General features: G+C 71.3%; 44 protein-coding genes (1 of these 44 running past the window's edge). 26 read left to right on the top strand and 18 right to left on the bottom strand.

Translation table 11 applies throughout. The features are described 5' to 3' along the window. Positions 1 to 69: the beginning of a hypothetical protein gene (locus ACWEFB_RS27035; RefSeq protein WP_326556817.1), read on the bottom strand. Its footprint begins 198 nt before the window's first position; only the first 69 of its 267 coding nucleotides appear in the window; the start codon lies at positions 67 to 69; its stop codon lies off the left edge, out of view. 410 nt (positions 70 to 479) lie between these two features. Between ACWEFB_RS27035 and trpC the strand changes: the two genes are divergently transcribed. The 4 genes from trpC (at position 480) to ACWEFB_RS27015 (ending at position 7,639) form a co-directional block, all read left to right on the top strand. After that, positions 480 to 1,283, top strand: coding sequence for an indole-3-glycerol phosphate synthase TrpC (gene trpC, locus ACWEFB_RS27030; protein ID WP_326563227.1), 804 nt, complete (start codon positions 480 to 482; stop codon positions 1,281 to 1,283). Positions 1,284 to 1,552: 269 nt separating this feature from the next. After that, positions 1,553 to 2,821 (top strand): prolipoprotein diacylglyceryl transferase, encoded by a 1,269-nt coding sequence (lgt, locus tag ACWEFB_RS27025; RefSeq protein WP_452289782.1) that lies wholly within the window; start codon positions 1,553 to 1,555, stop codon positions 2,819 to 2,821. Between the two features lie 18 nt (positions 2,822 to 2,839). After that, the gene (locus tag ACWEFB_RS27020; RefSeq protein WP_452289780.1) at positions 2,840 to 4,039 is read left to right on the top strand and encodes an FAD-dependent oxidoreductase; all 1,200 of its coding nucleotides are present in this window, start codon (positions 2,840 to 2,842) and stop codon (positions 4,037 to 4,039) included. A gap of 270 nt (positions 4,040 to 4,309) precedes the next feature. Further along, positions 4,310 to 7,639 (top strand): ATP-binding protein, encoded by a 3,330-nt coding sequence (locus ACWEFB_RS27015; RefSeq protein WP_452289778.1) that lies wholly within the window; start codon positions 4,310 to 4,312, stop codon positions 7,637 to 7,639. A 227-nt stretch (positions 7,640 to 7,866) separates the two neighbouring features. Here ACWEFB_RS27015 and ACWEFB_RS27010 read toward each other — a convergent pair whose 3' ends face one another. Next, complete coding sequence (locus ACWEFB_RS27010) at positions 7,867 to 8,712, bottom strand: GNAT family N-acetyltransferase (RefSeq protein WP_452289776.1); 846 nt, start codon at positions 8,710 to 8,712, stop codon at positions 7,867 to 7,869. A gap of 194 nt (positions 8,713 to 8,906) precedes the next feature. Here ACWEFB_RS27010 and gltB point away from each other — a divergent pair, with 194 nt between their 5' ends. The 5 genes from gltB to ACWEFB_RS26985 all read left to right on the top strand — a co-directional run bounded on the left by gltB (position 8,907) and on the right by ACWEFB_RS26985 (position 19,537). After that, positions 8,907 to 13,622 carry a glutamate synthase large subunit gene (gene gltB / locus ACWEFB_RS27005; RefSeq protein WP_452289871.1) on the top strand — a complete coding sequence of 1,572 codons (4,716 nt, stop codon included), beginning with the start codon at positions 8,907 to 8,909 and terminating at the stop codon, positions 13,620 to 13,622. Continuing rightward, positions 13,615 to 15,096, top strand: coding sequence for a glutamate synthase subunit beta (locus ACWEFB_RS27000; RefSeq protein WP_452289774.1), 1,482 nt, complete (start codon positions 13,615 to 13,617; stop codon positions 15,094 to 15,096). The genes gltB and ACWEFB_RS27000 overlap by 8 nt, the downstream gene beginning before the upstream one ends. A gap of 303 nt (positions 15,097 to 15,399) precedes the next feature. Then, complete coding sequence (locus ACWEFB_RS26995) at positions 15,400 to 15,957, top strand: hypothetical protein (protein WP_452289772.1); 558 nt, start codon at positions 15,400 to 15,402, stop codon at positions 15,955 to 15,957. Positions 15,958 to 16,145: 188 nt separating this feature from the next. Then, positions 16,146 to 18,686, top strand: coding sequence for an FtsK/SpoIIIE domain-containing protein (locus ACWEFB_RS26990; RefSeq protein WP_452289770.1), 2,541 nt, complete (start codon positions 16,146 to 16,148; stop codon positions 18,684 to 18,686). Further along, entirely contained in the window at positions 18,683 to 19,537 is an 855-nt protein-coding gene (locus ACWEFB_RS26985; protein ID WP_452289768.1) for a hypothetical protein, read from the top strand. Before ACWEFB_RS26990 ends, ACWEFB_RS26985 begins: the two co-directional genes overlap by 4 nt. Before the next feature lie 413 nt (positions 19,538 to 19,950). Here ACWEFB_RS26985 and ACWEFB_RS26980 read toward each other — a convergent pair whose 3' ends face one another. Then, the gene (locus tag ACWEFB_RS26980; protein ID WP_452289766.1) at positions 19,951 to 20,922 is read right to left on the bottom strand and encodes a hypothetical protein; all 972 of its coding nucleotides are present in this window, start codon (positions 20,920 to 20,922) and stop codon (positions 19,951 to 19,953) included. After that, a complete protein-coding gene (locus tag ACWEFB_RS26975; RefSeq protein WP_452289764.1) occupies positions 20,919 to 21,128 on the bottom strand; it encodes a hypothetical protein in 210 nt (69 codons plus the stop codon). The genes ACWEFB_RS26980 and ACWEFB_RS26975 overlap by 4 nt, the downstream gene beginning before the upstream one ends. Positions 21,129 to 21,359: 231 nt before the next feature. Here ACWEFB_RS26975 and ACWEFB_RS26970 point away from each other — a divergent pair, with 231 nt between their 5' ends. The 3 genes from ACWEFB_RS26970 to ACWEFB_RS26960 all read left to right on the top strand — a co-directional run bounded on the left by ACWEFB_RS26970 (position 21,360) and on the right by ACWEFB_RS26960 (position 22,840). Further along, positions 21,360 to 21,578: a winged helix-turn-helix domain-containing protein gene (locus tag ACWEFB_RS26970; RefSeq protein ID WP_452289762.1), complete on the top strand. Its 219-nt coding sequence runs from the start codon at positions 21,360 to 21,362 to the stop codon at positions 21,576 to 21,578. 180 nt (positions 21,579 to 21,758) lie between these two features. After that, positions 21,759 to 22,211, top strand: coding sequence for a nuclear transport factor 2 family protein (locus ACWEFB_RS26965; RefSeq protein ID WP_452289760.1), 453 nt, complete (start codon positions 21,759 to 21,761; stop codon positions 22,209 to 22,211). An 11-nt stretch (positions 22,212 to 22,222) separates the two neighbouring features. Continuing rightward, positions 22,223 to 22,840, top strand: a complete 618-nt coding sequence (locus tag ACWEFB_RS26960; protein ID WP_452289758.1) for a TetR/AcrR family transcriptional regulator — start codon at positions 22,223 to 22,225, stop codon at positions 22,838 to 22,840. 30 nt (positions 22,841 to 22,870) lie between these two features. On the opposite strand, the gene ACWEFB_RS26955 is transcribed toward ACWEFB_RS26960, so the two are convergent. Then, positions 22,871 to 23,113, bottom strand: coding sequence for a hypothetical protein (locus ACWEFB_RS26955; protein WP_452289756.1), 243 nt, complete (start codon positions 23,111 to 23,113; stop codon positions 22,871 to 22,873). Between the two features lie 144 nt (positions 23,114 to 23,257). On the opposite strand from ACWEFB_RS26955, the gene ACWEFB_RS26950 reads away from it, so the two are divergent. After that, the gene (locus ACWEFB_RS26950; protein WP_452289754.1) at positions 23,258 to 23,491 is read left to right on the top strand and encodes a hypothetical protein; all 234 of its coding nucleotides are present in this window, start codon (positions 23,258 to 23,260) and stop codon (positions 23,489 to 23,491) included. A gap of 63 nt (positions 23,492 to 23,554) precedes the next feature. Here ACWEFB_RS26950 and ACWEFB_RS26945 read toward each other — a convergent pair whose 3' ends face one another. From ACWEFB_RS26945 to ACWEFB_RS26935, 3 genes are all read right to left on the bottom strand, one after another. Next, positions 23,555 to 24,175, bottom strand: coding sequence for a hypothetical protein (locus ACWEFB_RS26945; protein WP_452289752.1), 621 nt, complete (start codon positions 24,173 to 24,175; stop codon positions 23,555 to 23,557). A 29-nt stretch (positions 24,176 to 24,204) separates the two neighbouring features. Then, positions 24,205 to 24,465: a hypothetical protein gene (locus ACWEFB_RS26940; RefSeq protein WP_452289750.1), complete on the bottom strand. Its 261-nt coding sequence runs from the start codon at positions 24,463 to 24,465 to the stop codon at positions 24,205 to 24,207. Positions 24,466 to 24,556: 91 nt separating this feature from the next. Beyond that, positions 24,557 to 24,994, bottom strand: a complete 438-nt coding sequence (locus ACWEFB_RS26935; protein WP_452289748.1) for a nuclear transport factor 2 family protein — start codon at positions 24,992 to 24,994, stop codon at positions 24,557 to 24,559. Positions 24,995 to 25,062: 68 nt separating this feature from the next. Between ACWEFB_RS26935 and ACWEFB_RS26930 the strand changes: the two genes are divergently transcribed. Beyond that, on the top strand, positions 25,063 to 25,842 hold the full coding sequence (locus ACWEFB_RS26930; protein WP_452289869.1) for a helix-turn-helix domain-containing protein: 780 nt from the start codon (positions 25,063 to 25,065) through the stop codon (positions 25,840 to 25,842). A 169-nt stretch (positions 25,843 to 26,011) separates the two neighbouring features. Then, positions 26,012 to 26,392, top strand: a complete 381-nt coding sequence (locus tag ACWEFB_RS26925; protein WP_452289746.1) for a hypothetical protein — start codon at positions 26,012 to 26,014, stop codon at positions 26,390 to 26,392. Between the two features lie 45 nt (positions 26,393 to 26,437). On the opposite strand, the gene ACWEFB_RS26920 is transcribed toward ACWEFB_RS26925, so the two are convergent. Beyond that, positions 26,438 to 28,096, bottom strand: a complete 1,659-nt coding sequence (locus ACWEFB_RS26920; RefSeq protein ID WP_452289744.1) for a S9 family peptidase — start codon at positions 28,094 to 28,096, stop codon at positions 26,438 to 26,440. Positions 28,097 to 28,687: 591 nt separating this feature from the next. Between ACWEFB_RS26920 and ACWEFB_RS26915 the strand changes: the two genes are divergently transcribed. Beyond that, on the top strand, positions 28,688 to 29,620 hold the full coding sequence (locus ACWEFB_RS26915) for an ArsR/SmtB family transcription factor (protein WP_452289742.1): 933 nt from the start codon (positions 28,688 to 28,690) through the stop codon (positions 29,618 to 29,620). Positions 29,621 to 29,670: 50 nt separating this feature from the next. On the opposite strand, the gene ACWEFB_RS26910 is transcribed toward ACWEFB_RS26915, so the two are convergent. Together ACWEFB_RS26910 and ACWEFB_RS26905 are read right to left on the bottom strand one after the other, a co-directional pair. Beyond that, positions 29,671 to 31,317, bottom strand: coding sequence for an amidase (locus ACWEFB_RS26910; protein WP_452289740.1), 1,647 nt, complete (start codon positions 31,315 to 31,317; stop codon positions 29,671 to 29,673). Beyond that, positions 31,317 to 31,616 (bottom strand): hypothetical protein, encoded by a 300-nt coding sequence (locus ACWEFB_RS26905; RefSeq protein WP_452289738.1) that lies wholly within the window; start codon positions 31,614 to 31,616, stop codon positions 31,317 to 31,319. Before ACWEFB_RS26905 ends, ACWEFB_RS26910 begins: the two co-directional genes overlap by 1 nt. Before the next feature lie 257 nt (positions 31,617 to 31,873). On the opposite strand from ACWEFB_RS26905, the gene ACWEFB_RS26900 reads away from it, so the two are divergent. Beyond that, on the top strand, positions 31,874 to 32,386 hold the full coding sequence (locus ACWEFB_RS26900) for an O-acetyl-ADP-ribose deacetylase (RefSeq protein ID WP_452289736.1): 513 nt from the start codon (positions 31,874 to 31,876) through the stop codon (positions 32,384 to 32,386). A 24-nt stretch (positions 32,387 to 32,410) separates the two neighbouring features. Here the strand turns inward: ACWEFB_RS26900 and ACWEFB_RS26895 are convergent, their stop codons facing one another. Beyond that, positions 32,411 to 33,559 carry a low temperature requirement protein A gene (locus ACWEFB_RS26895; RefSeq protein ID WP_452289734.1) on the bottom strand — a complete coding sequence of 383 codons (1,149 nt, stop codon included), beginning with the start codon at positions 33,557 to 33,559 and terminating at the stop codon, positions 32,411 to 32,413. Positions 33,560 to 33,844: 285 nt separating this feature from the next. On the opposite strand from ACWEFB_RS26895, the gene ACWEFB_RS26890 reads away from it, so the two are divergent. After that, on the top strand, positions 33,845 to 34,942 hold the full coding sequence (locus tag ACWEFB_RS26890; protein WP_452289732.1) for a lytic polysaccharide monooxygenase auxiliary activity family 9 protein: 1,098 nt from the start codon (positions 33,845 to 33,847) through the stop codon (positions 34,940 to 34,942). Positions 34,943 to 35,047: 105 nt separating this feature from the next. Here the strand turns inward: ACWEFB_RS26890 and ACWEFB_RS26885 are convergent, their stop codons facing one another. After that, the gene (locus tag ACWEFB_RS26885) at positions 35,048 to 37,309 is read right to left on the bottom strand and encodes a discoidin domain-containing protein (RefSeq protein ID WP_452289730.1); all 2,262 of its coding nucleotides are present in this window, start codon (positions 37,307 to 37,309) and stop codon (positions 35,048 to 35,050) included. A 495-nt stretch (positions 37,310 to 37,804) separates the two neighbouring features. Here ACWEFB_RS26885 and pyk point away from each other — a divergent pair, with 495 nt between their 5' ends. The 3 genes from pyk to ACWEFB_RS26870 all read left to right on the top strand — a co-directional run bounded on the left by pyk (position 37,805) and on the right by ACWEFB_RS26870 (position 40,768). Then, positions 37,805 to 39,256, top strand: coding sequence for a pyruvate kinase (gene pyk / locus ACWEFB_RS26880; protein WP_452289728.1), 1,452 nt, complete (start codon positions 37,805 to 37,807; stop codon positions 39,254 to 39,256). Next, complete coding sequence (locus ACWEFB_RS26875; protein WP_452289726.1) at positions 39,253 to 40,137, top strand: acyl-CoA thioesterase; 885 nt, start codon at positions 39,253 to 39,255, stop codon at positions 40,135 to 40,137. Before pyk ends, ACWEFB_RS26875 begins: the two co-directional genes overlap by 4 nt. A 145-nt stretch (positions 40,138 to 40,282) precedes the next feature. Beyond that, a complete protein-coding gene (locus ACWEFB_RS26870; protein ID WP_452289724.1) occupies positions 40,283 to 40,768 on the top strand; it encodes an RrF2 family transcriptional regulator in 486 nt (161 codons plus the stop codon). Positions 40,769 to 40,787: 19 nt separating this feature from the next. Here ACWEFB_RS26870 and ACWEFB_RS26865 read toward each other — a convergent pair whose 3' ends face one another. The 5 genes from ACWEFB_RS26865 to ACWEFB_RS26845 all read right to left on the bottom strand — a co-directional run bounded on the left by ACWEFB_RS26865 (position 40,788) and on the right by ACWEFB_RS26845 (position 48,408). After that, complete coding sequence (locus tag ACWEFB_RS26865) at positions 40,788 to 41,000, bottom strand: hypothetical protein (protein WP_326556849.1); 213 nt, start codon at positions 40,998 to 41,000, stop codon at positions 40,788 to 40,790. A gap of 162 nt (positions 41,001 to 41,162) precedes the next feature. Beyond that, positions 41,163 to 42,671 carry a pyridoxal-dependent decarboxylase gene (locus ACWEFB_RS26860; RefSeq protein ID WP_452289721.1) on the bottom strand — a complete coding sequence of 503 codons (1,509 nt, stop codon included), beginning with the start codon at positions 42,669 to 42,671 and terminating at the stop codon, positions 41,163 to 41,165. A 56-nt stretch (positions 42,672 to 42,727) separates the two neighbouring features. Further along, complete coding sequence (locus ACWEFB_RS26855; protein WP_326556851.1) at positions 42,728 to 43,786, bottom strand: LacI family DNA-binding transcriptional regulator; 1,059 nt, start codon at positions 43,784 to 43,786, stop codon at positions 42,728 to 42,730. Continuing rightward, entirely contained in the window at positions 43,786 to 46,890 is a 3,105-nt protein-coding gene (locus ACWEFB_RS26850; RefSeq protein WP_452289719.1) for a glycoside hydrolase family 3 C-terminal domain-containing protein, read from the bottom strand. Before ACWEFB_RS26850 ends, ACWEFB_RS26855 begins: the two co-directional genes overlap by 1 nt. Before the next feature lie 297 nt (positions 46,891 to 47,187). Continuing rightward, positions 47,188 to 48,408, bottom strand: coding sequence for an ROK family protein (locus ACWEFB_RS26845; protein ID WP_452289867.1), 1,221 nt, complete (start codon positions 48,406 to 48,408; stop codon positions 47,188 to 47,190). 222 nt (positions 48,409 to 48,630) lie between these two features. On the opposite strand from ACWEFB_RS26845, the gene ACWEFB_RS26840 reads away from it, so the two are divergent. The 5 genes from ACWEFB_RS26840 (at position 48,631) to ACWEFB_RS26820 (ending at position 57,461) form a co-directional block, all read left to right on the top strand. Continuing rightward, the gene (locus tag ACWEFB_RS26840; protein ID WP_452289717.1) at positions 48,631 to 50,307 is read left to right on the top strand and encodes an extracellular solute-binding protein; all 1,677 of its coding nucleotides are present in this window, start codon (positions 48,631 to 48,633) and stop codon (positions 50,305 to 50,307) included. Further along, entirely contained in the window at positions 50,304 to 51,353 is a 1,050-nt protein-coding gene (locus ACWEFB_RS26835; RefSeq protein ID WP_452289715.1) for an ABC transporter permease, read from the top strand. Before ACWEFB_RS26840 ends, ACWEFB_RS26835 begins: the two co-directional genes overlap by 4 nt. Next, on the top strand, positions 51,350 to 52,390 hold the full coding sequence (locus ACWEFB_RS26830; protein ID WP_452289713.1) for a carbohydrate ABC transporter permease: 1,041 nt from the start codon (positions 51,350 to 51,352) through the stop codon (positions 52,388 to 52,390). The genes ACWEFB_RS26835 and ACWEFB_RS26830 overlap by 4 nt, the downstream gene beginning before the upstream one ends. A 271-nt stretch (positions 52,391 to 52,661) precedes the next feature. After that, positions 52,662 to 54,890, top strand: coding sequence for a beta-galactosidase (locus tag ACWEFB_RS26825; protein ID WP_452289711.1), 2,229 nt, complete (start codon positions 52,662 to 52,664; stop codon positions 54,888 to 54,890). Between the two features lie 225 nt (positions 54,891 to 55,115). After that, a complete protein-coding gene (locus ACWEFB_RS26820; RefSeq protein ID WP_452289709.1) occupies positions 55,116 to 57,461 on the top strand; it encodes a rhamnogalacturonan lyase family protein in 2,346 nt (781 codons plus the stop codon). Positions 57,462 to 57,671: the final 210 nt, after the last annotated feature.

The raw sequence follows: 57,671 nt of genomic DNA, 5'->3' as shown, positions 1-57,671 counted from the left end.
GGCCACGGACGCGACCGCCCGGGGGATGCTGATCAGGTCGATGGTCGAGCCCGGCCCGGTGCTGCTCATGATCCACCCCGCACGATGATCGATCCGACGGTGTTCGCGGCCATCCCGCGACCAGTCTGCCCGACCCCGATCGTGCCCAGACGGTGTTTCGAACCGGTGACCCGCGGGTCAACTGTGGCCGACGGGAGCGCTGCCAGCGGCGGATCGGCGGGCTGCGCCGGGCGCCCCGGCATGGTGTGATTACCCGATGACCGTCGATGGTGCCGGTGGCAGTGGGTGATAGCCCGCTTACCAGAGGTCGGCCATTATGCCCGAGCCCACCTGGTGAGGTGCGCCATACCCCCCGGCTCCGGCCCTACCCCGGCGCCCCCTAGCATCGGCCCATGACGCCCGGAGAGGGGAGTCCGTTGGTGACTGCTGAGCATCCGCACGCGGAGGGGGACGGCGCTGGTTCGACCGCGCCCGTCAGCGTGCTCGACGAGATCCTGGCCGGAGTCCGTGAGGACGTCGCCCGCCGTCAGGCGGAGATCCCGCTGGAGCGAATCCGGGAGCTGGCCGCGGCCATGCCCCCACCCCGCGACGCGTACGCCGCCCTGCGCCGCCCCGGTGTCGGGGTGATCGCCGAGGTCAAGCGCTCGTCGCCGTCCAAGGGCCAACTCGCGGAGATCGCCGATCCGGCCGAGCTGGCCGGTGAGTACGCCGGTGGTGGAGCCCGCTGCATCAGCGTGCTCACCGAGGGGCGGTGGTTCGGCGGATCGCTGGCCGACCTCGCCGCGGTCCGGGCGGCGGTGGACATCCCGGTCCTGCGCAAGGACTTCGTCGTCTCCAGCTACCAGGTGCACGAGGCCCGCGCCCACGGCGCCGACCTGGTGCTGCTGATCGTCGCCGCACTGGAGCAGAACGCGCTGGTCGGGCTGCTGGAGCGGATCGAGTCGCTCGGCATGACCGCGTTGGTCGAGGTGCACGACGAGGACGAGGCGGACCGGGCGCTGGACGCCGGTGCCCAGGTCATCGGGGTCAACGCCCGCAACCTGCGCACGCTCGAGGTCGACCGTTCGGTGTTCGAACGGATCGCCCCCGGCCTGCCGAACAGCGTCGTCAAGATCGCCGAGTCCGGCGTACGGGGACCGCACGACCTGATCCGGTACGCCTCGGCCGGTGCCGACGCGGTGCTGGTCGGCGAGGGTCTGGTCACCCAGAAGAGCCCCCGCGAGGCGGTCGCCGAGCTGGTCAACGCCGGCAACCACCCGGCCACGCCCCGTCCGGTTCGCTGACCCGAGCGCACCGAACCGGCGACTGCCGCCGGTCACGCACCACCGCTGCGGCGGGCCCGTCACTCGTACGGGCCCGCCGTTGCGCGTGTCAGCGGGTCCGCCGTACGCGGTGACCCGTCCCGGCGGTTTCCCCGATCACTGACCGGGGCGTCGAGGTGAGCGGGTTCACAGACAAACGCGCACGAGTGTGCATCGCCGGGGACACCCGCGCAGAAGGCGACCGGCCCGGGGTGCCGCCGGGACCCGGTACGGCGGTACCGTGTGCAATCGTGACCCTAGCCTCAGTGTCCCCGCTGGCAGCCCTGCCCAGTCCGAGCACCGCCGTCTGGCAGCTCGGGCCGATCCCGATCAGGGCGTACGCGCTCTGCATCGTGCTGGGCATCGTCGTCGCCGCGGTGGTGACCGAATACCGGCTCCGCCAGCGTGGCGTCGCGCCCTGGGCGATCCTGGACGTCGCGGTCTGGGCGGTGCCGTTCGGCATCGTCGGCGCCCGGATCTACCACGTGATCACCTCGCCGCAGGCGTACTTCGGCTCCGACGGTGACCCGATCCGGGCCCTGTACATCTGGGAGGGCGGCCTCGGCATCTGGGGCGCGGTCGCCGGAGGCGCGGTCGGCGCCTGGCTCGCCGCCCGCCAGCTCGGCATCCCGCTGACCGTGGTCGCCGACGCGCTCGCCCCCGGACTGCCACTGGCCCAGGCGGTCGGCCGGCTCGGCAACTGGTTCAACAACGAACTCTTCGGCGGCCCGACCACGCTGCCCTGGGGCCTGGAGATCCACCGGATGGACTCCGGCAACCCGGGGCACGCCCTGCTCGACGAGAACGGCAACCCGATCCTCGAACCGGGCCTCTACCACCCGACCTTCGCCTACGAGGCGCTGTGGAACATCGGCGTCGCCCTCTTCGTCTACCTGGTCGACCGCAAGCTCAAGCTCGGCCGGGGACGCGCCTTCGCCCTCTACGTGATGGGTTACACCGTCGGCCGGTTCTGGATCGAGATGATGCGTACCGACCAGGCCAACGAGATCCTCGGCGTACGACTCAACGTCTGGACCGCCGTGGTCGTCTTCCTCGGCGCGCTGATCTACTTCCTCCGGGTCCGTGGGCCGCAGGAGTTCCTGGTGCCGATCTACGCCGGCTCCACCACCGCCGCACCGACCGACGCCGACTCCGACGAGACCGACGGCGAGACCGGGTCGACCAGCGACATCTCCCAGGTCGACCTCTCCCGGCGTACGGTGACGAAGGACCCCAACACGCTGCCCGAGGCGTACCGGGTGGTCACCGAGGAGCAGTACCGGACCTACCAGCGCACCGGTGAGCTGCCCGAGCAGGAACACGGCGGGACAGGTGCGCCGGACCGGCTCCTGGACGACCTCGACGACCTCGGCGACGACGAGCCGGACGACCTCGACGCGAGCACCACCGACGAGGACGAGGCGCACGACGACGGCGACGACGACCGGGCCGGTGGTACCGGGCAGGCGCGGGCAGGCGCCGCGCCGCCGGGATCCGCCACGGACCGCGACAACAGCTGAGCGGGAGGAACCGCAGCCATGCGTACGGCCGTGGTAGTGGGCGCCGGGATCGGCGGCCTGGCCGTCGCCGGTGCCCTGGCCCGTTCCGGCTGGCAGGTGACACTCCTCGAACGGGGCGACCGGCTCCGCGCCGAGCGCACCGCGCTGGTGCTCTGGCCCAACGGGGTACGGGCGCTGCGCGCGCTCGGCCTCGGTGACGGGCTGGACGCGATCGCCACCGCCCTGCCCGACGTCGGCGTACGCCGCCCGGACGGGCACTGGCTGGTCCAGCCCCGACCGATGATCGACGAGCGGGCACCGGTGGTGGTGCACCGGGAGGACCTGCACGACGCCCTGATCGCCGGCCTCGGCGACCAGGTCGACATCCGTACCGGGGTGCAGGTCCGCACCGTACGCGCGACACCGGCCGAGCGGCCGGCGGTCGGCGACGGGCGCACCGAGTTCGAGGCCGACCTGGTGGTGGCCGCCGACGGGGTGGACAGCGCGGTACGGCACCGGCTCGCCCCGGAGGCGACCGTGGTCAGTTCGGGCTCGGCGGCCTGGCGGGCGGTGATCCCCTGGTACCGGGCGCCGAAGCTGCCCGCCGACCGTCCGGTCAACGGCGAGACGCTCGGCGCCGGTTACCGGTTCGTCGCCATCTCGCTCGGTGAGCGGGGCTCGTCCGGCGGTTCGACCCGGGGCGGCATCTACTGGGTGGCGACCGCCGCGGGCGCGTCCCGCCCCGAGCCGCCCGAGACCCAACTCGCCCTGCTCCGCCGCTGGTACGCCCACTGGCCGGCGCCGATCGGTGACCTGCTCGCCGCGACCGAGCCGGACGACCTGGTCCAGCAGGAGGTACGCGAGCTGCGCCCGCTGCCGAAGGAGTTCGCGTATCCGGTCGGCCCCGGAGGGATCGTCCTGCTCGGCGACGCCGCGCACGCGATGCCGCACCACCTCGGTCAGGGCGCCTGCCTGGCGTTCGAGGACGCCGCGACGCTCCGCTCGGCGGTACGCGACGCGGTGCCCGGCGAGGCGTTGCGGACCGCGGTCGAGGCGTACAGCCGGACGCGGCGCCCCCGCGCGGTCACCGTCGTACGGCAGACCCGGCGGATGTCGGCGGTGTTGCAGAGCCGGGGCCGGCTGGCCCTGCGTGCCCGCGACGCCGCCCTGGGCACGATCACCCCGCGCCTGATGGGCAGCGCCGCCACCGCCGCCGCGGCCTGGCGTCCGCCCGCGTAGCCGCCGTGGGGGCATCGACGGAACGGTTGTCCCGGCATCCCGGCCTCCGGGACGGGGCAACCTTCGGGCCCGTCCGGTATGGCACCCTCGGACCGGCGCCCGCCCCGGACCACGGTGGCTGGCGCGGTGGCTGGTGTCGCGCCGTCCGAGCGGTGTGCGGATTCGCCCGGTTCGTTGTCCGATCGGGCCGGACGGGGGGATTACCTCCGGGGCGGCCGACGGCGCAGACTACCCGGGACTGAAAGCGAGGGCTTCCAGGTGCGGGGTAGTGTGCCCGTTCAGCAGACCGCCGTTGGGCCGGGACATCGGGCCCGACGCGCGGTGCGGTTGCTCGGGCCCGTCGAGCTGATCGGTCCCGACGGGCCGGTCCCGCTCACCGACGAGGTCCGCCGGTTGCTGGGCCTGCTCGCCCTCCGGGTCGGCCAGCCGGTTGCCGCCGCCGACCTGCGCGGCGTACTCCCGTCCGGGGTGACCCCGGCGACCCAGTCGCTCGACGGTGCCGCCGCCGAACTCGCCGCCGCACTGGACCGGGCCGGTCTGCCCAACGCCGTCGTGGCCCACCCGATCGGCTACCTGTTGCGCCTGTCGGCCCGTCGGGTCGACGTACAGCGGTTCACCCGGCTGCTCACCCGGGCCCGGCGGCGGATGGCCGCGGAGCAGTGGGCGGTGGCGTTGCCGCTGTTCGACGCCGCGCTGCGGCTGTGGCGGGTGCCGTTGCACGGTGAGCCGCTCGGCGGCGACGCCCCGCGCCCGTCCGGCTGGGTGGCCGGCGAGGTGGGTCGCCTGGTGCAGAGCCGGATAGCCGCGATCGAGGAACGGTGGGAGTGTGCCCTGCGGCTCGCCCTCGCCGCCCAGGCGGCGGCCGGACAGCCCGCGGTGGACCGGGCCTCGGTGATCGACGGGCTGGCCGCCGCCCGTACCGCCGTCGCCGCGGTCGGTGAACTGGAGGCGGCCCTGGCCCGGCACCCGCTGCGGGTACGGCTGTGGGAGCTGCTGCTGGTCGCAGCGGCCGTCGGCAGCGGCCGGCGGTCCGCGGCCCGGGTCGAGGAGCGGGCCCGGGAGACGTTCCGGGAGCAGTTGGGTGTCGAGCCGGGCGAACGGTTGCGTGCCCTGGCCGCCGCCGCCCAACGTGGCGACCTGGCCCAACGGTGGCCCTCGACGCACGGGTCCGACCCGGTGTCCCGGTTGGTCGACCGGGCCAAGTCCCAGGCACCGCTGCCGGTGCCGATGACACCGTTGCTCGGCCGGGACGCCCTGCTCGCCGTGGTCAACCAGCGGCTCGCGACGCAGCGCCTGGTCACGTTGACCGGTCCCGGCGGCGCCGGCAAGACCCGGCTCGCGGTGGCGGCGGCCAGCCGGTTCGGCGCCGCCTGGTTCGTCGACCTCACCGCCGTGGAGAGCCCGGTACGCGTACCGGAGGCGGTCGCCGCCGCCCTCGGCGTACGGGCCGAGCCGGGGCGGGACGTGGCCGACACCCTGGCCGAGGAAATCGGCTGGACCCCGGCCCTGCTGGTGCTGGACAACTGCGAACACCTGGTCGCCGGGGTGGCCGAACTGGTCGACCGGTTGCTGCACCGATGCCCGGGGCTGCTGGTGCTGGCCACCAGCCGGATCCCGCTGCGGTTGCACACGGAGGCGGTGGTGGCGGTGCCCCCGTTGGCCCTCCCGCCCGACGCGACCGGCAACACCATCGCCTCGCTGGCCAACCACCCGGCGACCCGGCTCTTCCTGGACCGGGCCCGGTCGCGGTCCGGCCGCCCGGTGCCGGAGGCGAGTGCCGACGCGGTCGCCCAGCTCTGCGCCGAACTCGACGGGTTGCCGCTGGCCATCGAACTCGCCGCGGCGCACACGTCGGTGCTCGGCGTCGGTGAGATCGTCGCCCGGCTCCGTACCGACCTGCGCCTGCTGGCCAGCCCGGACCCGACCGCGCCGCAGCGGCACCGGACGCTGGCGGCGGCGGTGGAGACCAGCGCCGAGCGGCTCGATCCCGCCGCCCGGGCACTGTTCGAGCGGCTCGCGATCTGCCCCGGTGGCTTCGACGCGGAAACGGCGCGGGCGATCGCCGGCCCGGACGCGCCGGACGCCCTTGCGGCGCTGGTCGAATCCTCGCTGGTGGTCGCCGCGCCACTGGCCGCGCCGCCACTGCCGGCCACCCTGCCGTCGGCGGTGGCGTCCCCCACGCCGCCCGTGCCGCCGCCGACCGTCCACCTGCCGCCACCGCCGTGGGCCCCGACCGCCCTGCCCGACCCGAGCGAGCAGCCGGTCCCGGCCGCGTCGCTGTTCCCGTCGGCGCTGGGGGCGCCCGAGGCGCTGGTCGACGACCCACCGCTCCCGGTCCGGTACCGGATGCTCGCGCCGATCCGCCGGCACGCGCTGACCCGGCTCGGTGCCGGCGTCGGGGAGACGGTCGCCCGTGCCGCCGTGGCCGCGCACTGCCTGGCCCTGGCCGAGTACGCCGACGCCCGCCTGCGCGGCCCCGAACAGGAGTGGTGGCTGCGCCGGCTACGGGCCGAGGAGGCCAACATGCGGGCCGCGATGGGGTGGCTGTCCGAGGCGGGCGCCGGCGCCCCGCCGTACGCCGAACTGCGCCTCGCCGCCGCGCTGGCCCGGTACTGCCGGTTGGACGGCCACTACCGCGACGGCCACCGGTGGCTGGCCGAGGCGTTGCTCCGGCACCCGGACGCACCCGCACCGATGCGCGCCGGAGCCGGTGCGGCGGCGGCGATGCTGGCCATGCTGAGTTGCGACTACCCGGCGGCCACCGGGCACGCGGAGGCGGCGCTGAGCGCGTACCGGCAGGTGGGCAACCGGGCCGGGGTGGCGCGTGTCCTGCTCACGCTCGGCTCGATCGCCCGCGAGCAGGCCCGTTACGTCGACTCCACCGTGTACCTGGCGACCGCCGCCGCGACCTTCGCCGAGTACGGGGACGAGTGGGGCGAGGCGCAGACCGCGCAGCTTCGCGGCTTCACCGCCTGGCTCTCCGGTGACCTGGACCGGGCCGACTCCCGCCTGTGGGTCAGCCGCCGCTGGTACGAGCAACTCGGCGAGCCGAGGGCCGAGGCGGAGACGCTGATGAACCTCGGCGCGGTGGCTCTCTACCGGGGCGACACCGACCGGGCGGCGTCACTGCTCGACGTGGCGTTGCGGCGCTACTCCGTACTCGGGTTTCCCGAGGGGGTGGGTTGGGCGCACAACCTGCGCGGCCTGGTGGAGCTGCGCGGGCGGCGTACCGATCGGGCAGCGGCACACCTGTTGACCAGTCTCGCCGCCCATCGCCAGGTCGGCGACCGGTGGCGTACGGCCAGCGTGCTGGAGGCGTTGGCCGAGGTGGCCCGGCTCGACGGCGCTCCGGGCCGGGGTGCCCGGCTGCTCGGCGCCGCGGCCCGGATCCGGGACGAGATCGGCGCCCCGGTCCCCGCCTGTGAACGCCCCGACACCGAGGCCACCGCCCGTGCCCTCCGCTCCCAACTCGGCGAAGCCGCCTTCCTCGCGGCCCACGAGTACGGCCGCGACGCCCCCCTCGACACCCTCCTCGCCACCCCCACACCCACCCGCACCGACCGCTCCCAGGGCCGCCACGCCCTCCCCCGAACCGGCTGACCCCTGCTCGGGTGCGGTGCCTGCTGGGGTGGGTTGGGCCCGCCGTGCCCGGCGAGCGCCGTCACGCTTGATCCGCTCGCCGGTCACGGCGGGCCCAACCCCGTGCTCTCCGGCCCGCGGATCTGGGCGTTGATCATGAAGTTAGCGACGCCGCCAGGGTGATTTCTTGTCGCTAACTTCATGATCAACGCGTTGGGGGCGGGGGTGGGGGTGGGGGTGGGGGTGGGTTAGGGGGTTACGGGGGTGGGTTCGGCTATGCAGGCGGTGCCTAGGCGGCGGAAGCCGGCGCGGAGGTAGACGCGGGCGATGTCGTCGCTGCCGGCGGAGAGGAAGACGACCTCGGTTCCGGCTTCCAGCAGGTGTCGGGCCAGTGCGGCGGTGACGGCGGCGGCCAGGCCTCGGCGGCGGGCGGTGGGGAGGGTGGCGATGCCGGCGATCTCGGCGACGTTGCCGACCCGCATCGCCATGCCGGCCGAGACCGCGCCATCGTCGGGCGTCTCGGCCAGCGCGAAAACCCTGGTCCCGGCCTCGACCTGGGCTCGTTCCTCGTCCACCCGCCGGGGTGCCAGGGAGACCAGGGCGGCGTCGCGGGCGATCGGGCCGGCGTCTCCGGGGGCGGTGCCGGGCACGCCGAACCCGATGGCGGCGACCGCTCGCTGGGTGGCGACGTCGCGGCCGAAGTCGGGCGAGGCCGGGTCGGCAAACCGCACCGGTACGTCGCCGAGGCTGCCGGCCGGCGGCAGCGCTGCCGGGTCCAGCACCATCAGCGGTGCCTCCAGCACGGCCAGCCCGGCCGACCGGGCCACCGGCAGTAGACTGGGGTGGTTCTCGTGCACCCACTCGAACGCCTCGGGTACGCCGAGGGCGCGTTGCCGTTCACGGACCGCGGTCACGTCGGCGGCGTTCGGGGGCTCGGATGCGCCGGGGCGGGGACGGGCGTAGAACGGCCAACCAGCACCATCTCGGACGAAGAGCACCAGGCCGCCGTACTCTTCCACGTGAGCTACATCACGCGGCACTCCGTCGTAAAAGTGTTCTAAGCGCTCAAATACCTCACGATGCACCAGCCTCACCGCGCGAGACTACACGTCCCACTCCGTGGAAGTGTGATCAATCCGTACTGGTGGTGCGACGTGGGACCTAACGTAGACTCAAGAAACCTCGCAGGGCCGACGTCGTCCCGACCCATGATTGAACGTGAGTGACGACAGGAGACCCGGTGGTTTTTCCGTACCCTCAGGGACCTCGCCTCTCCTCGCCGCCCGCCTTGCCGGCGTCGCCGGCCCCGGGTATCGCGAACCTGGCCCGGACCCCCGAAGCGCAAGGGCTGTACGACCCCGCGTACGAGCGTGACGCCTGCGGGGTGGCCTTCATCGCCGACCTCAACGGACGCCGCTCGCACGACGTGGTGGCCAAGGGGCTCGGCGCGCTGTGCCGGCTCGACCACCGGGGCGCCCGTGGCGCGGAGCAGAACACCGGCGACGGCGCCGGCATCATGCTCCAGGTACCGGACGGATTCCTCCGTGAGGTGGTCGACTTCCCGCTGCCACCGGCCGGGCAGTACGCCACCGGCCTGGTCTTCCTGCCCCGCGAACCGGACGCCGAACAGCGTGCCCGCGCCGTGCTGGAGAAGTACGCCCTGGTCGAGGGCGCGGAGGTCCTCGGCTGGCGGGACCTGCCGGTCGACGCGACCGACCTGGGCGAGACCGCCCTGGCGGCGCGTCCGCTGATCCGGCAGGTGTTCCTCGCCGCGCGCCGGCTCACCGGTTCGCCCGCCGGTCCGGCGGGTAGCGCGCTGACCGGTCTCGAACTGGACCGGGTCGCGTTCTGCGTACGCAAGCAGACCGAGCGGGAGACCGCCGAGCGCGGGGTGCCGGCGTACTTCCCGTCGCTGTCCGCCCGGACCATGGTCTACAAGGGCATGCTCACCCCGGACCAGTTGCCGGCGTTCTTCCCCGACCTGACCGACGAGCGGGTGACCAGCGCGGTCGCCCTGGTCCACTCCCGGTTCTCCACCAACACCTTCCCGTCGTGGCCGCTGGCGCACCCGTACCGGTTCATCGCCCACAATGGAGAGATCAACACCATCCGGGGCAACAAGAACTGGATGAACGCCCGCGAGGCGCTGCTGGCCAGCCCGAAGGTGCCCGGCAACCTCAAACGGCTGTTCCCGGTCTGCACCCCCGGCGCCTCCGACTCGGCGAACTTCGACGAGGTCCTCGAACTGCTGCACCTGGCCGGGCGGAGCCTGCCGCACGCGGTGCTGATGATGATCCCCGAGGCGTGGGAGAACGACCCGGAGATGGCGCCCGCCGAGCGGGCCTTCTACCGGTTCCACGCCAGCCTGATGGAACCGTGGGACGGGCCGGCGTCGGTCGCGTTCACCGACGGGACCATGGTCGGCGCGGTGCTCGACCGCAACGGGCTGCGCCCCGGCCGCTGGTGGCAGACCAGCGACGGCCTGGTGGTCCTGGGCAGTGAGGCGGGCGTGCTCGACCTCGACCCGGCGACCGTGGTGGCCAAGGGTCGCCTCCAGCCGGGCCGGATGTTCCTGGTCGACACCGCCGCCGGCCGGATCGTCCACGACGACGAGATCAAGGCCGGACTCGCCGCCGAGCAGCCGTACGCCGAATGGCTGCACGCCGGGCTGATCGACCTGGCCGACCTGCCGGCCCGCGAGCACACCGTCTACACCCACGACTCGGTCCAGCGTCGTCAGCAGACCTTCGGTTACACCGAGGAGGAGCTGAAGATCCTGCTCGGGCCGATGGCGCGTACCGGTGCCGAACCGCTTGGGTCGATGGGCACCGACACCCCGATCTCCCCGCTGAGCACCCGTCCCCGGCTGCTCTACGACTACTTCCACCAGCTTTTCGCGCAGGTCACCAACCCGCCCCTGGACGCGATCCGCGAGGAACTGGTCACCAGCCTCCAGTCGACCATCGGCCCGGAGGGCAACCTGCTCGACCCCGGCCCGGCGAGCTGCCGGCAGATCGTGCTCCCGTACCCGGTGCTGGACAACGACGAGCTGGCCAAGCTGCTGGACGTGGACGAGGACGGTGACCTGCCCGGTTTCAAGGCGGTACGGGTCTCCGGGCTCTACCGCCTGCGCGACGGCGCGGCCGGGATCCGGGCCCGGCTGACCGAGATCTGCCGGCACGTCTCGGAGGCGATCGAGGACGGCGTACGCATCCTGGTCCTCTCCGACCGCGACTCCACCGCCGACCTGGCCCCGATCCCGTCGCTGCTGCTCACCGCAGCCGTGCACCAGCACCTGGTACGCGAGCAGACCCGGACCCGGGCGGCGCTGATCGTCGAGTCCGGCGACTGCCGGGAGGTGCACCACGCCGCCGTGCTGATCGGGTACGGCGCCGCCGCGGTGAACCCGTACCTGGCGTTCGAGTCGGTCGAGGACCTCATCGCGACCGGTGCACTCACCGGGATCGAGCCGGCCAAGGCGGTCCGCAACTACGTCAAGGCGCTCGGCAAGGGCGTCCTGAAGATCATGTCGAAGATGGGCATCTCCACCGTCTCGTCGTACTGCGGTGCGCAGGTGTTCGAGGCGGTCGGCCTGGACTCCCGGCTGGTCCAGCGGTACTTCGCCGGTACGGCCGGCAAGATCGGCGGGATCGGCCTGACCGGCATCCACGAGGAGATCGCCGCCCGGCACGCGGTCGCGTACCCGCCGAGCGCGGCACAGGGCGCGCACCGGCGGCTCGAGGTCGGCGGCGAGTACCAGTGGCGCCGCGAGGGTGAACTGCACCTGTTCAACCCGGAGACGGTGTTCCTGCTCCAGCACGCCACCCGCTCCCGTCAGTACGAGGTGTTCCGCGACTACACCGCCAAGGTCGACGAACTGGCCGCGAAGGCGGGTTCGCTGCGCGGGCTGTTCACCCTCCGTACGGGCGTCCGGCCGGCGGTGCCACTGGACGAGGTCGAGCCGGCCAGTGAGATCGTCAAGCGGTTCGCCACCGGCGCCATGTCGTACGGCTCCATCTCGGCCGAGGCGCACGAGACCCTCGCCATCGCGATGAACAACCTCGGCGGCAAGTCGAACACCGGTGAGGGCGGCGAGGACGTCGAGCGCCTCTACGACCCGCGTCGCCGCTCCTCGGTCAAGCAGATCGCCAGCGGCCGGTTCGGCGTGACCAGCGAATACCTGGTCAACGCCGACGACCTCCAGATCAAGATGGCGCAGGGGGCGAAGCCCGGCGAGGGCGGCCAGCTCCCCGGCAACAAGGTCTGGCCGTGGATCGCCCGTACCCGGCACGCCACCCCCGGCGTCGGCCTGATCTCCCCGCCACCGCACCACGACATCTACTCGATCGAGGACCTGGCCCAACTCGTCCACGACCTGAAGAACGTCAACCCGGCCGCCCGGGTGCACGTCAAGCTGGTCAGCGAGATCGGCGTCGGTACGGTCGCCGCCGGGGTGGCGAAGCTCAAGGCCGACGTCATCCTGATCTCCGGCCATGACGGCGGCACCGGCGCCTCCCCGCTGAACTCGCTCAAGCACGCCGGCACCCCATGGGAGCTGGGACTGGCCGAGGCGCAGCAGACCCTGCTGCTCAACCGGCTCCGCGACCGGGTCACCGTGCAGGTCGACGGGCAGCTCAAGACCGGTCGGGACGTACTCGTCGCGGCGCTGCTCGGGGCCGAGGAGTTCGGCTTCGCCACCGCCCCGCTGATCGTCGCCGGGTGCGTCATGATGCGCGTCTGCCACCTCGACACCTGCCCGGTCGGCATCGCCACCCAGAACCCGGTGCTGCGCGAGCGCTACACCGGCAAGCCGGAGTTCGTGGAGAACTTCTTCCTCTTCCTCGCCGAGGAGGTCCGCGGTTACCTGGCCGAGCTGGGCTTCCGGACCCTGGAGGAGGCGATCGGGCAGACCGAGCTGCTCGACCTCGCCCCGGCGCTGAACCACTGGAAGGCGCGCGGGCTCGACCTGCGGCCCGTACTCCATGTGCCGGACCTGCCCGAGGGCGCCGCCCGGCGCGGCATCCGGGCCCAGGACCACGGCCTGGCCGCCGCCCTGGACAACGAGTTGCTCGCCCTGGCCGCCCCGGCGCTGGCCGACGGAACCCAGGTCCGGGCCTCGATCCGGGTCCGCAACGAGCACCGCAGCGTCGGCGCGATGCTCGGCGGCGAGGTGACCCGTCGCTTCGGCGGCGCCGGCCTGCCCGCCGACACCATCGAGTTCGCCCTCACCGGCACCGCCGGCCAGTCCTTCGGCGCGTTCCTGCCGGCCGGGGTCACCCTGCGGCTGCACGGCGACGCCAACGACTACGTCGGCAAGGGACTCTCCGGCGGCCGGCTGGTCGTCCGCCCGGACGCCGCCGCGCCGTTCGCCGCCCGCGCCGCGGACCGGACCGACGGTACGCCCGGCGCCGAGGACCAGATCATCGCCGGCAACACCATCCTGTACGGGGCCACCGCCGGTGAACTCTTCCTCCGGGGCCGGGTCGGTGAGCGGTTCGCGGTCCGCAACTCCGGCGCGGTGACGGTGGTCGAGGGGGTCGGCGACCACGGGTGCGAGTACATGACCGGTGGCACCGTCGTGGTGCTCGGCCCGACCGGGCGGAACTTCGCCGCCGGCATGTCCGGTGGCGCCGCCTTCGTCTGGCAGCTCGACCCGCGCCGGGTCAACCCCGAACTGGTCGACCTGGCCCCGCTCACCGTCGACGAGCGGGTCACCCTGCACGACCTGGTCCAGCGGCACTTCGCCGAGACCGACTCGGCGGTCGCCGAGCGGCTGCTCAAGCGCTGGCCGGAGGCGGTCGAGGAGTTCACCGCCGTGGTACCCCGCGACTACAAGCGGGTAATGCAGATCATGCGGGCCGCCGAAGCCGCCGGCCACAACGTCGACGAGGCGGTCATGACCGCGCTGGCCGCCCCCGTGGCGCCGCCGGCCGCGCCCGTGCCGTCTCCCGCCGCGCCCGCGCAGGTCACGCCGCGCGCGTCCCAGGAGGTGGCTCGTGCCTGACCCGAACGGTTTCCTGCGCTACGACCGGCGGTTGCCGGCCCGCCGCCCGGTGCCGGTGCGGATCAGCGACTGGCGGGAGGTCTACCCGGCCGCCGCCGACGACCTCGTACGCGAACAGGCCACCCGCTGCATGGACTGCGGCATTCCGTTCTGCCACGACGGCTGCCCGCTGGGCAACCGGATCCCGGACTGGAACGACCTGGTCCGTACCGGCAACTGGTCGCACGCGATCGAGTCGCTGCACGCCACGAACAACTTCCCGGAGTTCACCGGGCGGCTCTGTCCGGCACCGTGCGAGGCGGCCTGCGTACTCGGGATCTCCGGGGGGCAGCCGGTCACCATCAAGCAGGTCGAGGTCGAGATCATCAACCGGGCGGTGGACCTGGACCTGGTCCGGCCGCAGGTGGTGGCGAAGCCGTCCGGCAAGCGCATTGCCGTCGTGGGTTCCGGGCCGGCGGGACTCGCTGCCGCGCAGCAGTTGGCCAGGGCTGGGCACGCTGTCACCGTCTACGAGCGCGACGACAGGATCGGCGGCCTGCTCCGGTACGGCATCCCCGACTTCAAGCTGGAGAAGGAGCACATCGACCGGCGGCTGGAACAGCTCACCGCCGAGGGCGTCGCCTTCGTCACCGGCGTCAACGTCGGTGTCGACATCACCGCCGAGCAGCTCCGCGCCGAGTACGACGCCGTCCTGCTCGCCTGCGGTGCGCTCCAGGGCCGGGACACCCAGGCCACTCCCGGGCGGGCCCTGCGCGGCGTGCACCAGGCGATGGAACACCTGGTCGCGGCGAACCGGGTGGTCAACGGCCTGGACGAGAGCACCCCGATCGACGCCGCCGGCAAACACGTGGTGATCATCGGTGGTGGTGACACCGGCGCGGACTGCCTCGGTGTGGCCCACCGGCAGGGCGCTGTCGGCGTACACCAGCTCGACCTGTACCCGGTGCCACCGGGCAGCCGGGACGAGAACCGCGACCCGTGGCCGACCTGGCCGTGGATCCTGCGCGACTACCCGGCGCACGAGGAGGGCGGCGAGCGGGTCTTCGCCGTCGCGGTCCAGGAGTTCGTCGACGACGGCACCGGCCAGGTACGCGCGGTCCGGGTCGCCGAGGTCAGCGTGACCAAACAGGACGGGCAGCGGATCATGACCGTCAAGCCCGGCTCGGAACGGGAACTTCCGGCCGACCTGGTGCTGCTGGCGATCGGCTTCGAGGGGACCGAGGAGCAGCCGCTGCTCGACCAGCTCGGGGTGGCCCGCAACCGGCGCGGCGCGATCGACGCCACCGCGGACTGGCAGACCTCCACCGACGGGGTCTTCGTCGCCGGTGACATGCACCGGGGCGCGTCGCTGATCGTCTGGGCGATCGCCGAGGGCCGCGCGGCCGCCGCCGCGATCCACACCTACCTCGACGGCCCCGGCACCCTGCCGGCCCCGGTCACCGCCTCCGCCCAACCCCTGACCGCCGCCCGCTGACACCCCACCGCGGCTCCCCACGCGGGTCGAGATCCGCACACTTCCACTGAGAAGGGTGGCTATCCCACGCCGGATAGCCACCCTTTTCGGTGAGGGTTGTTCCGGGAAGCGGGGCGGGCCGGGATTACCGTCCGCAGTGTAGTGGGAATGTAGAGGACGCCTCGAAAATCTCCGCAAGGCGTTTGTGCGGATGGAGAGAGGGCTCGCCTCGATCTGGGTCGGAGCGCAGCTGCCCGTTCGTCTGCCTGTCGGTGTCCCTAGTCGGAGGAGTTGTTTGTGTCGAGAATCTGGTTCGGCTCACGAATGCCATTTCTGACGAGCATGGTCCTGGCGGCCCTGTTCCTCGGTCCCGTCAATGCCGCCATCGCCGCACCCGCCGGCCCGGGTGCCGGTGGCCAGGACTTCCGGGCCGACGCCCGGTCGGCGGGCCTCACCGCTGCTGAAGCCGATGAGCTGCAGAAACGTGTCGACGCCCGGCTGGATCAGCTCGGCGGCAAGCAGGTCGCCGCAAACAAGATCGAGTACGCCCCCGGCAGCCACCTGCTCCTCAATCTTCCCGGGGAGAAGTACGCCCGCGAACTCAACCAGCCGATCGGCACACTGGCGAGCTGTGCCGAACTCTACTTCTGCGCCTGGAGCGGAGGCGGATGGAGTGGGGAAAAGCGTTCCGAATGGAGATGTTCGGTCTGGATCCACATCCCGACGTGGGCCGGGTACGGATCCTGGATGAACACTCAAACTCCGGGTACCCGGGCGTATTTCCTCGGAGCGGACGGTAGTGAACTCGGCCGCTCGTCGGCCGCTCCCAGCCACAACTCGAACTACGTCTGGACTCCCGTCTACCACATCGACCCCTGCTGAGGCGTCCAGGTGGCGCGACGATCCTGCACTTGTGGTGGTACACAAACTCGGATGACTGCCCCAATCCGGGCGCCACAAGTGCAAGATCGTCGGAGGAGTGGTGACTCGGTCGCGTCCGGGTGCCCGTACGGGGGTGCTTCGGTTAGTGTTCCGGTGACTACGCACGCCGACAGGGGTGGGGGAGCAGGGTGGGCAGGCTCGCGGTCACGTACGGGCGGGCGGTCGCGGCACACCGGCAGGCGCGTGCGCATCTGGACGCCGCCCGTCGAGGGCTCGCCGGAGTCACCGCCCCGCCGCCACCGCCCGAGACCGGGGACATGGTGCAGCGGCTGCGCCGGGTCGGCGAAGCTCTCAGCGCCGTGTCGGCCGGACCGGAGTTTCCGGGCCGCCCGGTGCCGATCCGGGTCGGTGAGGCGGCCACTTCGGACGGCGGTTTCCCGGTGGTCGTACCGCTGGTCGGTGGGGCGCACCTGGCGATCGACACCGACGCCCGCGATCCGCGTACGGGGGCGGCGCTGCGTTCCCTGGTGATCCGGCTCCTGATGGCCGCCCCGGCCGGCTCGGTACGGGTGGTGGCGATCGACAACGCCGCGCTCGGCGCCACGTTCCTGCCGCTTCGGCCACTCGTCGACGCAGGTGTGCTGAGCCCGCCCGCGACCAGTGACGGGGAGATCCAGGCCCTGCTCACCGGCGCCGAGCAGCACGCCCGCGCCAGCCACTCCGACCCGAACGGCCGGGACCAGTTGCTGCTGGTGGTGGCGGCGTCCATGCCGGAGGGGCGGGCCGAGCTGACCCGGCTGGCCGCGTTGACGCACGCCGGCCCGGCCGCCGGGGTGTGCGTGCTGGCGGCCGGTTATCCGCCCCGGTCGACGGGGCTGGAACCGCCTCCGTTCGGCAACACCACGCGGGTGACCCGCGACAGCGACTATGCCTGGGTCGGTGACCCGCCGTGGTGGCCGTACAGCGGGGACGGGACCGGGTTGGTGGTGCCGGTCCTGCTCGACGGGGACCCGCCCGCCGGGACGATCGCCGCCGTCGCGGAACGGCACGGGGACGCCACCCGGCGGGACGCCAGTCTGGAGTTCGCCGACCTGCTGCCGGCCCGCAACTGGACCGAGTCGGCCGGCACCGGGCTGCGTACGGTCATCGGCCGCAACGGCCGCGACCCGGTGACCCTGGCGTTCGACGACGCCACGCCGCACTGGCTGGTCGGCGGCCGGACCGGCTCCGGCAAGACCGTCTTCCTGCTCGACGTCCTCTATGGACTCGCCGCCCGCTACTCACCCGACGAACTGGCCCTCTTCCTGCTCGACTTCAAGGAGGGGGTCAGTTTCACCGAGTTCGTCCCGACCGGGCACGACGGTTCCTGGATCCCGCACGCCCGCGCCGTCGGCATCGAGTCCGACCGGGAGTACGGCGTGGCGGTCCTGCGGGAGCTGCGACGGGAGCTGAACCGGCGGGCGAACGCGCTCAAGCGCCACGGGGTCACCAAGCTCGCCGACCTGCCCCGCGACGGCAAGCCCGTGCCACGGGTGGTGGCCGTCATCGACGAGTTCCACGTGCTGTTCGCCGGCAACGACGCGCTCGCCCGCGAGGCGGTCGCACTGCTGGAGGAACTGGCCCGCAAGGGCCGCTCGTACGGCATCCACCTGGTGCTGGCCAGCCAGAGCATGTCCGGGATCGAGGCGCTCTACGGCAAGGTCGACTCGATTTTCGGCCAGTTCCCGCTCCGGGTGGCGTTGCCGGGCGGCTCCGGCGTACTCGATGCCCTGAACGAGGCCGCCGGGGCGCTCCCGCTCGGTTCCGCGATCATCAACCCCGCCGCCGGCCTCTCCTCGGCGAACACGGTGGTCCGCTTTCCGGACGCACACGGCAGCGCCGCGCGGGTCGCGGCGCTGCGGCACGAGCTGTGGCAGGGTCGGGCGCAGGGCTCGTTCCCACCCGCGGTCTTCAAGGGGTACGACTCCGCACACGTCGAGGACGACCCGACGTTCCGTGGCCTGATGCCCGGTGGACGCCGGCCGATGGCCCTGGTCGGCCGGGTGGTCGACGTGAACCTGACCTCGGCGATGTTCATGCTCGACGCCACCCCCGGCCGGCACCTGGCGGTGGTCGGCACCACCCCGGTCGGTGCCGACGTGCTGCAGGCGGCCACCCTCAGCCTGGCCCGCCAGGCCCAGCCCGGTACCGCCCGGTTCCTCCTCGCGCCGCTGGTCGCCGCCGCCGACGAGGTGGCCGACGCGACCGCCGACGCACTGGTCGCCGCCGGTCATCCGGTGACCAGGTTGGACGCGATGGCGTTGCGGGAGGAGATCCGCAAACTCGCCGAGCCGGTCGCCCAGCCGAGCGACCGGACCTACCTGGTGGCCTTCGGCATGGACGGGGCCAGCGGAGTGCTGTCCGCCAAGGACCAGAACTACCGGTCCGGCCTCGACGACCTCCAGCAGGTCCTGCGCCACGGCCCGGCGTACGGGGTGCACCTGCTCGGCTGGTGGCGGGGGCTGCGCCGGCTCGCCGACGACATCGGCGGGGCGCACAACAAGGACGACATCGCCTGCCTGGTGGCGCTGAACGTGCCCGGTGGGGAACTGGGCATGTACCTCGGGATGCACGACCTGGCGTACACGCCCCGGGCGAACCGGGCGCTGCTGGTGGATCGGCACGACCAGCGCAGCCGGCTGATCGTGCCGTTCGTTCGACCCGGGTACGAGCTGGACGAGGGGCAGTGACGATGCAGGGCTTCGACGAGTACGCCACCCTGGCCCGGCACCTGCACCAGCTCCAGCGCACCGGTGAGCGTACGACCGCGCAGGCGGCGGCCCGCCGTGATGCCACCGGTGACACGATCGACCAGCTCGGGCAGCGGCTCACCATGCAGGAGCAACGGCTGGTCGAACTCGCCAAACTGATCGGGGAGCCGGTCCCGCAGCTCAGCGCCCCACTGCCGCCGCTGACCGTCGCCGGGCACCTCGGGTCGCCGGCCTCCCATCAGCAGGGTGCGGAGCAGGAGTTGGCGGGCGGTTCGGCGTACCCGGAACTGCCGGTCGGTCCCGATCGGGTGGCGCTGACCTCGACGCCCGCACCGGCACCTGCGGTGCCCGGCCCACGGCTGCCGTCGGCGGGCGAGGACGGTCCGCCCACGCAACACCTGTCGCACCCGGCCGCGCCGGTGAACCCGGACGTCGAGCTGGACCTGGCGCACCGGGCGGCGGCAGCGGCCGACGAGGCCGCCGCGCAGGTCGAGGAGTTGGCCCAGCAGCCGGCGCTGCTACCGGGCTCGTCGCCGTTCAGCCGGGCGATCGTGGTCTACGTCGGCTTCATCGCCGCCGGCAACCTGGCCCAGGCCCTGCTGGCGCTCGTCGCCAAGGCCGGCGCCGTCGACGGCTTCACCCTGTACGCCTGGATGCTCGCCGGACTGCCGGCGCTGACCTTCTTCGCCGCCTACTTCGCCCTCGGCTCCTGGGGGCGGGCCCGGATCGGGGGCGGCCGACCGGCCCGGTACGCCAGGCTCGGCTTCGCCATGTGTTTTGTCATCATGTCGATCACCTCCTGTTTCTGGACCATCATGCTGGACGTCTGAGCCGGGTCGGGCGGTGTTGAGTTCGGCGGTGTGGAGGAGGTCGGTCAGCTCGGCGGAGGACATGCCCTCGTCGTCGAGCAGCCCGACGATGAGCATGGTCTGGGCGGCGATCGTGGTGGAGTCCATCGGCAGCGGCTCCCGCTGACCGAGCGCGGCCTGGATCAGCGCCTCGGCGGTCACCGGGTCGATCTCGACGCCACTGTGGTCGTACCGCTCCCGGACACTCGCGACGAACCGGATGATCGGGGCGTGGTCCTGGCCGGGCCGGAATCGCCGGTCGACGCAGAGCAGGAAAACGGAGTCGAGCAGCTCTCCGTACCGCCGCCAACCGGTCTCGTCGAGGCTGCACAGCCGATGGCGGTGCTCGCGTACCCGGCCGAGGGCAAGGTCACGCACCGCCCTGCTGTACGGGTTCAGGCTGTCCACGGGCGGGTGAACTCCTTCCAGGCTTCGTGCCGCCACCGGGCCAAGAAGCCCCGCCAGCCGCCCCACGGGTGGCGTCGGACGACGAGCCGGGCGGCCACCGTCACGCCCTCTCGGGTCTGCGCGACGGTCGGGCGGGCTCGGGTCAGCAGGCGGTCCAGTCGGACGGTGACGCTGATGGCGGCTGGTTCGGGGGTGCCGGCGAGGTTGGCGGCGTACCGGTCGAGGGCACGGGAGCCGATGGCGAGGCGGGCGGCGACCAGGTCGAGTCGGCGGCCCGCCCAGGCCCAGCGCTCGGCTGCGGCGAGAGCACGTGGATCCTCCTGGTCGCGGCGGAGCCAGTCTTCGGCGGTGGACAGCTGTCGGCGTACCCGATCGACCTGGTGGGCGGCGCGGCCGGCGCCGAGGCGGGCAACCTTGAGGCCGGCGAGCACGTCGCCCACGTTGTGGGGTTCGGCGTTGGGGAGTCGACGGGCCTCGGCCAGGCCGGAGTAGACCGTGGTCAAGGCTTCCCAGGCGAGGTTGAGGGCGCTGTCCCAGTTGGCGAGGGCGGTTCGGGGGAGCGGATGCTCGACGCCGTCGACCTGCTGGTTGGCGCATTCGAGCGCCTCGGTCGCGGCGAGGCAGGCGGCGCGCAGGGCGTCGACCGTGCCGTCGGCGGTGCGGATCGCGGTGTTGAGCAAGTTGTTCGCTCCGGGATTCCTGGCCGGGGTCGGCTGGTGGCGGGGGGTGGGCCAGTTCGACGGGTGGCTCCGGTTGTCCGGCGGTGGGTTGCCGGTGCGCCGGGAGTAGTGGGCCAGCGCCCGTTCCGCCTGGTCTCGTTCGTCGCAGGGGCCGGGCCGCCCGCACCCCAAACAGACCCCGGTGTACGCGGACACGACGTGCCGGTCGATCGCTTGTTGCGCCTCGGCGGCTCGGGCCTGGGCGTACCGGCTGTAGTAGGTCTCGGAGAGGGCGTTCACCCGCCCGCCTCCGCGACCTGCCTGATCAGTCGCGCCCACTGGACCTCAAGACACGGGTACGCCGCACCGCAGGTGCAGTTGACGACGGCGACCCGCATCGGGGCGTGAGCCCGCAGGATGTCGTCGGCGTCTTCGAGATCTTCTTCGGAGAGGAAGTCGGGTGGCGGCTGTTGGTGGGGTTGCGGGGTGGGTGGGGTGGCGCTCACCGGTTTGGTGCCTCCCGTCGCTGAGGTGCGGGCAGGTTCACGCACCCGGCCGACCAGGGGGACCGATCGGCCGGGCTCTGTGCGGTGGGACCAACTCCGTGGTTTGCAGACCTGGGAGCCGGATAGAGGAGACCGTATATGACAGGTGATGTACGCGCAACCCTGACTTGCTATTGGTTGCCATACAAGGTGCGACGTGATCAAATGGCGGGGCAGACCTGGGAGTGACCTATGCCCGCCAAGCCCAAATGGGCGCAGATTGTCGACAGCATCCACGCTCAGATCGAGTCCGGAGAACTTGCTCCGGGCGATAAATTGCCGTCCACGTCGCAACTCTGCGCACAGCACAGCGTGTCCGCGATCGTCGTCCGACAGGCCATCAACGCCCTGAAGATCGAGGGTCTGGTGGAGGGCGTCGGAGGTGTCGGAGTGTTCGTCGCCGAGCGGTGACCGAGGCTGTGGCGGTTCAGGGCCCCCATAGGGGCAGTGGAACGCCACAGCGCCTCGCCTGCTTCTGGTGGCACGGATCGACTGAGCGCTTGACAGTGTCAAGTTGCCGTGTCAGTCTCAGGAGGTCCCTTACTTGACAGTGTCAAGCAAAGAGCTTCCCTGTGCGCCGAAGGAGCGATCATGTATCACGCCATCGTCAAGCGCATCGCTACCAAGAACTTCAACCGGGTCAACGAGAAGGACTACGACGCCCTGCTCAAGGACTGTGTGCCGGACGTCTACCATCGCTTCGGTGGGGATCACGCCCTCGGCGGTGAGCGCCACGACCGGGAGGCGTTGAGGCGGTGGTTCGAGCGCCTCGGACGACTCAGCCCAACCCTGAGACTGACGGTGCGCGACGTCTGGGTGAAGGGCACTCCCCACAACACGACGATCGTCATCCGCTGGACGGCGACCCAGAACATGCCGGACGGCTCGCCGTACAACAACCATGGCGTACACATCGTGCAGATGAGATGGGGCAAGATCGTGTCGATCGACGCCAACGAGGACTCCCAGCTCGTCGCTGCGGCCCTGCAGGTCTTCGCCGCCCACGGTGTGACCGAAGCTTCGGCCGAGCCCATCGTGAGCTGAGCGGGACACTGATGCCCAGCAAGCCGGATGCGGATGGTCGCTCTGCGCTGCTCAGCGCCGCCCGGGCGGAACTCGATGAACACGGCCACGCCGGGATCAGCCTCCGCGCGGTTGCCCGCCGTGCCGGCGTCTCCCACGCCGCGCCCAAATACTTTTTCCAGGACCGCGCGGGGCTCCTGACCGCGATCGCGACCGAGGGCTTCACCGCGTTGACGGCCGCGTTGCGCACGGTCTCGGCGTCGCGGCCAGCCAACCCGCTCTCGGCGCTGGGCCGCGCGTACATCGACTTCGGCCTGGGCAACCGCGCTTTGTTCGACCTGATGTTCCGACCCACCGAGCTGCACACCGACGACCCGGCCCTGCGTACGGCACAGGAAGAGGCCATCGCTGAACTCAGCTCGGTTGTCCTCGGTCGGGCATCAGGGTCGCAGAAGGGCGAGGTTCCGCAACTGTCGCTGGTCAGCTGGGCCCTGGCGCACGGCCTGGTCGTGCTCGCCCGAGACGGCGCGCTGCAGTCCGCGACCAACGCCGGCACTCCCGAGGAAGCGGCGGAGACGGCCCGAAGCCTGGCTGGCCTGTTCGCCGCCCATTTGGGTGCTGACCCGGATACTCGAAAGACTTCAAGCTGAGATCGATGGCGGCGCTGACTTCGCCACTCGTCAGATGCTCGCCCGGTAGGCGCGCAGATCCTCGCTGGCGCTGCGCAGCAGGACAGCGCTGTCGTACACCTTGTCCCGAGCGCCCGACATCGCGTCGTGCGTACGCCGCACCACGTCGGCGCGCCCGCCGTAGATCAGGACCATCATCGAGTCCTGGCTGTTGCGCATGCTCGCAGCAACGGCGTTGAGCCTTGCGGCCGTCTGCTCGATCTGCTCCATGACCTGCTCGATCCCCGAAATCACCTGCCCGGCGATCCCACCTCCCGATCCCCGGCTTCGATAACCACCTCGTGCACCGCCAACCCGATGGTGCTCCCCACGAGGGTTGACTTGGGCGGCGCCATGCGCGGGGGAGCCGCCGGCACTGGTGCTGGTGCTCGTGCTGCGGTGCCCACCAGCTACGGCGCTCTCACGGCGTTCTCGTCTGAGGTCGATGGCGGTAACCACGACAGCCTTGGCCTGTGCGCCGATGAGTCCGCCAGCGACGGTGCCGCCGATGGCAGCAACGGAAGGAGAAAGTGGCAGGCCGAGCCGGGCAGCGGCAAGGCCCAACAACATGCCGACGCCCGCTCCACCCCACTCGAGCACTTTGCCAAGGCTTTCCTTGGCACTCTCGTATAGGAGTCGGCGCTTGAACGGGCGCTCTACCTGCCGCTGTCTTCGATTGTCCTTCCGCCACCCCATTCAGCGCGCCACAGGATCAAGGAAGGCGCAACCTGACGAGATCATGAGTGGCAGGTTCGCGGCCACGTCCTGGGCGACATCCTGCGGTGTCGCGTTCATCGGGTCGTCTCCCTCGGCCTGGTTCTCACTGTCGTCCGAGTACAGGACGCATGCCTGCCAGAGGTTGGGATCGCGATGGGAGAAGGCCCAGAGGCCGTAGACGTCAACGGGAAGACCGATGGCAACCTGATTGCCGAAACCCACGCGGTGAAGGTGAGGTTCTTCGGCGGTGGAGCCGAGGCCCTGGCCCAGGGGGAGGAGCTTGTGGTGGCGGAAGACGGGTTCGAGGTTGCCCTCGGGGTCGAACTCGACCAGTAGGCCACGGGCGATCAGGTCGTCGACGACCTCGGCGGCTCGTGGCTCGGGCTTGGGTGCGGTCTGGACGAGCTGGATCAGGGACTTCCGGTTCACCGCCAGCTTGGCGTGCCGCTCGGCATCGACAAAGGCCGCCGCCCACACGGCCGCCTCGGTTTCGGTCAGTTCCACCAGGTCGTCGCCGAGGTGGATCTCGTAGCACTCAGGGGTCGGGTCCGGCGGGCGTACGTACCGGTAGCGCGGTCCCATGGAGAGCCCGACGGGCACGATGACGGTTGGCATGACGTACCCCTTGGTCAGAAGCTGGCGGCGTAGCTGTTGGTGGCCTCGACCGCGCCCTGCGCGAGCGTTGTCGCCTCGTGCAGTTTCTGCTTGGCCTGCTCCATTCCGGCCAGTGCCTCGCCGACGCGCGAGTGGCTGGTGCCCTGGGTGAGGCTGCGCAGCAGTGCAGTGGTCTGCTCCAACTGGTCGGCGATGCCCCTGATGGTGGCCGCCTGCTGGCTGGTTTCACTGCTGAATCGGGCCACGCCCGCCTTGATCTCCTCGATCGACGCCATGCTGCTGGTCCTCCCCGGTCTAGGTCGTTCTTCCCCGAGCTGACCGTACCCGACCGAGCACAGTAGGTCAGTCCTGCTGGCGATGCCCGCGTCAGGAAAGAGGCACCGCGAGTTCATCGCCGCCGCGGGCATCCCGAGCTACCTCTGGAGCGGATTCCCACCACACCAGATTGGCGGCCGCGTGGGCCACCGGTTCGATGATTTCCCATATCTCTGCGATGGAGCCGTCCGCTATACGCATGACGTCGATGACCACGATCTCCGGGCCCGCGTTGGGTAGCCGGCGTCGCGAATGCACCACGACGTGGTCACCGTCGGCCAGCAGGTGAAGGATTTCGACCTGCATACCGGCGGTCGGGCCCAGTGCGGCGCGGACGGCGGCGAGCCACTCCGCCCTGGTCGAGGCTGTCGAATCCGGCCGGTGGTGGACGAAGTCGTCGCTGAGGAACGAGGCGAGCGTATCGACGTTGCCCGTCTCGATCAGCCCTGCCAGCGCACGTTGGACGATGCTCTTGTTCTCGATGGTCATAGGGCCGAGTGTTGCGTCGGCCCGTTCGGTTGTCGATGAACTCGCATGTCATGGCGATCGGCGTGACGATGAGTACGCTCATGATCGTGCACACGGTCGGGGCACTCCTGCGGCAGTGGCGGCAGCACCGGGGACTCAGTCAGCTCGACCTGGCGATTGCCGCGGATGTCTCGGCTCGTCACGTCAGTCTGGTCGAGACCGGCAAGTCCAAGCCGAGCGCGGACATGGTCCTCCGGCTTGCCGATCAGCTCCATGTGCCGCTGCGTGATCGCAATCGGCTGTTGCTCGCCGCCGGCTTCGCGCCCCGGTACGCGGAGCGTCCGCTCGACGACACCGCCCTGTCGGCTGCCCTCGACGCGGTCCGCAGGGTGCTCCGGGCGCACGAGCCGTATCCGGCGCTGGTCTTCGACCGTCGGTGGAACATCGTGATGACCAACCGCGCGGTCGACCCGTTTTTTGCGCAGGTCGCTCCCGATCTGCTGCGGCCACCGGTGAACCTGGTTCGGCTGGGCCTGGACCCGCGCGGGCTTGCTTCCATGGTCGTCAACCTGGCGGACGTGCGTGCGGTCTTCCGCAGCCGGATCTCGCGCCAGCTCGCCGCCGCTCCCGACGCGGAGCTGACCGCACTCTACGAAGAACTGCTGAGACCTCTGCCCGAGGACCCGATGGGCCAACGGGTCGACGCCGACGTGGTGATTCCGATGATCCTCCGGATCGGCGGACGAGAGTTGCGACTCTTCTCGACCATCACCACGTTCGGCACCCCGATGGACATCACGATCGACGAGATCGCGATCGAGTCCTACTACCCGGCGGACCCGGAGAGCGCCGCCTACTTCACGCCGTAGCGCACTCTCGTGGTGCCCCCGGTCGGGACCGGGATCACCGGCAGGGTGTTGACGTCACCCATGAGGTAGTGCAAGATTCAACTACTTGGTGTTGGGGCGTATTTGTGCGCTTACAAGCCAATTTTGCCGCGCGGCAGAGCCCATCGACCCCCTGTTCACAGGAGGATTCATGCGACTCCGCAAGCCAACCCTCACGTCAGTACTCGCCGCCGCGTCCGTCGCGGCGATGGCGTCCGCCGCGCTCGCCGCGCCCGCGTACGCCTCGGCCGGCTCGACGACGGCTGCCGCGCCCAGCACCACCTGCACCTACGTGGACGGCACCGTCTGCTTCTGGGACTCGATCTGGTTCGACGGTCCGCAGGTGCAGTACAGCGTGCCGCTGAGCACCGGCTGCGTGAACAGCCCGATCGACATCCACGGCCATGTCAACCTGACCGACAAGACTCTCCTGCTCTACCGGGGAGCCGACTGCACCGGTCTGGTGAGCCAGGCTCCGCCCAGTGACCTGCACAGTTCCAACCAGGCGATCCGGAGTTTCCGGGTCGCCTAGTCACGTCCTGCTTCCGGCGGCGCCCCGACCGAGCCGGTCGGGGCGTCAGCCGAGGCGGTCGGCCAGGAAACGTTCGATCTCCTCGAAGAGGACCACCCGGTCGGCGGTGGGGATCCGGACGTGTCCGAGCCGGTCGCTGATCGCGACGGCGCAGCGTACGAGGTCCGATCGGGTGTACGCGGCCAGCAGTGCGGCGTGTCCGCCGTACGAGGTGCCGAGGAAGGCGACCCGATCGCGGTCGACCAGACCGGACCGCACCCCGTGCGCGACGGCGTCGTAGAGGTCCTGTTGCATTCTTCCGCCGTACCCGCTGTTGCCGGCGCGCCGGAACTCGACGCCGAATCCGCGTGAACCACGGTGGTTGATGTGCAGGGACAGGTATCCGAGTGAGGCGAGGTACTGCGCCTCGGCGTGGAAGCGCCACGAGTCCCGGTCGGCCGGGCCGTCGTGCACCACCACGACCGTGGGCAGTGGCAGCCGGTGGTAGACCGGGCGCATGGCGTACCCGGTCAGTTCGCGGCCGTCACCGGCGACGAAGATGAAGTCCTCCAGTTTCGGAAGCTGGTAGCCGGCCAGGTCGGGGCGGTCGAGGAAGAGCGGTTCGGACCGGCCGGTCGCCGGTTCGAAGACGTGGTACGCGACCGGCCCGTCATCCCGCACCCGCCCGACCAACCAGGTACGGTCGTCCGCGCTCCGGTCCACGAGGACGGCCGAACCGGCATCGGTGGCGGTGAGCCGCGCTACCGCCTGCTGCCGGGCCGGGTTGAGCGCGTGGTAGCGCAGGCGCTGGTCGGTGACCGCGCAGATGTCCGGTAGCCCGGTCGCCGGCTCGAACCAGACTCCGTCGCCCGCGATCGGGTAACCGTCGACGTCGAGCGTGGGATGGGCGAACACCGTCATCGTGGCGCCGCTGGTCGAGCCGATCGAGATCAGTCTGCGGGTCTTCGCGTCGTAGCTGGTGAGCAGGAACAGGCGGCGTCCGTCCGCGCTGAAGCCCTGGACGGAGAGATCGTCGGCCTCCCTGGCCCCGATCCTCAGCACCTCGCGCGCCGATTCGAGGCGGTCGCCCAGCACGATCTCCACCGACCCGTCGCCGCCCAGCCGGATCCCGCCGCGAGGACGCAGCACGGGGTCCACGAACCACTGCCGGAAGCCCTGGTCACCCGCGACCGACACCGGTTCCCCTCCCGAGCCGCCGAAACCGGGGCCGCTGCCGGGGCCGAGGTCGGCGCCGGAGTCGGAGTCGGGTGGGTCGGTCAGGGTGAGGCGGAACAGTTCGAGGCCGGAGGAACCGGGACGGCGACAGCTGTAGACGGCGGTGGCCGGGTCGTGGCGCGACAGCCAGTACTCGGTGACCGAGCCGGGCGTCTCATACCGCACCGCACCGACCCCGCCGCCGCTGCGGGCGACGGTCGGGTGGAGTCCGGCGAGGCTCCACCGTGTGCCATTCACGGGACCGTGCCGGTAGATCAGCATGGTGCCGTCGGCGGTCCAGCGCAGGTCGGCGAGCGTTTCACCCGGATGGGCGGCGAGGCGGCGCTCGTCACCGTCGGCCGTACGCAGCCACAACTCCGGTCCCTCGTCGGTGTTCCGGACGAACGCGACGGCACCCCCGTCCGGGGCGAGCCGAGGCGAGGTGTTGTACGCCGGCGCGAGCAACGCCCGCCTCAACCGCGACCTGGTGCTCGTCCGTACGCCGGTCATCACCCGGCCTCGTCGCATGCAGCGGCCGAACCGCGCTGCCGATCCTGCACTACCCAAGCCCGATGTCGTCCCGCCGTGGACCGGATCCGTTCCACTGTGGTCCGACTCGCGGCGCGGAGGTTGTTCACCACCGTGTCGCCCTCTCCCCGTGGCGATCGCCCCCGCGGACCGCCGTGGGGCCATCTTCACCACGCCGGTTTTGTCGCGTCAAGACCCCCGTTTATCGGCTGCAACTACGCAATGTCATCGAACCTCCGGTACGGGATGGTTCGGGCGAACGTGGCATATCCGAGCTGGCGACCCCGACCGTACGTCTGCGCGGGGACCGCCGAGCATCGACCTGCGTCACCCTCCGTGCAGGTGACCGGCATTCCGGAACCGAGCCTTTCGGGCCTGGCCGAAAGGCTCGACGGTGGGTTCGCCCCTTGTCGCCTCGCGCACCCGACGGTAATACTTGTCGAACTTTATCGGCACGCCAGCCAACGGGGGGCAATCGTGCTGCATATCCATTTCTCTGCCCAGGATCTGGCCAGAACACGTGTCGCGGCCACCTGGGGACCACTCGGTGAGACGTTCCTGAGTCTCTTGACATTGCACAGACCTGCAACGCCGGGACTGTTCGGCGGCTGGCGGGAACGTGTCCGTCGTACGTCGACTGTGACCACCCATCCGGCAGCAGCGCTCTTCGGCGACCTGGACGGCGACCTGTTCGCCGCCACCGGGCCGACCGACTCACTCGAAGAAGGACTCAAAGCCCTGCTGAGGGCCGGTCCGGAGCGGGTCCGGCCGGAGTTGGTCGGTGCGGCCCGATCAGGGCCGGGCGCCGGTGATTGGGCGACGCGCCGGCCGAGACCGCCGGTCCGCGAGCCGCTGTCCGAACGGGTCGACCGGCGCGACATGGTGCGCTTTCTGCATGAATATCATCAGGTGGCGGTGGCGCCCTACTGGCCGCAGATCCAATCGCGTTTGCAGGCCGAGCACGCGACCTATGCCGGCGCCCTGGCGGCGTCCGGGGTGGAGGCCATGTTCGCCGCCTTACCGCCCGGTTTTCATTGGCGCTCACCGATATTAGAGGTGGGGCGTGGCGCACCGGTCAGCAACCTGGTACTCGGCGGACGCGGCCTGGTGCTGGTGCCGTCCGCCTTCTGCCAAGGTACGCCCAGCGTCGTCACCAGCACCCTCGACGACCGGGCACCGGTGATCCTGTTCGTTCCCGTCATGCGTACGGTCGCGGACGCCGCCGCCATGCTGAGCGCGCCCGGTGCCGGGGCGGTGTCGAAGGCGCTGGCCGCACTGCTCGGCCGGACCAGGGCCAACGCCCTCGAAGCGGTCGCCCGCGGTGCGTGCACCACCGGTCAGCTCGCCGAACGGCTCGCCGGTTCGCTGGCCAGCGCCAGCGAGCACGCGACGGTCCTGCGCCGGGCCGGGCTCATCACCACGATCCGTCAGGGCAAGGCCGTCCTGCACGCCCTCACCCCGCTCGGAGCCGACCTGCTCAACGGCATCCCGCGCCCGCACCGCTGAGTTTTCGCAGGCAGGAGGGGCCCCTTCGGACAAGGGGCCCCTCCCGGCACTCACTGGGTGAGGGCGGCGACCTCGTCGGCGGTGAGGCGGTGGGTCACGGCGGCAGTCCGGGCCGCGGCCGCTCTGGCCGGCGGGTTCGGGGGCCGGCGCCAGTGCCAGTCGGTGACCGCCTGGTACGCGGCCACCAGCGACAACAACCGGTCCTCCCCGTACGGGAGTCCGCCGAGGATCGCGCCGATCGGCACCCCGGCGGCGGTGAACCCGATCGGGAAGGCGATCTCCGGCAGGCCGAGGATGTCGAACGGCACCGGACCGGTCTGCACCACCACGTCACAGGTCTCGAAGAGCTGGTCCAGGACCCGTTCCATCAGCAGCAGCTTGGCCCGCTGACCGGTGATGAACTCGTTGCCGCCCATCAGGGCGCCCTGCAACCAGCTCGTCACCGAGACACCGAACCCGCGCAGGTCCGTACGCAGGTACGGCATGAACGGCTCGCTGCGCTCGGGCAGCCGTACGTTGTTGAAGTTGTTGCCGGTGAGCAGGTCCCACTCGTCGGGCAGGGTGACGTCGACCAGGGTCGCACCGGGGATCGCGGCCAGCTTGGCCAGGTACGCCTGCTGGGCCAGCGCGGTCGCGGAGGTGCCGCTGCCGTAGCCGGGCAGGACACCGATCCGGGTCGGCCAGCGCAGCTTCAGGGTGCTGCCGTCGTACAGGGGGGTGGCCGCGTTGAGCAGGTTCGGCACCTCGGGCAGGCCCTGCGTACGCGGGTCGGCCGGGTCCTCGCCGGCCATCGCGGTCAGCATGATCGCGGCGTCCTTGGCGTCACGGGCCAGCGGTCCGGGGTGGTCGCGGGTGTAGCTGAGCGGGATGATGCCGTTCAGGGACACCCGACCCATGGTCGGCTTGAGCCCGGTCAGGTTCTGCGCGTTCGACGGGGCGGTGATCGAACCGCCGGTCTGGGTGCCGATCCCGGACGAGACGAGCCGACCGGCGACGGAAGTGGCGGTCCCAGTGGACGAGCCTCCGGGATCGGTGCCCGGGTTGGTCGGCGTCCAGGCGTTGACCGTGGTGACCACACCGGACGGGGTGGTGGCGCGGGTGGTGGCCAGCGGACCCATCTGGGTCTTGCCCATCACGATCCCGCCGTTGACCTTCAGCTTGGCGACCGCGGTGGCGTCGTACGGCGGGACGAAGTCCTGGAACAGGTAGGAGTTCGCGGTCGTGGGCACCCCCTCGGTCCAGTAGTTGTCCTTGATCGCGAGCGGGATGCCGTGCAGCGCACCGCGGTGCGGCTTGCGGGCCGCGGCCCGCGCCGCCTTGACGGCCGCGTCGGCGAGCACCAGGTTGAAGGCCTTGTACGTGCCGTCGTACGCCTCGATCCGAGCCAGGTACGCCTCGACGAGCTGCTCCGGGGTGAGCTTGCCGGCACGGATCAGCCACGCGGCCTCGGAGATGGTCAGCTCGGTCGGATCGGCCACCGCCTCCGGCCGGGGCTTGGTGTAGGCGCTCGGCTTGTCCAGGGCCGGGTTCCACTTCACCGGGTTGCCGCCGGCGGCGGTGCCGCTGTCCGGGGCGGCGAGGGCGATCGAGGGGAGGGCGATGGTGCTGCCGACGGTTGCGGCGGCGGCCAGGGCGGCGGTACGGGCGAGGAAGGCGCGGCGGTCGACCGTACGGTCCTGGGGCTGGATCGTTGTCATCACTTCCGCCATTCGGTGCTGATCGAGGGGTAGAGCATCGGTGCGGCCTGCTGCGAGATCGCCTTGGCGACCGCGGGGGTGGATCCGGCGGGCGCCGGAAGCTGGTACGCGGCCAGCGACGTCACGGTGCTCCGGACGAACGACCGCAGCGAGGCGAGTACGGAGTCCTGACCGGGGGAGCCGGTCACCGGGTCGGCGGTGGTGCCCGGGGGGAGTTGACTCAGGTCTATGCCGAGCGAGGCGAGTCGGGCCCGGATCAGGATGTCGAGTTCGGAGTCGGTCGGCGGTGTGGGTGCCATGGTGCTCCTCCGCTTGGGAAAACGTTGCCCCACTCTCGGTTCACCCTGTGTCGAGATCATGACCCCAAGATCACATACCCGTGAACCACCCCCTCCCCCACCAGCCCCAATGCCCGTCGATCTAGGGCAAATACGCGCTAGTGGATCTCCGTTGACCACCATTCGCCCTAGATCGACGAACGAGCGGGGTGGGGTGGGGGGAGGGGGAGGGGGTGGGGAGGGGGGCGGGGAGGGAGTTGGGGTGGGAGGATGGGGGGATGGGGGTGCGGGTTGAGGTGGTGCGGGGGGATATCGCCCGTGAGGACGTGGACGCGGTGGTGACCGCCGCGAACGAGTCGTTGCTCGGTGGGGGTGGGGTGGACGGGGCGATCCACCGGGCCGCCGGTCCCCGGTTGGCGGATGCGGGTGCGGCGATCGCGCCCTGCGATCCGGGCGACGCGAAGGCGACCCCGGCCTTCGACCTCGACCCGCCGGTCCGGCACGTGATCCACACCGTCGGCCCGGTCTGGGAGGGCGGCGAACACGGCGAGGCGGAGGTGCTCGCCTCCTGCTACCGGCGCAGCCTGGAGGTCGCCGACGAACTCGGCGTACGCCGGATCGCCTTCCCGGCCATCGCGACCGGCGTCTACGGGTTCCCGCCGCAGCAGGCAGCTGGGATAGCGGTCGACACGATCCGGTCCACCCCCTCACGGGTCGAGCTGATCCGCCTGGTCGCCTTCGACGAGGCGACCCGCGAGTTGCTCCAGACCGCGCTCGACGATTCCCGGTAGCCCGGCGGGTTCCGGCGTCGGCGGTCAGTCGACAGGGACCGTCTCCCGGGCGTGGTGGCGGCGGTCGAGCACCAGCATGGTGGTGACCACCACGACCACGGCGGTGAGGTGCAGTCCGGCGATCCCCAGGGTGCCGACCGGCACCGTGGCGAGGACAACGGCGGCCGTGACCAGCCTGCTCCACGGCGACGCGACGTGCAGTGAGCGCCGGGCCAGGGCGATCCCGACCAGGTAGAGCGCGACCCCACCGGCCAACGCCAACGCCGAGCGCCACGACTCGGGCTCGCCGGGGTGCGCGACCACCGCGTGGATCCCGGCGGCGGTGATCACGATCCCGAGCAGCAGCGGGACGTGGGCGAAGCCCATCCGGATGGCGAGCCGGGCCCGCCGCCCGCTTGCGGCGTTCGCCAGCGTGCTCTCCAACCCCCGGGTGTCGGTGAAGTACGTCCACCACAGCCCGGCCGGGAGCACCAGCGCCAGCACGGTGACGGCGACCGTGCCGGCGGTCAGGTGGTCGACGTCGACGCCCATCCCGATCGCCACCACCGACTCGCCGAGCGCGATGATCACCAGGAGCCCGTGCCGTTCGACGAAGTGCCCCGCCACGATGTGGAAGGAGGACGCGGCGCCGACCCACGACCGGCGTGGCACCAGGTACGGGACGACCATGACGAGGACGAACGCGGCGATCCAGAGCGCGTACTGGGCGGTGCCTCCGGCGAATCCGCCGACGAGCACGAGCGCGGCCGAACCGATGTTGTACGGGGCCAGCCAGAGCAGGGCCCGGCCGACCTCGGCCTGCGTGAACAGGAGCAGGTGTACGCAGGTCACCACGGCGTAGCCCACCCCGAAGACGACACCGGTCCCGTCGAAGGCGTGCGGGACGCCGATCGCGGCGATCAGGAACCCCGCCATCCCGACGAAGAGCAAGAGCTTCTGTGCGGGCAACCGGGGCGGTACGTGGTTGGGCAGCCACACGTACCCCGTGATCATCCACCAGAGCACCGCGAAGATCAGGGCGATTCGGCCGACACCGGCCAGCGACAGGTCCTCCTCCAGGATCCGGGTGAGCTGGGTCAGCGTGAAGACGAAGACCACGTCGAAGAAGATCTCGACCGGCGTCACCCGGTCGGCGGGAGCCCGGTTCGCCTGGCGCCAACGCGAAGGTGTCATGGCCACCGAGGGTAGAGCGGCGCCGCCGAAACCTCGATCCGGCCGGGCCGTACGCGCTCTTAGTTTAATAGGCAAACTATTGACAGAAGTCATAGAGGCGTGTGAATCTACTGAGGTAGGGCCGGTGCGGGAGCCACGTACCCGGTGCGGGGGTGACGGGCAGCCTCCCGCGTACTCGTTCCACGCCTTCCGCCTTCGCGCGTGCTCGCGTACGGCCCGCCCCATGGTTCCGTTCCCCCACCCGCGGCTCGTGCGGGGCACCCTACTTCTCCACCGGGAGCCCCGATGCCCCTGTCCATCCGACCACTGACCACCCGAGTGCTGGCCGTCGCCGCGCTCGTCATGCTGCTGCTCACCACCGTCTGGGTGCAGAACGCCTCCGCGCACGGCTCGACGATCAGCCCACCGTCGCGCAACTACGGCTGCTGGCTGCGCTGGGGCGGTAACTTCCAGGCGCCCGAGATGGCCACCGAGGATCCGATGTGCTGGCAGGCCTGGCAGAACGACCCGAACGGCATGTGGAACTGGAACGGTCTCTACCGCGAGGGCGTGGCCGGCAACCACCAGGCCGCCGTCCCGGACGGGCAGTTGTGCAGCGGTGGCCGTACCGGCGGGCCCCGCTACGCGGCGATGGACACACCCGGCGCATGGCGGGCCGCGTCGGTGAACAACAACTTCACCCTGACCGTGCACGACCAGGCCCTGCACGGCGCCGACTACTACCGGGTGTACGTCTCCCGGCAGGGCCACAACCCGCTCACCCAACCGCTGCGCTGGGCCGACCTCGAACAGGTCGCCTCGACCGGGGTGATCCCGCCCGGCCAGGGGACCCGGACCAACGACCCGGTCCTCAACGGCGTCTCCAACTCGATCAACGTGTCCGCGCCGGGGCGTACCGGCCGGCACGTGGTGTTCACCATCTGGCAGGCCAGCCACATGGACCAGTCGTACTACTGGTGCAGTGACGTGAACTTCCCCGGCGGTGCCGGTCCGACACCTACCCCGACGGTCACCCCCACCCGTACGCCGACACCCACCCCGACCCGCACCACGCCGCCGGCCACCACACCACCGGGTACGCCGCGCGGCTGCACCGCCACCTACACGGTCACCGGCCAGTGGTCGGGCGGCTTCCAGGGTGACGTACGGGTGACCGCCGGCAGCGCCGCGATCAGCGGCTGGACGGTGACCTGGACCTGGCCCAACGGGCAGACGGTCGCGTCGAGCTGGGGCGCCACCGTCACCTCCTCCGGCACCGGTGTCACCGCCACCAACGTCGCCTACAACGGCAGCCTCGGTGCCGGTGCGAGCACCACCTTCGGTTTCCTCGGCTCGTGGACCGGCAGCAACGGTGCACCGACCCCGACCTGCGTCGCCACCTGACCATGGCGTGATCCGGAACCACAACGGGCCGCGCCCGGCCCGGTCGACGAACGACCGGACCGGGCGCGGTGGCGTTACCGCAGGCCTGGTGGGCGAGCGGACTCGTTACGGGTAACTGACCACGTAGACAGTCTGGGTGGCCTGGTTCGCCGGACCGCCGGTGTTGTTGATGACGCGGTTGATCGTCCCCACGCCACCGAGCGAGACCGAGACCATGTTGCGGAACCGAACCCCGGACTTGTTCGGCACCTCGAAGGACCGTTCGGCGACCACGCTGGGATCCACGTTGAAGAAGGAGTAGCTGCCCAGCCCCCACGCCTCGTGGGTGTTCACCGCGTCGGCCACCTTGTACGCCGCATAACCGCGGGTGGAACCGTTCATCCAGGCCGCCTGGTTCGGCGGGTCGTACGGGAACTCGTTCTGGTAGAAGTACGTCCGGCCGCGTTCGCCGTTCCAGATCGTCTGGTACTTCTGGTAGTGCTCGACGAAAAGGCCGTACATGGTGACGTCGTCACCGTTGACGACCAGCCCGGTGTCGGCGGTGTTGATCGTCCAACCGTAGGTGCCCGCGTTGCCGTGGTCGGCGCGCCAGAGCCACATGTGGTCGCCGATGACGTCGTCGCTGTTGATCACCAGGCTGTTGGTGGCCTTGCCGGCGACCGCTCCGCCGATGCGGAAGAAGACGTCGTGCAGCGAGGTCGGGTTGGCCGAGTGGTCCGCGCTGGAACCGGCCGGACCGACCTGCATGAGGGTGGCGGAGTTGGTCGTACCGGCCTCGAACATGATGCCGGCGACCTTCACCCCGTCCACGTCCGCGACGGACATCGCGGTCACGCCGTTCTGCGGCTCGATCGTCGCCAGGCCGAGGCCGAGTACGACGGTGTTCGGCCGGGTGATCCGGATCGTGTCGTTGACCCGGTGCACGCCCGGGGCGAAGAGCAGGTCCTTGCCCTGGGCCAGCGCGGCGTTGATGGTCGCCGTCGGGGTGCCCTGCCGGACGATGAAGAACTGGCTCAGCGACAGCGAGCTACCGGCCGGCGTCTTGTTGTACCAGGTCGTGCCCGTGCTGTTCTGCCGCAGCGCCGGGACGAAGACCCGGTACTCGCCGCTGCCGTCGACGTACAGGAAGGGCTTCTCCCGGACCACCGGGGTGGTGGGGAGAACGGTGTGCGAGGGGTTCGGGAAGTTCGGCGCCGGTGCGCCGGCCACACCCTGGAACACCATGTTCCACACCGAGCCGGTCCAGCCGTTGCCGAACTCGCTGTTGCGCGAGTACCACTGCTGCTGCGAACCGGAGACCACCAGACCGTCGATCCGGGTGTCGGCCATCAGCCCGCCGCTGGACCAGCCGTCGCCGCCGTTCCAGAGCTGGATCTGGTTCTGCGCGCCGCGCAGGTGCATCCGCCGGTACGGGGCGGCCTGCGACACCGCCCAGCGTTCCACGGTCACCCCGGCCGGCAGGGTCACTGACAGGTTCTCCGCCGCCCGCCAGAAGTTCTGGGTGGCGTTGCCGCCGAACCAGGTCGCCTCGGCCCGTACGTGACCGTTGAGGTTCACGTCGTCGGGGGAGAAGCCGAGGCCGGCGACCTGGGTGAAGAAGCCCAGGTTCACGTCGGCGGTGTAGTTGCCGGGCTTGAACAGCACGGCGTACCGCTCGGGGCCGAACTGGTTCGTCTCCTGACCGGCGAAGATGGTGTTCAGCCGGCTCTGGATGGTCGAGGTCGGCGTCGACGGGTCGAAGACGAAGGTGTTCGACCCGAAGTTCGGGTTGCGCGGGTCGGTCGGCTCGACCGGGGTGCCGGTGACCGGCGGGGTGGTCGGCGGGGTGGTCGGCGGGACGGTGCCGAATTCGCCGTACACCTGGAACTCCCAGAGCGAGTAGCCGTAACCGGTGGTCCTGGCCGTGCCGTACATCCGTACGTAGCGGCCGCTGCCGGTCACCGGGAGCGTCTGCACGCCGCCGGTGCTGGTGGTGGTCGAGTAGATCGTGGTCCAGGGCGCGGACCCGGTCGGCGAGGTCTGGATCTGGAACGCCCGCCCGGCGGCGGTCTCCCAGTTCAGCACCACCTGGCTGAGGGTGGCGGTGGCGCCGAGGTCGACCTGTAGCCACTGCGGGTCGCTGAACGCACTGGACCAGCGGGTGCCGGCGTTGCCGTCGACCGCCGCGGGGGCGAGGGTGCCGCCGTTCTCGGTGGACGAGGCGGTGGCCGGCTTGCCCTGGGAGATCAGGGTCGGCGCGGCCTGCGCGGCGGTCGGTGCGGTGGCGATGAACGGTACGGGCGCCAGCAGTGCGGCGGCCAGGGCGGCGAGCACACCCCATCGGGATCGGGTCGAGGGTGTGCGCGTGGTGCGACGATGAACTTCCATTGGGCCCACCTGTCGGGGATAGGGCGCGGTGGGGCGGCCCAGTCGTGGCGTGGCGACGCCGTGGCTGGGTGGGTACGGCCGGCCGCCGGGGGGATCCGGCGGTCGGCCCGCGCCTGCGGGATCTAACAGTGAGAGCGCTCTCCCGACGAGTGTTACGCCGCTGTTTCGGGCCGTCAAGACGAACATCGATTCCTGTCCGATATGACGGTTAAATGAGTAGTCATCACGCAGAGGCGGTTAGCGAGAATTGTCAGCGCCGAGATCTCGTGGCTTGCCGACTTGCGGGCCAATCGCGGCAGCGGGACCGACCGGGCGTGTCGTGGACAACACGACGGCGGTACGCTTCCGGACGCGCGGTCGCTGATGCCCGCCACCCAACGCGTCGCCCGGCGAGACGACACCCGCCGGACACCTGCGCACCGCACGGCGTTGGACGAGAATTCCAGAATCCGACAGGGTCGGCCCGTGGACCGATCTGGGAGAGAGACTAGCCTGATGGGCGTGACACGCCGCGCGAAAATCGTCTGCACGCTTGGCCCCGCGACTTCGAGCCCGGAGCGCATCCGTGGCCTCGTCGAGGCCGGCATGGACGTGGCCCGGCTGAACTTCAGCCACGGCAGCCACGCCGACCACGAGCAGGTCTTTCACCTGGTCCGGCAGACCGCCCAGGCCACCGGGAAAGCCGTGGCGATCCTGGCCGACCTGCAGGGCCCCAAGATCCGCCTCGGCCGGTTCGCCGACGGCCCGCACGAGTGGCGCACCGGTGACTCCGTGGTGATCACCGGCGACGACATCGTGGGCACCCGGGAGCGGGTTTCCTGCACCTACAGCAAGCTTCCCCAGGAGGTCCGCCCCGGCGACCGCCTGCTGATCGACGACGGCCGGGTCGCGGTCGAGGTCAGCTCGGTCGAGGGCAACGACATCCGGGTCCTGGTCACCGAGGGTGGCGCGGTCTCCAACAACAAGGGCGTCTCGCTGCCCAACGTCGCGGTGAGCGTGCCGGCGATGTCGGACAAGGACGCCGAGGACCTCCGGTTCGCCCTCGGTCTCGGCGTCGACATGATCGCGATGTCCTTCGTCCGGTCGGCCGACGACATCAAGCTGGCGCACAACATCATGCAGGAGGTCGGCGTCCACCGGCCGGTCATGGCCAAGGTCGAGAAGCCGGAGGCGGTGGACCACCTGGAGGCCATCGTCGCCGCCTTCGACGGCGGTGTCATGGTCGCCCGCGGTGACCTCGGCGTCGAGCTTCCGCTGGACCAGGTGCCGCTGGTGCAGAAGCGGGCCGTCCAGCTCTGCCGGGAGAACGCCCGCCCGGTCATCGTCGCCACCCAGATGCTCGACTCCATGATCGAGAACTCCCGCCCGACCCGCGCGGAGGCCTCCGACGTGGCGAACGCGGTGCTCGACGGCGCCGACGCGGTGATGCTCTCCGGTGAGACCAGCGTCGGCAAGTATCCGGTGCTCACCGTGAGCACCATGGCGAAGATCATCACCACCACCGAGTCCGGGTCGATCGGCGTGCCCCGGCTCCAGCACGACCCGCGTACGCACGGCGGAGCGCTCACCGTGGCCGCCTCGCAGATCGCCCGTGCCATCGGCGCCAAGGCCCTGGTCGCCTTCTCCCAGACCGGCGACACCGTGCGCCGGCTCTCCCGGCTGCACTGCGACCTGCCGCTGCTCGCCTTCACCCCGGTGCCGGAGGTGCGCGACCAGCTCGCCCTCGCCTGGGGCGTGGAGACCTTCCTGATGCCGTTCGTGCAGCACACCGACGACATGTTCCGCCAGGTCGACCAGGCGCTGCTCGGCCTGGGCCGGGGCAACCCCGGTGACTACGTGGTGATCGTCGCGGGCAGCCCGCCCGGCACCCCCGGCTTCACCAACACCCTGCGGGTGCACCAGCTCGGCTCCCTCGTCGACGCCGCGGCGGCCCGGGCCCTGCAGTGACGTCCGGCGGACCGGTCGGTGGACAGGTCGCGGTCGATCAGCTCCTCGAGGTGCTCGACCTGACCCAGATCGACGAGATGACCTTCCGTGGGATGAGTCCGCCGGTCGGTCCGCAACGGGTGTACGGCGGTCAGGTCGCCGGCCAGGCACTGGTGGCCGCCGGCCGGACCGTCGAGGCGACCCGGTTCGTGCACTCGCTGCACGGCTACTTCGTCCGCCCCGGCGACCCCGTCGAGCCGATCGAGTACGAGGTCGAACGGATCCGCGACGGACGCTCGTTCTCGGTCCGGCGGTCGGTCGCCAGACAGCACGGCAAGACCATCTTCTTCATGTCCGCCTCGTTCCAGCGGCTGGAGGAGGGGCTGGACCACCAGGCCCCGGTCCCACCGGACGTACCCGGTCCGGACGAGGTGCCGACCATGGCCGACCGGCTGGCCCGTTACCCGGAGCGGCTCGGCATCTGGTCGCTCATCCCGCGCCCGATCGACGTCCGGTACGTCGGGGAGCCCGGCTGGGTACGCCCCGGCGACCGGCCCGCCGACCCGTACCAGCGGGTGTGGATGCGGATCGACGGCAAGCTGCCGGACGACCCGCTGCTGCACGCCTGCGCGCTGACGTACGCCTCCGACCTGACCCTGCTCGACTCGGTCCTCTCGGTGCACGGCGAGGTCTGGGGACCCGGCGGTGTGGTCGGCGCGAGCCTCGACCACGCCCTCTGGTTCCACCGGCCGTTCCGGGCCGACGAGTGGTTCCTCTACGACTGCTGGAGCCCGTCCGCCTCCGGCGCACGGGGGCTGGCCACCGGCCGGATGTTCACCGTCGACGGCCGCCAGATCGCCAGCTCGGTCCAGGAGGGTCTGCTCCGCCGGGTCGGCGCCTGACCGCTGCACCGGTCACCGCGCGACCGTGCCGGGACAGCGCGTGACCTGCGCGGGATACGCGTGCTTTCCGCCGGAAGTAGCGCCTTGAGTGGCTTGCCACCCCCGGCACCGTTCGCCGGGCGGCGCGGGGGCTAACCTTGCCGGCATGCGTCTCTCCGCACGGGTCGACTACGCGTTGCGCGCCACGGCCGAACTCGCCGCCACCGCGGACGACACCGCCGCTGCGGCCGGCCCCGCCCGACGCCCGAATCCCGTCACCGCCGAGCAGATCGCCCGCGCGCAGGAGATTCCGCCGAAGTTCCTGGAAAGCATCCTGTTGCAACTGCGCCGGGGTGGGATCGTGCACGCCCAGCGTGGCCCGGAGGGCGGCTACTGGTTGGCCCGCAAGGCGGCGGAAATCTCCCTCGCCGACGTGATCCGGGTGATCGACGGCCCGCTCGCGCACATCCGTGGGCAGCGTCCCGAGGATCTCGGCTACCAGGGCGCCGCCCGATCCCTGCAGGAGGTCTGGATCGCCCTGCGGGCCAGTGAGCGGGAGATCCTCGAACTGGTCACCGTGGCCGACGTGGCCAGCGGCAAACTGCCCGACCGGGTCACCGAACTGGTCAGCGACCCGAACGCCTGGATCTGAGCCAGGCACGGCGGGCCGGTCACGCCGCCCGCAGGTACCTCCACCGGCCGTGGTCGGCGACCGCCAGCGGCTCGGTGTCGGCGAGGATCCGCTCCGGCCGCAGGAAGACCACGGGACTCTGACCCTTGCCGGCCGGCGCGTCCGGATCCGGAAGGTCGCCGGACGGGGTGGCGCGGTCGGTGCCGGGCAGAATCGGATTGTTGCCGGGTTTCCAGGACGCTGTCAGTCCCATCGGATGCTCCATCCGCTGTTCGCCGGGCCCGGGGCGGGCCGTCCGCGAGTCCCTCCATCACAGCACCGGCCGCTGAGAGCCGGCTGCGTGTGAGCTACCGGAACGGTGGGAACCGGCTGTACCCACCGGGGAGGCTGGCGCGGACCGTCGACGGGATCAACGCTACCCATCCGTCGCGCGTACCGCAGCGGCATCGGCCGCGCCGCGGTGCAGGGCCGTCGCGGTCCGCTCGATCAGGTACCAGGCCAGCGCCACCTCGCGCTCGCTGGTCTGCGGTGCCCCGATCGCGAGCCGCAGCGTGTGCCGGCCGCCGACCCGGGTATGGGTCAGGTGGACCCGGCCGGTCGCGTTGACCCGGTGCAGCAGTTCGGCGTTCAGGGCGTCGGCCGCCGCTCCGGGCTCTCCGGCCGACGGTTCGACCGTGGTGGCCCGCAGCCGGAAGCAGACCAGCGAGAACGGGTGCGGGACGACCACCTCGAACCGGTCGTCCGCCCGGACCAGGTCCGCGAATCGTGCGGCCAGGGCAATACCGGTACGGATGTGCGCCCGCAACCCTTCGGCGCCGTACGAGCGCAGGACGAACCAGAGCTTCAACGCCCGGAACCGCCGGCCCAACGGCACCTGCCAGTCGCGGTAGTCGACCACCGCACCTGACTCCGACGCCGCGTTGCGCAGGAACTCCGGCAGTACGCTCAGCGCCTCGGTCAACCCGGCCCGGTCGGCGACCCAGAACGCGTCGCAGTCGAAACCGGTGAGCAGCCACTTGTGCGGGTCGAAGCAGTACGAGTCGGCGTACTCCAGACCCGCGTGCGACCAGCGCAGTTCGGGGCAGATCGCAGCCGCTCCGGCGTACGCGGCGTCGACGTGCAACCAGGTGCCGTACGTCTGGCACAGCTCGCCGATCGCCGGCAGCGGGTCGACGGCGGTGGTGGAGGTGGTCCCGATCGTCGCCACCACCAGCGCCGGTACGTCGCCGGCGGCCAGGTCCGCCTCGATCGCCGCGCGCAGCAACTCCGGCCGCAGGGCCAGGGTGTACGGGTCGGCGCCGATCGCGCGCACCCCGTCGTCGCCCAGCCCGGCGATCCGGGCCGCCTTCTGCACCGACGAGTGCGCCTCGGCCGAGGTGTAGACCCGGTAGCGGCGGTCGAGTCCCTGGCCGCGCCAGCGCCCGCCGCTGGCCCGGTGCAGTGCGGCGAGGGTGGCCACCAGGGTCGCCGACGACGCGGAGTCCTGAATCACCCCGCCACCGGTGCCGGTGGACCGGAACCGGGTCGGCAGGTCGAGCAGCTCGGCCAACCAGTCCAGCATCACCGTTTCCACCTCGGTGCAGGCCGGCGCACTCGCCCAGAGCATGCCCTGCACCCCGAGCCCCGCGCTGACCAGGTCGCCGAGCACGCTCGGCCCGGAGGTGTTGGCGGGGAAGTAGCCGAAGAAGGCCGGGTGCTGCCAGTGGGTGAGGCCGGGGGTGACAACCGTGTCGAGGTCGGCCAGGATCCGGTCGAACGGCTCACCCCGCTCCGGTGGCGAGGCTGGCAGCCGGGCGGCGACCGTACCGGGCGGGTCGGCGGGGGTCACCGGTCGGTCGGCGAGGGTGGCCCAGTAGTCGGCGATCCAGTCGATCACGGCGTACCCGTTGCGGCGGAACTCCTCCGGGTCCATGTGCGTGGCCATGCCCGAGAGTCGATCAGGGATCGACGTCCGGGACAAGAGTGGATCGCCGATCGACCTCAGTGGACGGTGGGGGAGAGGGCGGGTGCGCCGGTGCTGGCCCGGACGGTGAGCCGGGGGTCGAGCAGGGTCCCCTCCGGCACCTCCTTGCCGGCCAGCTTGTCCATCAGCAGCGTCACCGCCCGCTGCCCGACCTCCTCGGCCGGAATGAGCACCGACGTCAGCGCCGGGGCGGCCCGCTCGGCGACCTCGTCCGGGCAGATCGCCACCACCGAGACGTCGCCCGGCACCGTACGACCCAGCGCCGGCAGGGCGGCCAGCACCTGTCCCACCGCCGCCTCGTTGTGCACCACCAGCCCGGACAGGTCCGGCTGCCGGTCGAACAGCCCGGCCAGTTCCCGGCGTACGGAGTCGAAGTTCTCCTCGCACGGCTGGGCGATAGCGGTCAGGCCGAGCCGGTGCGCGGTCTCGGTGAACCCGGCCCGGGTCCGGTGGGCGTAACCGGTGTCCCGGTCGTAGACCACCGCCGGGGCACCGAGCAGGGCGAGGCGTTGGTGCCCGAGCCGGGCCAGATGCTCCACGCAGACCTGACCGGCCTGGTAGAAGTCGAGGTCGACGCAGGTCAGGCCGGTGGCGTCGGCGGGGAAACCGATCAGCACGCTGGGCCGCTCCAGCTCGCGCAGCAGCGGCACCCTCGGGTCGTGCATTTCCACGTCCATCAGGATCAGCCCGTCGACCATCGCGCTGGCCGCGATCCGGCGCAGCTCGGCCGGGCCCTCGTCGGCCGTCATCAGCAGCACGTCGTGGTCGAACCGGCGGGCCGTGGTCACCACGGCGGTGGCGAACTGCATCAGCACCGGCAGGTGCATGCCCGAGCGCAGCGGGAGCACCAGGGCGATCACGTTCGCCCGCCGGCTGGCCAGCGCTCGCGCACCCGCGTTCGGGTGGTAACCGAGCTTCCGTACGCTGGCCAGGACCCGTTCGCGGGTGGTGGCCGAGATGGCCCGCTTGCCGCTCAGGACGTACGAGACGGTGCTCACCGCCACCCCGGCGTGCCGGGCCACGTCGGCGATGGTCACCATGTCCGGGCGTTTCGGTACGAGGTTCGGATCGGACACTAAACGCCTCCAGCATCAGCCACGGACCGTTGACCGATCGTCGCGCTGACGAAGTTCAACCAGCTCACGGTAACGCCTGGGGCGTCGAATAGCAGGTACAGGTCCCGTACTCCGGTCGCCTGCGTCCGCTGCCAGCGACCGGTGACCTCGGCCCAGTCGCGTGGTTGGCGCGCGGCCGGGTCGCGCAGGCCCATCGCCGGGACCGGGATCGTTCCCACCACCGGCCCGTCGACCGGGTCGTCCAACCGGAGGGTGAGCCCGGCCGGGTGCGGGGTCGTCTCGGGCAGGTGCGGGGGCGGGCTGGCGATCCGGGCGGTCACACCGGTCACACCGGTGCCGAAGTCGACCTCGGCGAACCGGACCCAGGCGGCGGCCTCGGTGGCCTGCACCGCGTCGCCGAGCCTGCCGTCGGGCACCGCGACGATCCCGGCGTACTCGTCGTGGGCGGCGGCGCGCAGCCGGTCGCGGAGGGGATCGCGGGGACCGATCCGCTCACCGCGTACGGTCAGCGTGGTGCTGGCCACGAGATCACCGCTGGAACGTCCGATCCAGACGGTGTGTGGGGCCTGCTCGACCACGTACCGGTCCCCGGTCACGTCCCAGTGCGCCAGGTCGGCGGCGCGCAGCGGAAGCCGTACGGTGGTGCTCTCGCCGGGGGTGAGGGCGACCCGGGCGAAGCCGCGCAACTGGCGCAGCGGCTGCTTCACCCGCGACTGCCGCTGCCGGGTGTAGAGCTGCACCACCTCGACGCCGGGCCGCGCGCCGGTGTTGGTCACCTCGACGCTGACCTCGACGGTGCCGTCCGGGTCCACCTCGTCGGTGTCGCACCGCAGGTCGGTGTAGCCGAACGTGGTGTAACTCAGCCCGTGCCCGAACGGGTAGAGCGGGTCGCCCCGGTAGTACAGGTAGGTCGCGTCGCTGGTGATCACGTCGTAGTCGAACAGGTCGGGCAGTTCGGTCGCGGCGCGGTACCAGGTCTGGGTCAGCCGTCCGCCGGGGTCGGTGTCGCCGCAGAGTACGGCGGCCAGCGCGTGCCCGTACTCCTGGCCGCCGTGGGCCGACCACAGTACGGCCGGCAGGTGCGCGTCGGCCCAGTTCACCGCGTACGGATACCCGCTGGTCAGCACGAGCACCGTACGCGGATTCGCCGCGTGTACGGCGCGCAGCAGCGCCTCCTGGGCGGCGGGCAGGGCCAGGTCGACCCGGTCCTCGGTCTCCCGCCCGTTGACCATCGGGTGGTTGCCGAGCACCACCACCGCCACCTGCGCGTCCCCCGCGATCGCCGCCGCCGTGGCGGCACCGTCCTCGACCGTCTCGACGGTGAAGGCGGTCGCCCCGGCGGCGTCGGGCGTCTCGGCGCGCAACACCCCGTCCGGGCCGACGGTGACGAACCGTTCGCCGGCCACGTGCCAGAGCAGGGTGGTCCCGTCGCCCCGTTCGACCAGCCGGAACGTCTCCCGTACCAGCCAGCCGCCGGGGCCGGGCCGGTCGTTGACCAGGACACCGGTCCGGTCGCCCCCGACGTGTTGACCGTTGGCGACCGCGCGGAGTGCGACCAGGTCCCGGCCCCAGTCGTACACCTCGAACCAGCTCGCGGGTGCGGGGTCGGGGCGTACCCGCAGGGGTGCGCCGTCGGCTTCGGCGCCGGCGTGCACGTAACCGGCGTCCGGTCCGGCCACCCGCAGGGCGATCCGGTCGACCCCGGGGTGGTACGTCACCCCGGCACCGATCCGTTCGGTCAGCCCGTCGAGCGCGGTCACCGCGTACGGCAGGGTGCCGCTGTACCAGTCGACGTGCAGGGTCCCGGCGAGCGGACCGAGCACCGCGACCCGGTTGGTCCGGCTCGGGTCGAGGGGGAGCACCCCGTTGTTGCGCAGCAGCACGAACGACTGCTCGGCGGCCTGCCGGGCCAGCCGCCGGTGCGCGGCGCAGTCGACCACCTCCGCCCCGATCCGGTTGTACGGGTTGCGCGCGGGCGGGTCGAACTCGCCCAGCCGGAACCGGATGGTGAGCAGCCGCCGTACCGCATCGTCCAGATCGGACTCCACCAGCAGGCCCCGGCGCAGCGCCTCGGTGAACCGCCACCGGGACGGGGCCCCGTCGGTGTCGTCCTCGGTGAGGTTGTCGACCCCGGCCCGCAGCGCGGCGGCGTAACCGCTCGGGTGGTCCGGCAGGTAGCCCTGGGCGCCGGCCAGGTTGGTGACCGCGCCCGCGTCGCCGACCACCATGATCTCGCCGGGCGCGCTGGCCCGCAGTTCCCCGTGCAGCAGTGGACTCAGATGCGCCGGCCGCCCGTTGACCAGGTTGTACGAAGCCATCACGGCCACCGCCGCGTCGGCCGCGAGCGGGGCCCGGTACGCGGGCAGCTCGTACTCGTGCAGCACCCTCGGCGGGAGGTTGCTGGAACGCAGGCAGCGGTCGGTTTCGTTGTTGTAGCCGAGGAAGTGTTTCAGGGTCGGTGCGGTCTTGAGATAGTCCGGGTGGTCCCCGCGCAGTCCGGTCGCGTACGCGGTGCCGAGCAGGCCGGTCAGCCAGGGATCCTCGGCGTAACCCTCCTCGTTGCGCCCCCACCGGGGGTCACGCAGCGGGTTCACCACCGGTGCCCAGACGTTGAGCCCGATCCGGGCCGGGTCCTGCCGGTGCCGGGCGCGTACCTCGTCGCCGACCGCGTCCCCGACCGCGCGCAGCAGCTCCGGATGCCAGCTGGTGGCCAGCCCGAGGGCCTGGGGGAAGACGGTGGCCGGACCGAGCCAGGCCAGCCCGTGCAGGGCCTCGGTGCCGGTGCGGAAGGTGTCGATGCCGAGCCGGGGGATCGGCGCCTGGTACTGGTGCAGGAGCCCGATCTTCTCGTCCCGGGTGAGCCGTCCGAGCAGGTCGGCGACCCGGTCCGGGAGCGGCCGGTCGGGGTCGCGGAAAACCTGGCCGGCGTCGGTCCGGGCGGCGGGACCGGCCAGGTCGGCGGGGATCCGCAGCCCGGCCGGGCTTTCCGGGACCGACGGGCTGGGCAGGTCGGCGGGATCGGGCAGGATGACCGGTCCGGTGGGTTCGCCCGCGGCGGGGGGTGCGCACACGGGTAGGGCCTCGCGCATGGTGGGCTGGCGCATGTCGATCACCTTTCGTGATCCTGCGGGCGGATCCACCGGCGCGGGCGGGCGGAACGCCTCGAAGACTCGGTTCGAGCATGGTGGGGTGGCGGTGTGGGGTCGGTCGCCAGCCCGGGAAGCTCGAAGCGCTTCGACGACCAGGAAAAGGTGTGCCTCACCGGTACGCCGGACGCCGGGGCGTGGTGGCAAGGCACCTTCGAGGCTTCCACCCGCCGCCGGGCCGGTCAAGGGATGACGTCGGTCGATTTGATACCGGCCGGTCCATTCCCGGCCGTGCCACCACGGGGGCGCGGCGGGTCAGAGCGGCGGGGCGGTGGGCAGCCGGCCGGCGTCGACCATGGCGAGGGCGCGGGCCGCGCCGCCGACCGCCGCCGCACCCGGTCCGAGGGCGGAGGCGGCCAGCCGGGTTCCCCCGGCGTCCGGTGCCACCGTACGGGCGGCAAGCTCGGTCTCGGCCGCCGGCAACAGCCACGGTGCGAGCGTGACGAAGTAGCCGCCGAGCAGCACCACCTCGGGGTTGACCAGGTTCCCGAGCACGGCGATCCCGTGGCCGAGGTGCCGCCCGGCCTCGGTGAGCGTGTCCAGTGCCAACCGGTCGCCCTGCCGGGCGCGGCTGCGGATCCGTTCCACCTCGGGGGCGTAGTCGGTGACCGGACCGTCCGGTGCGGTGTCGGGCAGCGCCCGCCGGATCAGCGCCGGGATGCCGGCCAGGGCCTCCAGGCAGCCGCGCCGGCCGCAGGGGCAGGCCGGACCGGTCGGGTCGAGGCAGAGGTGGCCGATCTCCCCGGCGAAGCCGCGCCCGCCGCGCAGCAGCCGGCCGTCGGCCACCACTCCGGCGCCGATGCCGGCGCTCGCGGTGAAGTGGACCAGGTTGGCGGTGCCGGCGTACGGGCCGTGCCGGTGCTCGGCGAGCGCGGCCAGGTTGGCGTCGTTGTCGACCACCACGTCGAAGGCCGGCTCCCGCAACGCCCGGCGCAGGTCGGCGCCGAGGGTCAGGTCCCGCCAGCCCAGGCTCGGCGCGATCCGGACCGTGCCCGCCGCGTCGATCAGTCCGGGTACGCCGACCGTGAGCCCGAGGATGGTGCGCCCCTGGCCGGCGAGCCGGTTGATCGCCCGCCCGGCCAGGGTGGCGATCGAGCTGACCGCCCGGGTACCGATGCCGCCCGAGCCGGCGAAGGCCCGGCGCCAGGTGAGCAGTTCGGTCCCGCCGAGGTCGACCGCGACCACGGTGAGCTGGTCGGCGCCGACCTCGATCCCGATCGCCGCGTACGGCTCGCCGTCGAGGACCAGCATGGTGGCGGGGCGGCCGATCCGGTTCTCGGTGAGCCCGGTCTCGCGCAGCAGTCGCCGGTCGATCAGGTCGGCGACCAGGCTGGACACGGTCGCCTTGTTGAGCCCGGTCGAGGCGGCGATGTCCGCCCGCGAGCAGGGCGCGTGCGCGCGTACGTAACGCAGCACGACGGCGAGGTTGGTGGCCCGTACGTCGGCGAGGTCGGCCGGCTCGGCACCGGTCTGCATCGTGATCAAAGTCTTTCCGCTCCCCGCGTACTGGTGGTGTAGGGAAGGGCCCCTTGTTATCGCTATTTGTAGCGGAAGGGGCCCCTGCGAACACCTGGCGTGCCGCCGGTGACTCCCTTGTGGCAGCGGTCACCGTCGATTAACTTAGTTTAGTCACCCGACGAAATAACTCTACCTGTGCGTCGCTGCGCCGCACACCCCACCGATTGAAGGGAGCGTGGCGTGGATCCAACGCATCCGAGCGGGGCCACCGACCGCCGCCGATTCCTCGCCCTGTTCGGCCTCGGCACCGCCGCGCTGGCCAGTGGTGGCCTGCTGGCCGGTTGCAGCAAGGAGGCCGGCAGCAGGGGCAGTGCCACCCAGGCCGACGCGGTCAAGGGCGTACTGCCCAACTACAGGGCGGTCGACCTGATCAAGCCGGACATCCCCGGCCAGGGGCCGATCCCGCAGGGCTTCCTCACCTACCCCCGTGAGCTGGTGGTCTCGGTGCCGGACAAGCCCGGTGCCGGCGGACCGGAGATCAGGACGATGTCGCCGTGGTGGGGGCCGACCCCGCCCGCCCTGGGGCGAAACTCCTATCTGGACGCGGTGAACGCCCAGCTCGGCGTCACGGTCAACCCGAGTTTGCAGGACGGGAACACCTACTCCGACAAGCTCAGCGCGGTGCTCGGCGCGCGGGACGTACCGGACCTGCTGGTCGGGCCGAACTGGGAAATCGACAAGATCTCTCGGTTCTCGGACGCGGTGAAGGCACTCTTCGAGGACCTGACCGACTACCTCAAGGGCGATGCGGTGCACGCGTACCCGAATCTGGCCGCCCTCTCCACCGGCGCCTGGGAGTACGCGGCCTGGGGCGGGCGGCTCTACTCCGTACCGTTCCCGACCGACGGCCCGTTCGCGTTCGCGATGTTCCACCGCAAGGACCTCACCGACGCGGCCGGTGTCGGCGCGCCGACCACCACCGACGAGCTGTACCGGTTCGGCAAGGAGATGACCAGGGCGGACCGGGGCGTCTGGGCGTTCGGCAGCGTCTTCTCCATGGTGCAGCAGTACTTCGGCTGCCCCGGCGTGCAGAACGGCTGGCGGCGCAAGCCCGACGGCGGCCTGGTCCACAAGTACGAGCTGCCCGAGTACCGGGCCGCGCTGGAGTTCACCGCCCGCCTCTTCACCGAGGGGCTGGTGCACCCGGACACGGTGGCCACCAAGGGCGCCGACGAGAAGCAGCTCTTCAACGGGGGCAAGATCCTGATGTACCAGGACGGTCTGGGCGCCTGGCAGGGGATGCAGGGCGAGCAGGTCAAGGTGACCCCGACCTTCAACATGCAGCCGATACCGGTGTTCGGCGCGGGCAGCACCAAGCCGGTGATCTGGGGCAGCGAGAAGCCGATCTTCTTCACCTTCGTCAAGAAGGGGCTCGGCAGGGCGCGTACCGAGGAGATCCTGCGGGTGCTCAACTGGGGCGCCGCCCCGTTCGGCAGCCGCGAGTACGAGCTGCGCGAGTACGGCGTCGAGGGCAAGCACTTCACCCGAGCCGCCGACGGCAGCCCGATCCCCACCGAGCTGGGGCGCAAGGAGAAGGCCTCCCAGTACGACTACCTCGGTGGCAGGGTGCCGGTCAAGGTACGCAGCGGCGACACCCCGAACTACGTACAGGACTACCTCGGTTACCACCGGGCGACGATCACCCATCTGGAATTGGACCTGTTCGCCGGGATCAAGCTCGAACTGCCGGCGAACTACTCCAAGGTGCTGGTCCCCAGCGAAGACAAGATCAACGACATCCTCCGTGGTCGGCGGCCGATTGGCGACCTCGACCAGGTGGCCAGTGAGTTCCGGTCCGGTGGCGGGGACGAGGGGCGGGCCTTCCTGGAAAAGGCCCTGGCCGACAACGGCAGATGACCACCGACGAGAAGGCCGCCGACCGGGGGGCCGTCGGTCGCCGGGCTGCCGCTCGACGTGTCGAGGGTCGACCTGTCGCGGGTCGGCGGGGCACCGGTCGGGGCAGGCGGCCGGGCCGGCGCACCCTGGCCGACCGGCTGCGCCGGGACTGGCCGCTGCTGGTGATGGCCGCGCCCGCCGCGCTGCTGCTGCTGGTCTTCCACTACCTGCCGACGCTGGGCAACGTGATCGCCTTCCAGGACTACAACCCGTTCCTGGGCGACGATCCGCTCGACGCGTTCATCCACAGCGAGTGGATCGGCTTCGGCAACTTCGAGACCCTCTTCCGCGACCCCGCGTTCTGGGACGCGGTCCGCAACACCCTGACCATCACCGCGTTCCAGCTCGTCTTCTTCTTCCCACTGCCGATCCTGCTGGCGATCCTGCTCAACAGCGTGGTCTCCGGCCGGGTACGCGGTTTCGTGCAGAGCGTGGTGTACCTGCCGCACTTCTTCAGTTGGGTGCTGGTGGTCACCTTCTTCGTGCAGATGCTCGGTGGTGCCGGCCTGCTCGCGCAGGAGTTGCGCCAGGCCGGTTTCGAGCCGTGGGACGTGATGACCGACCCGGACACGTTCATGGTGCTGGTAACCGCCGAGGCGGTCTGGAAGGACGCCGGCTGGGGCGCGATCGTCTTCCTGGCCGCGCTGTCGGCGATAGACCAGAACCTGTACGAGGCCGCCGCCGCCGACGGTGCGGGCCCCTGGCGGCGGCTCTGGCACATCACGCTGCCCGGACTCCGGCCGGTGATCATCCTGCTGCTGATCATGAGGCTGGGTGACGCGCTCTCGGTCGGCTTCGAGCAGTTCATCCTGCAGCGGGAGGCGGTCGGCCGGCAGGCCGCCGAGGTCCTCGACACGTTCGTCTACTACCAGGCGATCGTGCCCCAGCAGTGGGGCCTCGGAGCGGCGGCCGGACTGTTCAAGGCCGCCGTCGGACTGATCCTGATCCTGGCCGCGAACAAGGCCGCACACCGGCTCGGCGAGCAGGGGGTGTACGCGAAATCATGAGCGTCACGTCGACACGGCACGGTGGACCGGCGCGGGTCGAGCCTCCGGGCAAAAATTGGACCGGCCGCATCCGGGACCGGTGGCAGCGGAACCGGCGGCAGCGGGGCCAGTGGCAGCGGGACCGGCGTCGGCGGGAGCGGGAGCGCCGGCCGGCCTGGGCGGAGGCACCGACCCCGATCGGCCGGTTCGGCAAGGGTGTCCTGCTCACGCTGCTGGTGCTGGCCGTACTCGGGCCGATCTGGGCGGTGGTGGTGACCAGCCTCGCCTCCCGGGACACGATCAACGAGGCGGGCGGGATCGTGCTCGTGCCCCGCGAGATCGACGTCTCGGCGTACGTGACGATCTTCTCCGGCGGGACGGTCACCCAGGCGGTCTGGATCAGCACCCTGGTCACCGTGGCCGGTACGGCGGTCAGCCTGGTGCTGACCGTGCTCGCCGCGTACGGGCTGTCCTGGCCGGACTCGCTGGCTCACCGCCCGCTGCTCTTCTTCTTCCTGCTGACGTTCCTGATCTTCCCCGGCCTGGTGCCGAGTTACCTGGTGGTGACCGGGCTGGGCCTGAAGAACAGCCTCTGGTCGCTGATCCTGCCCAGTGCGATCAGCGTGTTCAACCTGGTGGTGATCCGCGCCTTCTTCATGAACGTGCCGGGCGAGTTGGTGGACAGCGCCCGGATCGACGGGGCGGGAGAGTTCCGCATCCTGACCCGGATCATGCTGCCGCTGTCCCGGGCGGTGGTGGCGGTGGTCGGGCTGTTCTACGCGGTCGGCTACTGGAACTCGTACTTCAACGCGGTGCTCTACCTGGACGACAACGACAAGTTCCCGATCCAGCGGGTGTTGCAGAGTTACCTGCTCGCCGGCCAGTCCCCGCACGTCACCGGCAGCGTGCCCAACCTGCCGGGGATCAGCGCGTACCCGCCGACGCTGGCGATCAAGATGGCGGTCGTGGTGGTGACCGTGATCCCGGCGGTGGTGGTCTACCCGTTCGTGCAACGCCACTTCACCAAGGGCGTGCTCACCGGGGCGGTCAAGGGCTGACGGGGGGCGGGGCGCCCCCCACCTGGGCACCCCGCCGGACCCGTACCCGCGGGGTCCCAGCCGCCGAAACTCACCCCGTGGGCAGTGGGCCGACCGGCAAGCCGGTCTGTCCGGTCCACTCGCACCGCCGAGCGGCCTGCCCTCTAGTTTCTTTGGTCTCCAAACAAACTGTCAATGCTTCGACGCCCATCAAAGCCTGGAACTGGCATTCTCGGAGGTCTGGCGCTTCAACACCGGTGTCCAATTAGGTGGGAAACCAAACGAAGAACGGATGGAGGCGAGCGGTTTGCGGTGGCCGAAGGGGATCGACGGGCTCTGTTACGGCGGGGACTACAACCCGGAGCAGTGGCCGCCGGAGGTCTGGGCGCAGGACGTGGCACTGATGCGGCAGGCGCGGGTCAACCTGGTCACCGTCGGGGTCTTCGCCTGGTCCCGGCTCGAACCACAACCGGGCCGGTACGACTTCGACTGGTTGGACCGGGTGCTGGACCTGCTGCACGACGGCGGGATCCGGGTCGCCCTGGCCACCCCGACCGCGTCCCCGCCACCGTGGTTCTCGGTGGCCCATCCCGACGCGCTCCCGGTCACCGCGACCGGCGTACGGCTGCACCACGGCAGCCGGGACACCTACTGCGCGAGCGCACCGGCCTACCGTACGGCCGCCGGGACGATCACCGCCGCGCTCGCCGAGCGCTACCGGGACCACCCCGCGCTGGCGCTGTGGCACGTACACAACGAGTACGGCACCACCTGCCACTGTCCGTACGCGACCGAGGCGTTCCGGCGCTGGTTGCGGGACCGCCACCACGATCTGGACCGGGTCAACGACGCCTGGAGCACGAGCTTCTGGAGCCAGCACTACACGGACTGGGCGCAGATCTCGACGCCCCGCGCCACCCAGTACCTGGCCAATCCGGCCCAGGTGCTCGACTTCCGCCGGTTCTGGTCCGACGAACTGCTCACCGCGTACGCCGAGCAGCGCGACCTGCTTCGGGCCGCGACGCCGGACGTGCCGGTGACCACCAACTACGTCTTCGGGAACTGGGTCCCGGTCGACCACGCCCGCTGGTCGGGCGAGGTGGACCTGGTCGCGATCGACCACTACCCGTCGGCCGCCGACCGGGGCGCGGAGGAGCAGATCGCGTTCGCCGCCGACCTGGCCCGATCCTGGGCCCGTCGGGTCCCGCCGATCGTGCCCGCCCCGACCGGGGTCGACGCCCCGACCGCCGTTCTCGAACCGTCCGGCGGCAACGGGCCGGGCTGGTTGCTGATGGAGAGCGCGCCGAACCTGATCTACACGCCCGGTCGGATGCACAGCCGGGAGCCGGGGCGGCTGGCCCGCAACAGCCTCGCGTACGTGGCCCGAGGGTCGGGTGGGGCGATGTTCTTCCAGTGGCGGGCACCGGCAGGTGGGGCGGAACGTTTCCACTCGGCGCTGGTGCCGCACGCCGGGCCGGACAGCCGGGTGTTCCGGGAGACCGTCGAGCTGGGGCGCGTGCTGGACGAGCTGCCGGCGGTGCGGGCCGGGGCGGTCGAGGCGTCCGTGGCGATCGGGTGGGACGCCGAGTGCTGGTGGGCCCTGGACGGCCCCGGCCTGCCCACGGACCGGCTCGACTATCTCGACGAGGTCCGCGCGGCCCACCGGCTGCTGTGGCGGGCCGGCTTCGGCACCGACTTCCTCGGCCCGGACCAACTCACCCCGGACCGGCTCGCTCCCGACCGACCCGACGCGGCCGGCAGCCCGGACGGGTTCGACCCGACCGGTGGTCCGGACCCGCTGGCCGGGTACCACCTGCTTGTCCTTCCCGCGTTCTACCTGGTCTCGGATACGACCGCGGCGCGGATACGGGCCTTCGTCGCGGGTGGTGGGCACCTGGTCGTCGGTTACCTCAGCGGGGTCGCCGACGAGCACGGCCGGGTCCGGCTGGGCGGTTATCCGGGCGCGTTCCGGGAGGTGCTCGGCATCCGGGTGGAGGAGTTCCATCCCCTCCCCGACAACGAGCGGTACCCCCTCGTCGGCGTCGAACCCGCGCTCAGGACCGGGGAGCCGGCCGCCGAGGCAACGGCCGAAGCAGGCGCGGACGTGACCGGTCGACTGTGGACCGAGACCGTACGGCTGGTCGGGGCGCGGACCGTGTTCGCGTACGGCGGCGGCCGGTTGGCCGGTCAGCCGGCGGTGACCCGTCACCGGCACGGCAACGGCGTGGCCTGGTACGTCTCCACCCGACTCGACGACGTCGCGTACCGGCGGTTGCTGACCACCGCGGCGCTGGCGGCCGGGGCGGCGCCGACCTGCCCGGCGGCGCCGGACGGGGTGGAGGCGGTCCGCCGCCGCACACCCGACGGCCCGAGCTGGCTGTTCCTGCTCAACCACGACCCCGAGCCGCGAACCGTGCCACTGCCCCAACCGGCGGTGCCGGTGAACGCGACGGAAACGGCGGGACCGGCGACCGAGGTGGTCGTGCCGGGCGGTGGATACGTCGTCCTGCGGGAGAACTGAAACCTTTAAATTCAGCCCGGTCTATCTTGTGGCCCGCGGAAGGGTTGTCCTAGGCTCCAGGTGCGTTCGGAGCCTCCACCCTTCGTCGAACCGGCCATTGAACTGATCCATTTACCGGCCGTTTCCGCGTGGCGAGTCGAGCCGCCGGCCCTGGGCAGGCCGGCAGCACCCGTCCGGTCAGCCGGCCGGCGGCACCGCCGCGCACCCGTCCCCCACGGAGTAGAGATGCCCAGCTCACGAGAACGCGTCCCCTACCGATCGGCGGGGCTGCGATCCCGCCGCACCGCGCTGCTCGCCGCCGTCGCCGCCGGCACCCTCGCCGTCACCGGGGCCATGACCGCGGTGGTCGCCTCGGCCGCCGCCGCCGGCTGCCGGGTCGACTACCAGGTCGCCAACCAGTGGCAGGGCGGGTTCGGCGCCAGCGTCACCGTCACCAACCTCGGCGACCCGCTCACCGCCTGGTCCCTGACCTGGTCGTACGCCGCCGGTCAGCAGGTGACCCAGGCATGGAACGCCACGGTCACCCAGTCCGGCGCCCAGGTGACCGCCGTCAACGTCGGTTACAACGGGGCGGTCGCCACCAACGGCACCGTCTCGTTCGGCTTCAACGGATCCTGGAACAACAGCAGCAACCCGGTGCCGGCGAGTTTCGCGGTGAACGGCACCACCTGCACCGGCGGGGTCACCCCGACCACCGGCCCGCCCCCGACCACACCGCCGACCGGGACACCGACCCCGACACCGACCGGCACGACTCCGGCACCGACCACCGACCCGCCGCCGACCACACCGACCACCCCACCGACGACGCCACCGCCGGCGGCCGGGGCGAAGCAGGCCGAGGACCTGGACCGGGGGCTGGTCAGCGTCCGGTCCGGTAGCGCCAACCTGGTCTCCTGGCGGCTGCTCGGCACCGAGGGAACGGGTGTGTCGTTCAACCTCTACCGGGGCTCGACCAGGGTGAACGCCTCGCCGATCACCGGCGCCACGAACTACCTGGACAGCGGTGCCGCGGCCGGGTCGGCCTACACCGTACGGGCGGTGGTGGGCGGGACCGAGCAGGCCGCGTCGACGTCGGCGCTCCAGTTCGCCAACGGTTACCTCGACGTACGGCTGCAGGTGCCGCCGGGCGGGACCACCCCGTCCGGGGAGGCGTACACGTACTCGGCCAACGACGCCTCCGTCGGTGATCTGGACGGCGACGGCCGGTACGAGATCGTGCTGAAGTGGGATCCGTCCAACGCCAAGGACAACTCGCAGTCCGGGTACACCGGGAACGTGTACGTCGACGCGTACACCCTGACCGGGACCCGGTTGTGGCGGATCGACCTGGGTCGCAACATCCGGGCCGGTGCCCACTACACCCAGTTCCAGGTGTACGACTACGACGGCGACGGTGACGCCGAGGTGGCGATGAAGACCGCCGACGGCACCCGGTCCGGCACCGGGCAGCTCATCGGCTCGTCCTCGGCCGACCACCGCAACGCAAGCGGCTACGTCCTCGCCGGGCCGGAGTACCTGACCATGTTCGACGGTCGGACCGGGGCGGTCGCGTCCACGGTGGACTATTTGCCGGCTCGCGGCACGGTCTCCTCGTGGGGCGACAACTACGGCAACCGGGTGGACCGGTTCCTCGCCGGCACCGCGTACCTGGACGGGCAGCGTCCGTCGTTGATCATGTCGCGCGGCTACTACACCCGTACGGTGATCGTGGCGTGGGACTTCCGCAACGGGAGCCTGACCCGCCGCTGGACGTTCGACTCCAACTCCGCCGGCAGCCAGTACGCCGGCCAGGGCAACCACAGTCTTGCGATCGCCGACGTGGACGCCGACGGCCGGGACGAGATCCTGTTCGGCGCGATGTGCGTCGACGACAACGGGAGCGTGCTCTGGAACACCGGGCACGGGCACGGGGACGCCGCGCACGTCGGTGACCTGGACCCGAGCCGGGCGGGGCTGGAGTATTTCAAGGTCAGTGAGGATGCCAGCAAGCCGTCGTCCTGGTTCGCGAACGCGCGTACCGGTCAGGTCCTGTGGTCGACGGCGGCGTCCGGGGACAACGGCCGGGGAGTGGCCGGGGACATCTACGCAGGCAGCGCGGGCGCGGAGTCGTGGTCGGCGGCGGTCGACGGGCTGCGCAGCCCGAGTGGGGCGAACGTCGGCCGCAAGCCCTCGTCGACGAACTTCCTGGTCTGGTGGGACGGGGATCCGGTACGCGAGCTGCTCGACGCCACCCGGATCGACAAGTACGGCACCGGCGGCGACACCCGGCTGCTCACCGGCAGCGGAGTGGCCTCGAACAACGGCACCAAGTCCACGCCCGCGCTGTCGGCCGACATCCTCGGCGACTGGCGCGAGGAGGTGATCTGGCGTACGAGTGACAGCTCGGCGTTACGGATCTACAGCACGCCGACGACGACCAGCACCAGGATCGCGACGTTGATGCACGATCCGCAGTATCGGGTGGCGGTCGCGTGGCAGAACACCGCCTACAACCAGCCGCCGCATCCGAGCTTCTTCATCGGTTACGGGATGGCGACCCCGCCCCAGCCCAACATCTATCTGCGCTGAGGCCCAGTCGTACCGGACCGGGTAGGGGCCCACCCCACCCGGCCCGGTACGACACACACCGCGACATAACGCGACCCGTCCCGACCGCGCATGTCGAACCACCACCGGTAGTAACACTAGCCTCGGCCCTTCAGTAAGGGTGGGCGGTGCCGTGGTCCGGGAACGCGAAAGTGCCTTCTGATTTGGGAAGATCTGGGATGTCTAAGGCCC

It is taken from the genome of Micromonospora sp. NPDC004704, from assembly GCF_053601675.1.
This window is presented reverse-complemented; position numbering and strand designations above follow the sequence as displayed.

What these genes read in the sequence shown, in the direction of transcription:
- ACWEFB_RS27020 (WP_452289780.1), top strand. Translation starts at nt 2,840, where the DNA reads ATGCGTACGGCCGTGGTAGTGGGCGCCGGGATCGGCGGCCTGGCCGTC.
- ACWEFB_RS26995 (WP_452289772.1), top strand. Translation starts at nt 15,400, where the DNA reads ATGCCATTTCTGACGAGCATGGTCCTGGCGGCCCTGTTCCTCGGTCCC.
- ACWEFB_RS26970 (WP_452289762.1), top strand. Translation starts at nt 21,360, where the DNA reads ATGCCCGCCAAGCCCAAATGGGCGCAGATTGTCGACAGCATCCACGCT.
- ACWEFB_RS26965 (WP_452289760.1), top strand. Translation starts at nt 21,759, where the DNA reads ATGTATCACGCCATCGTCAAGCGCATCGCTACCAAGAACTTCAACCGG.
- ACWEFB_RS26960 (WP_452289758.1), top strand. Translation starts at nt 22,223, where the DNA reads ATGCCCAGCAAGCCGGATGCGGATGGTCGCTCTGCGCTGCTCAGCGCC.
- ACWEFB_RS26940 (WP_452289750.1), bottom strand. Translation starts at nt 24,465, where the DNA reads ATGGCGTCGATCGAGGAGATCAAGGCGGGCGTGGCCCGATTCAGCAGT.
- ACWEFB_RS26935 (WP_452289748.1), bottom strand. Translation starts at nt 24,994, where the DNA reads ATGACCATCGAGAACAAGAGCATCGTCCAACGTGCGCTGGCAGGGCTG.
- ACWEFB_RS26930 (WP_452289869.1), top strand. Translation starts at nt 25,063, where the DNA reads ATGAGTACGCTCATGATCGTGCACACGGTCGGGGCACTCCTGCGGCAG.
- ACWEFB_RS26925 (WP_452289746.1), top strand. Translation starts at nt 26,012, where the DNA reads ATGCGACTCCGCAAGCCAACCCTCACGTCAGTACTCGCCGCCGCGTCC.
- ACWEFB_RS26920 (WP_452289744.1), bottom strand. Translation starts at nt 28,096, where the DNA reads ATGACCGGCGTACGGACGAGCACCAGGTCGCGGTTGAGGCGGGCGTTG.
- ACWEFB_RS26910 (WP_452289740.1), bottom strand. Translation starts at nt 31,317, where the DNA reads ATGACAACGATCCAGCCCCAGGACCGTACGGTCGACCGCCGCGCCTTC.
- ACWEFB_RS26905 (WP_452289738.1), bottom strand. Translation starts at nt 31,616, where the DNA reads ATGGCACCCACACCGCCGACCGACTCCGAACTCGACATCCTGATCCGG.
- ACWEFB_RS26900 (WP_452289736.1), top strand. Translation starts at nt 31,874, where the DNA reads ATGGGGGTGCGGGTTGAGGTGGTGCGGGGGGATATCGCCCGTGAGGAC.
- ACWEFB_RS26895 (WP_452289734.1), bottom strand. Translation starts at nt 33,559, where the DNA reads ATGACACCTTCGCGTTGGCGCCAGGCGAACCGGGCTCCCGCCGACCGG.
- ACWEFB_RS26890 (WP_452289732.1), top strand. Translation starts at nt 33,845, where the DNA reads ATGCCCCTGTCCATCCGACCACTGACCACCCGAGTGCTGGCCGTCGCC.
- ACWEFB_RS26885 (WP_452289730.1), bottom strand. Translation starts at nt 37,309, where the DNA reads ATGGAAGTTCATCGTCGCACCACGCGCACACCCTCGACCCGATCCCGA.
- pyk (WP_452289728.1), top strand. Translation starts at nt 37,805, where the DNA reads ATGGGCGTGACACGCCGCGCGAAAATCGTCTGCACGCTTGGCCCCGCG.
- ACWEFB_RS26870 (WP_452289724.1), top strand. Translation starts at nt 40,283, where the DNA reads ATGCGTCTCTCCGCACGGGTCGACTACGCGTTGCGCGCCACGGCCGAA.
- ACWEFB_RS26865 (WP_326556849.1), bottom strand. Translation starts at nt 41,000, where the DNA reads ATGGGACTGACAGCGTCCTGGAAACCCGGCAACAATCCGATTCTGCCC.
- ACWEFB_RS26860 (WP_452289721.1), bottom strand. Translation starts at nt 42,671, where the DNA reads ATGGCCACGCACATGGACCCGGAGGAGTTCCGCCGCAACGGGTACGCC.
- ACWEFB_RS26850 (WP_452289719.1), bottom strand. Translation starts at nt 46,890, where the DNA reads ATGCGCCAGCCCACCATGCGCGAGGCCCTACCCGTGTGCGCACCCCCC.
- ACWEFB_RS26845 (WP_452289867.1), bottom strand. Translation starts at nt 48,408, where the DNA reads ATGCAGACCGGTGCCGAGCCGGCCGACCTCGCCGACGTACGGGCCACC.
- ACWEFB_RS26835 (WP_452289715.1), top strand. Translation starts at nt 50,304, where the DNA reads ATGACCACCGACGAGAAGGCCGCCGACCGGGGGGCCGTCGGTCGCCGG.
- ACWEFB_RS26830 (WP_452289713.1), top strand. Translation starts at nt 51,350, where the DNA reads ATGAGCGTCACGTCGACACGGCACGGTGGACCGGCGCGGGTCGAGCCT.
- ACWEFB_RS26825 (WP_452289711.1), top strand. Translation starts at nt 52,662, where the DNA reads ATGGAGGCGAGCGGTTTGCGGTGGCCGAAGGGGATCGACGGGCTCTGT.
- ACWEFB_RS26820 (WP_452289709.1), top strand. Translation starts at nt 55,116, where the DNA reads ATGCCCAGCTCACGAGAACGCGTCCCCTACCGATCGGCGGGGCTGCGA.